The organism is Chloroflexota bacterium (assembly GCA_026389585.1).
Lineage (GTDB): Bacteria > Chloroflexota > Dehalococcoidia > UBA2247 > RBG-13-53-26 > JAPLHP01.
Genome location: JAPLHP010000061.1, coordinates 1 through 43,207 on the forward strand (window position 1 = coordinate 1; position 43,207 = coordinate 43,207).

Annotated in this window: 44 protein-coding genes; 11 read left to right on the forward strand and 33 right to left on the reverse strand. The window is 51.3% G+C overall.

Annotated features, from left to right (window positions below):
* Together NTZ04_04790 and NTZ04_04795 are read left to right on the forward strand one after the other, a co-directional pair.
* Positions 1 to 296, forward strand: a 296-nt coding sequence (locus NTZ04_04790; GenBank protein MCX5991626.1) for a hypothetical protein, incomplete at its 5' end; no start/stop codon positions are given.
* Between the two features lie 250 nt (positions 297 to 546).
* Complete coding sequence (locus NTZ04_04795; protein MCX5991627.1) at positions 547 to 1,377, forward strand: hypothetical protein; 831 nt, start codon at positions 547 to 549, stop codon at positions 1,375 to 1,377.
* A 538-nt stretch (positions 1,378 to 1,915) separates the two neighbouring features.
* Here the strand turns inward: NTZ04_04795 and NTZ04_04800 are convergent.
* The 7 genes from NTZ04_04800 to NTZ04_04830 all read right to left on the reverse strand — a co-directional run bounded on the left by NTZ04_04800 (position 1,916) and on the right by NTZ04_04830 (position 11,987).
* Positions 1,916 to 2,680, reverse strand: a complete 765-nt coding sequence (locus NTZ04_04800; GenBank protein ID MCX5991628.1) for a response regulator transcription factor — start codon at positions 2,678 to 2,680, stop codon at positions 1,916 to 1,918.
* A gap of 200 nt (positions 2,681 to 2,880) precedes the next feature.
* On the reverse strand, positions 2,881 to 3,594 hold the full coding sequence (locus NTZ04_04805; GenBank protein MCX5991629.1) for a response regulator transcription factor: 714 nt from the start codon (positions 3,592 to 3,594) through the stop codon (positions 2,881 to 2,883).
* Positions 3,595 to 3,638: 44 nt separating this feature from the next.
* The gene (locus NTZ04_04810) at positions 3,639 to 6,137 is read right to left on the reverse strand and encodes a PAS domain S-box protein (protein MCX5991630.1); all 2,499 of its coding nucleotides are present in this window, start codon (positions 6,135 to 6,137) and stop codon (positions 3,639 to 3,641) included.
* Positions 6,138 to 6,152: 15 nt separating this feature from the next.
* The gene (uvrB, locus tag NTZ04_04815) at positions 6,153 to 8,228 is read right to left on the reverse strand and encodes an excinuclease ABC subunit UvrB (protein ID MCX5991631.1); all 2,076 of its coding nucleotides are present in this window, start codon (positions 8,226 to 8,228) and stop codon (positions 6,153 to 6,155) included.
* Between the two features lie 593 nt (positions 8,229 to 8,821).
* Positions 8,822 to 9,541 carry a 16S rRNA (guanine(527)-N(7))-methyltransferase RsmG gene (gene rsmG / locus NTZ04_04820; protein ID MCX5991632.1) on the reverse strand — a complete coding sequence of 240 codons (720 nt, stop codon included), beginning with the start codon at positions 9,539 to 9,541 and terminating at the stop codon, positions 8,822 to 8,824.
* Positions 9,542 to 9,549: 8 nt separating this feature from the next.
* The gene (locus NTZ04_04825) at positions 9,550 to 10,767 is read right to left on the reverse strand and encodes a CoA transferase (GenBank protein ID MCX5991633.1); all 1,218 of its coding nucleotides are present in this window, start codon (positions 10,765 to 10,767) and stop codon (positions 9,550 to 9,552) included.
* Positions 10,764 to 11,987: a CoA transferase gene (locus tag NTZ04_04830; GenBank protein MCX5991634.1), complete on the reverse strand. Its 1,224-nt coding sequence runs from the start codon at positions 11,985 to 11,987 to the stop codon at positions 10,764 to 10,766. The genes NTZ04_04825 and NTZ04_04830 overlap by 4 nt, the downstream gene beginning before the upstream one ends.
* 93 nt (positions 11,988 to 12,080) lie before the next feature.
* Between NTZ04_04830 and NTZ04_04835 the strand changes: the two genes are divergently transcribed.
* On the forward strand, positions 12,081 to 12,857 hold the full coding sequence (locus tag NTZ04_04835) for a polyprenol monophosphomannose synthase (GenBank protein ID MCX5991635.1): 777 nt from the start codon (positions 12,081 to 12,083) through the stop codon (positions 12,855 to 12,857).
* Here NTZ04_04835 and NTZ04_04840 read toward each other — a convergent pair.
* The 4 genes from NTZ04_04840 to NTZ04_04855 all read right to left on the reverse strand — a co-directional run bounded on the left by NTZ04_04840 (position 12,854) and on the right by NTZ04_04855 (position 16,483).
* Positions 12,854 to 13,450 carry a phosphatase PAP2 family protein gene (locus NTZ04_04840; protein MCX5991636.1) on the reverse strand — a complete coding sequence of 199 codons (597 nt, stop codon included), beginning with the start codon at positions 13,448 to 13,450 and terminating at the stop codon, positions 12,854 to 12,856. The two genes, NTZ04_04835 and NTZ04_04840, sit on opposite strands and share 4 nt — an antisense overlap.
* Before the next feature lie 2 nt (positions 13,451 to 13,452).
* Entirely contained in the window at positions 13,453 to 13,890 is a 438-nt protein-coding gene (locus NTZ04_04845; protein MCX5991637.1) for a hypothetical protein, read from the reverse strand.
* A gap of 9 nt (positions 13,891 to 13,899) precedes the next feature.
* Positions 13,900 to 14,832: a branched-chain amino acid transaminase gene (locus NTZ04_04850; GenBank protein ID MCX5991638.1), complete on the reverse strand. Its 933-nt coding sequence runs from the start codon at positions 14,830 to 14,832 to the stop codon at positions 13,900 to 13,902.
* A 601-nt stretch (positions 14,833 to 15,433) separates the two neighbouring features.
* Positions 15,434 to 16,483, reverse strand: coding sequence for a tetratricopeptide repeat protein (locus tag NTZ04_04855; GenBank protein MCX5991639.1), 1,050 nt, complete (start codon positions 16,481 to 16,483; stop codon positions 15,434 to 15,436).
* Positions 16,484 to 16,724: 241 nt separating this feature from the next.
* Between NTZ04_04855 and NTZ04_04860 the strand changes: the two genes are divergently transcribed.
* Genes NTZ04_04860 through NTZ04_04870 form a run of 3 tightly spaced genes read left to right on the forward strand, consistent with a single transcriptional unit; the run spans position 16,725 to position 18,497 of the window.
* Complete coding sequence (locus NTZ04_04860; protein MCX5991640.1) at positions 16,725 to 17,108, forward strand: TraR/DksA C4-type zinc finger protein; 384 nt, start codon at positions 16,725 to 16,727, stop codon at positions 17,106 to 17,108.
* A 1-nt stretch (position 17,109) separates the two neighbouring features.
* Positions 17,110 to 17,586: a signal peptidase II gene (gene lspA / locus NTZ04_04865; GenBank protein ID MCX5991641.1), complete on the forward strand. Its 477-nt coding sequence runs from the start codon at positions 17,110 to 17,112 to the stop codon at positions 17,584 to 17,586.
* Positions 17,586 to 18,497 carry an RluA family pseudouridine synthase gene (locus tag NTZ04_04870; GenBank protein MCX5991642.1) on the forward strand — a complete coding sequence of 304 codons (912 nt, stop codon included), beginning with the start codon at positions 17,586 to 17,588 and terminating at the stop codon, positions 18,495 to 18,497. Before lspA ends, NTZ04_04870 begins: the two co-directional genes overlap by 1 nt.
* A gap of 46 nt (positions 18,498 to 18,543) precedes the next feature.
* On the opposite strand, the gene NTZ04_04875 is transcribed toward NTZ04_04870, so the two are convergent.
* Positions 18,544 to 20,232 carry a glutamine--tRNA ligase/YqeY domain fusion protein gene (locus NTZ04_04875; protein ID MCX5991643.1) on the reverse strand — a complete coding sequence of 563 codons (1,689 nt, stop codon included), beginning with the start codon at positions 20,230 to 20,232 and terminating at the stop codon, positions 18,544 to 18,546.
* A 226-nt stretch (positions 20,233 to 20,458) separates the two neighbouring features.
* Here NTZ04_04875 and gltX point away from each other — a divergent pair, with 226 nt between their 5' ends.
* The 3 genes from gltX to NTZ04_04890 all read left to right on the forward strand — a co-directional run bounded on the left by gltX (position 20,459) and on the right by NTZ04_04890 (position 24,518).
* Positions 20,459 to 21,943, forward strand: a complete 1,485-nt coding sequence (gene gltX, locus NTZ04_04880) for a glutamate--tRNA ligase (GenBank protein ID MCX5991644.1) — start codon at positions 20,459 to 20,461, stop codon at positions 21,941 to 21,943.
* A gap of 176 nt (positions 21,944 to 22,119) precedes the next feature.
* Positions 22,120 to 23,334, forward strand: a complete 1,215-nt coding sequence (locus NTZ04_04885) for a CoA transferase (protein MCX5991645.1) — start codon at positions 22,120 to 22,122, stop codon at positions 23,332 to 23,334.
* Positions 23,334 to 24,518 (forward strand): CoA transferase, encoded by a 1,185-nt coding sequence (locus NTZ04_04890; protein MCX5991646.1) that lies wholly within the window; start codon positions 23,334 to 23,336, stop codon positions 24,516 to 24,518. Before NTZ04_04885 ends, NTZ04_04890 begins: the two co-directional genes overlap by 1 nt.
* Here the strand turns inward: NTZ04_04890 and NTZ04_04895 are convergent.
* Positions 24,508 to 25,404 (reverse strand): MBL fold metallo-hydrolase, encoded by an 897-nt coding sequence (locus tag NTZ04_04895; GenBank protein ID MCX5991647.1) that lies wholly within the window; start codon positions 25,402 to 25,404, stop codon positions 24,508 to 24,510. The genes NTZ04_04890 and NTZ04_04895 overlap by 11 nt on opposite strands.
* A gap of 233 nt (positions 25,405 to 25,637) precedes the next feature.
* Here NTZ04_04895 and NTZ04_04900 point away from each other — a divergent pair, with 233 nt between their 5' ends.
* Positions 25,638 to 26,390, forward strand: a complete 753-nt coding sequence (locus NTZ04_04900; protein MCX5991648.1) for an SDR family oxidoreductase — start codon at positions 25,638 to 25,640, stop codon at positions 26,388 to 26,390.
* A 17-nt stretch (positions 26,391 to 26,407) separates the two neighbouring features.
* Here NTZ04_04900 and hisB read toward each other — a convergent pair whose 3' ends face one another.
* Complete coding sequence (gene hisB, locus NTZ04_04905; protein ID MCX5991649.1) at positions 26,408 to 26,995, reverse strand: imidazoleglycerol-phosphate dehydratase HisB; 588 nt, start codon at positions 26,993 to 26,995, stop codon at positions 26,408 to 26,410.
* A 260-nt stretch (positions 26,996 to 27,255) separates the two neighbouring features.
* Here hisB and NTZ04_04910 point away from each other — a divergent pair, with 260 nt between their 5' ends.
* The gene (locus NTZ04_04910) at positions 27,256 to 27,540 is read left to right on the forward strand and encodes a hypothetical protein (protein MCX5991650.1); all 285 of its coding nucleotides are present in this window, start codon (positions 27,256 to 27,258) and stop codon (positions 27,538 to 27,540) included.
* A gap of 61 nt (positions 27,541 to 27,601) precedes the next feature.
* On the opposite strand, the gene NTZ04_04915 is transcribed toward NTZ04_04910, so the two are convergent.
* The 19 genes from NTZ04_04915 to NTZ04_05005 form a co-directional block, all read right to left on the reverse strand.
* Positions 27,602 to 28,891, reverse strand: a complete 1,290-nt coding sequence (locus NTZ04_04915) for a hypothetical protein (GenBank protein MCX5991651.1) — start codon at positions 28,889 to 28,891, stop codon at positions 27,602 to 27,604.
* A gap of 560 nt (positions 28,892 to 29,451) precedes the next feature.
* Complete coding sequence (locus NTZ04_04920) at positions 29,452 to 29,754, reverse strand: hypothetical protein (GenBank protein MCX5991652.1); 303 nt, start codon at positions 29,752 to 29,754, stop codon at positions 29,452 to 29,454.
* Between the two features lie 85 nt (positions 29,755 to 29,839).
* Positions 29,840 to 29,998, reverse strand: coding sequence for a hypothetical protein (locus NTZ04_04925; protein ID MCX5991653.1), 159 nt, complete (start codon positions 29,996 to 29,998; stop codon positions 29,840 to 29,842).
* Positions 29,999 to 30,146: 148 nt separating this feature from the next.
* Entirely contained in the window at positions 30,147 to 30,554 is a 408-nt protein-coding gene (locus NTZ04_04930; GenBank protein ID MCX5991654.1) for a VOC family protein, read from the reverse strand.
* Between the two features lie 42 nt (positions 30,555 to 30,596).
* A complete protein-coding gene (gene hisC, locus NTZ04_04935) occupies positions 30,597 to 31,697 on the reverse strand; it encodes a histidinol-phosphate transaminase (protein MCX5991655.1) in 1,101 nt (366 codons plus the stop codon).
* Between the two features lie 17 nt (positions 31,698 to 31,714).
* Positions 31,715 to 32,698: a DNA polymerase III subunit delta' gene (gene holB / locus NTZ04_04940; GenBank protein ID MCX5991656.1), complete on the reverse strand. Its 984-nt coding sequence runs from the start codon at positions 32,696 to 32,698 to the stop codon at positions 31,715 to 31,717.
* Positions 32,699 to 32,738: 40 nt separating this feature from the next.
* Positions 32,739 to 34,013, reverse strand: a complete 1,275-nt coding sequence (gene lysA / locus NTZ04_04945; GenBank protein MCX5991657.1) for a diaminopimelate decarboxylase — start codon at positions 34,011 to 34,013, stop codon at positions 32,739 to 32,741.
* Between the two features lie 70 nt (positions 34,014 to 34,083).
* Positions 34,084 to 34,344, reverse strand: a complete 261-nt coding sequence (acpP, locus tag NTZ04_04950; protein ID MCX5991658.1) for an acyl carrier protein — start codon at positions 34,342 to 34,344, stop codon at positions 34,084 to 34,086.
* Positions 34,344 to 34,790: a transcription antitermination factor NusB gene (gene nusB, locus NTZ04_04955; protein MCX5991659.1), complete on the reverse strand. Its 447-nt coding sequence runs from the start codon at positions 34,788 to 34,790 to the stop codon at positions 34,344 to 34,346. Before nusB ends, acpP begins: the two co-directional genes overlap by 1 nt.
* A gap of 107 nt (positions 34,791 to 34,897) precedes the next feature.
* The gene (gene fabD, locus NTZ04_04960) at positions 34,898 to 35,809 is read right to left on the reverse strand and encodes an ACP S-malonyltransferase (protein ID MCX5991660.1); all 912 of its coding nucleotides are present in this window, start codon (positions 35,807 to 35,809) and stop codon (positions 34,898 to 34,900) included.
* A 266-nt stretch (positions 35,810 to 36,075) separates the two neighbouring features.
* The gene (gene rpmF, locus NTZ04_04965; GenBank protein ID MCX5991661.1) at positions 36,076 to 36,270 is read right to left on the reverse strand and encodes a 50S ribosomal protein L32; all 195 of its coding nucleotides are present in this window, start codon (positions 36,268 to 36,270) and stop codon (positions 36,076 to 36,078) included.
* Between the two features lie 8 nt (positions 36,271 to 36,278).
* The gene (locus NTZ04_04970; GenBank protein MCX5991662.1) at positions 36,279 to 36,803 is read right to left on the reverse strand and encodes a DUF177 domain-containing protein; all 525 of its coding nucleotides are present in this window, start codon (positions 36,801 to 36,803) and stop codon (positions 36,279 to 36,281) included.
* A 14-nt stretch (positions 36,804 to 36,817) separates the two neighbouring features.
* On the reverse strand, positions 36,818 to 37,036 hold the full coding sequence (locus tag NTZ04_04975; protein MCX5991663.1) for a hypothetical protein: 219 nt from the start codon (positions 37,034 to 37,036) through the stop codon (positions 36,818 to 36,820).
* The gene (ispH, locus tag NTZ04_04980) at positions 37,026 to 37,892 is read right to left on the reverse strand and encodes a 4-hydroxy-3-methylbut-2-enyl diphosphate reductase (protein MCX5991664.1); all 867 of its coding nucleotides are present in this window, start codon (positions 37,890 to 37,892) and stop codon (positions 37,026 to 37,028) included. The genes NTZ04_04975 and ispH overlap by 11 nt, the downstream gene beginning before the upstream one ends.
* Entirely contained in the window at positions 37,882 to 38,544 is a 663-nt protein-coding gene (locus tag NTZ04_04985; GenBank protein ID MCX5991665.1) for a lysophospholipid acyltransferase family protein, read from the reverse strand. Before NTZ04_04985 ends, ispH begins: the two co-directional genes overlap by 11 nt.
* A 92-nt stretch (positions 38,545 to 38,636) precedes the next feature.
* Positions 38,637 to 39,470, reverse strand: a complete 834-nt coding sequence (locus tag NTZ04_04990; GenBank protein ID MCX5991666.1) for an enoyl-CoA hydratase-related protein — start codon at positions 39,468 to 39,470, stop codon at positions 38,637 to 38,639.
* A 25-nt stretch (positions 39,471 to 39,495) separates the two neighbouring features.
* Positions 39,496 to 40,908, reverse strand: coding sequence for an ATP phosphoribosyltransferase (hisG, locus tag NTZ04_04995; protein MCX5991667.1), 1,413 nt, complete (start codon positions 40,906 to 40,908; stop codon positions 39,496 to 39,498).
* Complete coding sequence (locus NTZ04_05000) at positions 40,883 to 42,151, reverse strand: ATP phosphoribosyltransferase regulatory subunit (protein ID MCX5991668.1); 1,269 nt, start codon at positions 42,149 to 42,151, stop codon at positions 40,883 to 40,885. Before NTZ04_05000 ends, hisG begins: the two co-directional genes overlap by 26 nt.
* A 139-nt stretch (positions 42,152 to 42,290) precedes the next feature.
* Positions 42,291 to 42,554, reverse strand: coding sequence for a hypothetical protein (locus NTZ04_05005; protein MCX5991669.1), 264 nt, complete (start codon positions 42,552 to 42,554; stop codon positions 42,291 to 42,293).
* Positions 42,555 to 43,207 lie beyond the last annotated feature (653 nt).

A 43,207-nucleotide genomic window follows, 5' to 3' on the forward strand; every position in this document is an offset into this window, starting at 1 on the left:
TTGAGCAGTCTGGACGCATCAGTGGAGGAGTAGCCTGGCAGCAGAAGAGCTTCAATATAGCATCTGGCACTCATACGCTTAAGTGGGCTTATACGAAAGATGGAAGTGTGAGCTCTGGTAGTGACTGTGGCTGGCTGGATAAGGTGGGATTTACTTCGGCATCATCTTCACCATATCAGACGTGGGGCACACTAAAGATAGAGGCTAGCCACATACCCCAAAGTACCATTTTAGAAGCCTATGTACCAGATGTGGCTAATTCTTTCTTTGCCACAACTGGGTGGCTGCAACCTTAACGATCTCTTGCCCAGAAGTCCCGGGGGTGGTATCTTGATGGGGGGCAGTAGCATTAAGAACCAATGTGGCTGGGAAGCCTGCCGCGGGGAACTGAGACACATTCGCTTTCAGCTTAGCCTCGCGCCAAGAGGGCAGAGAACTGCCGTTCGGAATACCAGGCATTGCCCATCCACGGAAAGGAGGGGACGTTCGCAGCGCAACTGAAGTCGGTACTTGCACAAGAATAGGACCCAACAAAGGAGGTAAAAGGTGAGAAAGTTATCATTGGCAATAGTGTTGATTCTGATGTTGGTCGGTTCAGCAGTGGGTGGTATGGCAGTGGCCACCAGCGCACCAGCTGGGCCAACCCTGAAGGCCAATGGAAGTAGTGCTCCGGGCACAATTTTCGTTTCAGGAAGCTATTGGGCCTTGGGAGCGCAGGTGGACATCTGGATGGATGTCCAAGACGCTGCGCATTATGTGGTCGTTGTATCGCCGTCGGGGAGCAAGGGGAATTTCAGCACCAGCTTCGTGGTGGGGCCAACCGCACTGGGCGAGCACTGGATAATCGCGGTTCAGGCCGGGGATCCCGAAAAAACGGTCAAGGCATCATTCTTCATTAAGAGCACGCAGCCGCTAGACGATAGGACTGCGGGGATCATGGAAGAAATCGTGAAGGACCCCGAGATTGGGCTGGCAATGTTTGATTCGGCCTACGGACGTGAGTGCTGGACTCAGTCGGGTACCTACGGTATAGAAACCACGTACGACGGAATAAGACACGTCAGCCTCACCATTTGCGTCGCCGAACTGAGTGGCCTACTTAATAGGGACAGCGTGAAGGTGGAAATTCACCTTTATTCACCAGTAACAGCACAACCAGCAATACCATCCGGTTGGTGCGAGTTAGACACGATTTACTCTAACGGCATGAAGGTCTACGAGTTCGACAGCGATGGCTGGAGAATTACCGGAAACGTGAAACACCCGAATGTTCTGTGTACCTATAACGCTACCACGATCGGACACAATGAGCCCGTCCCTGTGGGACCTATCTGTGTGCAGTCCTACGAGCCTGGCCTTGAGTACGCTGACGAGTAGCCTGAGAGCAAAGGATTGGCCAAAAGAACAACATAGATAGTGGGCACTGTAAAAGCGTAGCGGAGCAGGTTTTGGGGCTTGACCCCTTATACCAAGAGGGCTGAGGGAAGATTTGGGGGGGGCTGCAATTAAGCATGGCCCCCCCTTTTTCCATGTTCTGCGTTGGGCTCTGCCCAGTCATGACTCCAAAGAGGTGCTGGAGTGGCACAAGCGGCCGCGCAACAAGCGGGAGGTCTTCCACTTCATTCCCGCCTATTCCTCGTGGCTCAATCTGGCTGAAGTACTATTCAATCTGTTGCAGGGGAAAGTACTTTGCCGGGGCGTGTTCCCATCCAAACAAGGCTCTGGTGACGGCCATCAGGGACTGCATTGGGAAGCTAAACGAGGAGGGGCGCACCTTTGGTTGGACCAAAACCGCGGAGGCAATCATTACCTCAGTTAATAACCTGACATGACACCAGGCAGCCTTATGGATTGGACAGAATGTTGATGCCAGGTTGTGGCCGGGAGAGACATCAGTGGGGCTTGGGGAATGAGGCTATTCCCCTTGTTCACGTCCCGTGGTACAGTATGTGGGCTCGCTATGGTTTGAACAGTCTGGCTCCTCCGGTTTCTTGTGGAAGGTGTAACCGATCCCTGGCCTGGTGACAATGTGCTTAGGGTTGCCGGGATCTTCCCCAAGCTTTTTCCTCAGGCGTGCAATAGCTACCTGGAGGATGTGTGTGTCACTGCGATACTCTCGTCCCCAGACCTCAGTGAGAAGATATTCATGCGTAATCACTCTACCGGCGTTACGGGCCAGCAGACAGATAATCCTGTATTCGGTTGGTGGCAGCATAACTTCTCTTTCGTCTATGGTTACCAAATGATGGTCGAAGTCTATGCGCAACTGGCCTGAAGTGAATGGAGGCTGTGGTTCTTCCTGTGGAAACTTTGCTCGGTGAAGGACTGCCTTTACTCTAGCCAGAAGCTCGTTGATGCTGAAAGGCTTGGTTATGTAATCATCAGCACCGATATCGAGACCATGAACCACATCTTCCACCCCGCCTTTAGCTGTGATCATTATGATGGGCACTTCTGAGAACTCGCGTATACGTTTGCATGTCTGGAACCCATCCATGCCTGGCATCATGATGTCGAGGAGGACTAATGCTGGCTGCTCGTTCTTGATAAGCTGGAGTGCTGTCTTGCCTTCAGCAGCTGTTATTACTTGGTAGCCGTCTAATTCCAGGTTGAGGCTAACCAGTTTCACTAGCCCTGAGTCATCATCAACGATTAGGATCAGTGGTTTCTGTTGAGGCATATTTCTTCATCCTTCCTCAATAATATTCTTTCTATACTCATGCCCCGGTCATATCCAGGGATTGAGCAAATTCTACTAGGATGGAGTTACGCTTGTGTCTCAGCAGTAACCACTGATCTCACAAATTCCCCTCCGCCTGCGCAGAAAATGTCACCGAAAGGTCACAGTTGGAGATTGGTTGAGCGTCAGATGGTGCTGGCTTACTCTGCATGAGGGCTTGGGGCTTTTTTAAGGGTGTAACCAATACTCGGTCTGGTAACGATATATCTGGGGTTACTGGGATCATCACCGATTTTCTTTCTCAGTCGGGCCACAGCCACTTGAAGAATATGGGTGTCGCCACAGTATTCTTGTCCCCAGACTTCAGTCAGAAGCTGATCTTGGGTAATGGTTTTACCAGCATTGCGAGCCAGCAGGCATAGTGTTCTGTACTCGGTGGGAGTCAGCAGAACCTCTTCCTGGGCTATGGTCACCTGGTGTCGGGAAAAATCTATGCACAGCTGTCCTGAAATAAATGGTGGTTGTGGCATTTCCTCTGGGAACTTTGATCGGCGAAGTACTGCTCTTACTCGGGACAGTAGTTCATCGGTGCTGAAGGGTTTGATTACATAATCATCGGCACCGACATCTAAGCCGTGTATTACATCCTCAGCGCGACCTTTGGCAGTGAGCATTATGATAGACACCTCTGAGAATTCGCGGGTACGTTCGCATGTCTGGAAGCCATCCATGCCAGGCATCATGATGTCAAGGATGACTAATATTGGCTGCTCATTCTCAATGAGTTCCAGTGCTGTTTTGCCATCACGAGCTGTGATTGCATGGTAGCCTTCCAGCTCTAAATTGAGGCTAACCAGCTTCAGGATCCCCGGGTCGTCATCAACAACTAAGATCAATGGTTTACGTTGGGGCATTGGCTACACCTCCCGCTTTGCTCTTGTTGTCATTAGCTGGCACTTTAGCCTGAGCTCTTAGTTTCCTGAGGGGACAGTGGCAGCGTGAATGTGAAGATACTGCCTTTACCCAGGGCGCTCTCTGCCCAGATGCGGCCTCCGTGAGCACCTATTATACCCTTGCAGATGGCTAAACCCAAACCAACGCCACCACCCTTGTGAGACTGCCCGGAAGCAGCCTGGTAGAAACGCTCGAAGACCTTGCGCAATTCCTGGTGGCTGATGCCGATACCCTGGTCATGAACACGGACGATAAGCTCCTGTTTATTCGATTCACACTGCACCGAGATCTCTGTGTCCTCTGGCGAGTATTTGACTGCATTACTCAGGAGGTTGTCCAGTACTTGGCGGATGCGGCGGGGATCGGCTTCCACCAGGGGTAAGAATTCAGCAAACCGCGTGACAAAATGGGAATTCTTTGCCTTCTGTTCCATATCCTCTATGGCGTTGTTGACGATAGAAGTAATGCCAATGGGCTCCTTGTTCATAAGGAACCCACCAGCTTCGAGTTTTGAAAGTTGCAGCAGGTTTTCAATGAGTTCGGTAAGCCTGTCGCTTGCGAGATCAATTTCGTGAAGAAAGTTGTGTTTTTCCTTGTCAGTGAGCTTCTCATAATGGCGGAGTATGGTTGTGGTGTAGCCTTTGATTGAAGTTAAAGGTGTGCGCAAGTCATGGGAGACATTGGCCAGAAGCTCGGTCTTGAGGCGGTCTGCTTCGCGGAGTGCCCCAGCTGTGCTTGCTTCCTTGTAAAGCTGAGCATTTTCGATGGCGATAGCTGCCTCATCGGCAAAGGCGATAAGCAGGTTCGTTTTGCCGGCAAAGGCATTTGGCCTTGTGTTGTGGACGAATAGAACTCCGATGACGGTATTCTTAGACTTTATAGGCACGCCGGCGTATGATCTAATCCCTGCTGCCAGAAGGACAGGGTTGGTGCCTTCGACGGTGTCTACATCGTCGATGATTGCAGGTTCACCGCTGTTGATGATTCCCCTGGTCACTCCATGTGGCCGTGCTGCGATTGGAGGTGGTGTAATATCTACTATCCTTCTGGTAACACCATGTGGCTGTGTCTTGGTGGATAATGAAGGGATGCCTACAAACTCCTCACTACCTACACCGAGGCTGCCGTCTTCATTCACTATCACAATACTGGTGTAATTAGAATCGAGCGCTTTGCCAACCTGAGAGACAATATCCTTGATCACCTTGTCAAGGTCGAGGGTGTGGGTTATTGACGTCAATACTTGATGCAGAGCGGCCAGTTCCTGGTTGCGCTGGAGTATCTCCTCTTCAGTCTTCTTGCGTTCAGTGATATCCTTTGTAAGTGCAATGAATCCTGCTGGTTTCCCGGATTTATCCCTCAGCAGTGCACTGCTTAACTCGGCATCAATTTCTCTGTCACCCTTGGTCAGCAGGGTATACTCGGTATTACCGCTTCGGCCGTATTGTAATGTATGTTTCATGTTCTCCAGGGCTTTAACGCGGTCTTTTGGGGAAACAAAGTCGAGAGCGCTCCGTCCGAGGAGCTCTTCTTTATGGCTATATCCGTAGAGGGAAACTGCAGCATCATTCAGTGCAGTGATGGTGCCTTCTAGATCAGTGACCATGACTCCGTCCGCAACGGATTCGAATATGGCGCGCAACTTCTCTTCTGACTCTGATAGTTCATCTTCTATCCGTTTACGTTCGGTAATATCTCTGAAGAAGCCTATGGTGCACTCCTTCATGTTTATCAAAGCCTTGGTTGCGCTTATATCTGCATATATCACGGTTCCGTCTTTGGTAATGCAGGGAATGTCTGACGCCAGCGCTTTTTTCCCTGTCGCCTGAGCCTCGATTTCAGAGAGTATGTGATCCCGTTCATCCATCGGATGAATGGCACTCCTATCCATTCCCCTTAGTTCTTCTTGAGTATATCCCAACATTCTACCTATGGCCGGGTTAGCATACGTGAATGTGTTTGTCTCACTGTCTATTACAAGTATCCCTTCCTCAGCGGACTCAAACAGTGTTCGATATCTTTCCTCTGATTCTTTTAAGGTTTGTTCTATCTTCTTATGTTCGGTAATGTCTATGAAGCTTCCTAAGGCTGCCTGTTGTCCCTGGAACTGCATAGATATGATCGTCTCTGCTACCCATCCTGTCTTGCCATTTTTGGTGACAATCCTGTATTCATGTGGAGAGGGCAAATCCCCCCGCAGTATCTTTAAGGCATTATCTCTTACCTCATCCCTGTCCTCTGGTACGACAAGCGTGAAATAATCCATGCCCAGCAATTCTGCCTTGCTGTAACCTGTGTATATTTGGAACTGATGGTTGACATATTGAATGATTCCGTTTTGGACAATGTGGATGCCAGTCGGGGAATTACCAAATAGGCTGTCGAGCAACTGCTGAGCCTGGTTGTGGAGGATGTCTAATGATTTTCTCAACCCATCGACCCCTTTATGCAGTGTCGGCAATCTGTCGATGAGTGGTTCCTTGGATTTTCTCTCATCATTCATTGTATATTTCTGCCCCTATTTAACCACTTTATGATGACTTTTGACAGACTCTTTGGTTTTTTTCTCTTTGACGGGATGTGGCCTGTGATTCTGCTCGTTGCTGCTATCAATTTGTTGAAACTCGACTAGTTGCTTTCTGAGATCGATGATGCGGTCACGCAGAAGGGCTGCCTTTTCGAATTCTAGATTTCTGGCAGCACTCTTCATCTGGGATTCCACATCCTTGATCAGGCCGGCTATTTGGTCCTTGGAGAAGGAACGGTCTGCTTTGTAAGGGGCATGAGCCTCGGCAACCGCCTTGATTCCGTCGTTTATATCTTTTATGGCTTTTCTGATACTCTGCGGGGTAATACCGTGCTCGCGGTTATAGGCTTCCTGAACTGAACGACGCCGGTGGGTCTCATCAATAGCCGCCCTCATTGAACCGGTGATGGAGTCGGCATACATGATGACATGCCCGTCAACATGGCGGGCGGCACGTCCCATAGTCTGAATGAGTGCTCCTGTTGACCTTAAAAAACCCTCTTTATCGGCATCAAGAATAGCTACCAGGCTCACCTCCGGTAAGTCAAGACCCTCCCGGAGAAGATTTATCCCCACTACTACGTCATAGACACCAAGGCGGAGGTCACGCAGAATCTCTACCCTTTCCAGCGTCTCAATCTCTGAATGAAGGTAGTGGGTCTTTACCCCCATTTCTCTGAGATATTCGGAAAGTTCCTCTGCCATTCTCTTGGTGAGGGTGGTTACCAGACAACGTTCTCCGTGGTTGACACGGGTCTTGATCTGTTCCAGAAGGTCGTCTATTTGGCCTTTGGTGGGTTTGACCTCGACAGAGGGTTCGAGCAGGCCGGTAGGGCGGACAAGCTGCTCTGCTATCTGCTGACCATGTTCGTATTCGTAAGGTCCTGGTGTGGCCGAGACATAGATAACCTGATTGATGCGATTCTCGAATTCTTCAAAGGTCAGGGGGCGGTTATCCAGAGCGGATGGCAGGCGGAAGCCATATCCTACCAGTGTTTCCTTCCGACTTCTGTCGCCGTGGTACATCCCCCTGATTTGGGGCAGGGTCATGTGGGATTCATCGACAAACAACAAGAAGTCGTCGGGAAAGTAATCAAAGAGAGTTGATGGTGGACTGCCTGGTGGACGGCGTGAAAGATGGCGGGAGTAGTTCTCCACTCCGGTACAATATCCCACCTCCTGGAGCATCTCGATGTCATAATTGGTGCGTGTCTCCAACCTGGCTGCCTCTGGCTGTTTTCCCTGGCTCTGCAGCTCTGCCATTCTTTCTTCCAGTTCTGACCGGATATCGGATATAGCTGCAACCAGTTTTTCACGTGAGGTGACGAAATGCTTTGCCGGGTAGATGTCTATATAGTCACATTCTGTCAGCACTTCTCCGGTGAGCGGGTCGATCTCCATAATACGCTCGATTTCATCTCCCCAGAATTCAATCCGCACTGCTTTTTCCTGGTAAGAGGGCTGGATTTCCAGAACATCACCCCGAATGCGGAACCTGCCGCGGCTAAAGTCGATGTCATTTCGCTGATACTGCATATCAACGAGTTGGCGCACTATTTTATTCCGATTTCGTTTCTCACCTTTCTTCAACCCAATCACAAAGCCGTGATAGTCTTCGGGTGAACCCAAACCGTAGATACAGGAGACTGAAGCTACGATAACCACATCCCTTCTCTCAAAGAGTGCACGGGTAGCAGCATGGCGCAGCTTGTCGATTTCCTCGTTTATGTCTGTTTCCTTCTCTATGTATGTGTCAGTGTGGGGAATATATGCCTCTGGTTGGTAGTAGTCATAGTAACTGACAAAATACCCCACAGCATTTTGAGGGAAAAAATCCTTAAACTCGGTGTACAACTGGGCTGCCAGGGTTTTATTATGGCAGATGACCAGGGCAGGCCTCTGAATCCTTTCGATGACATTAGCCATGGTGAAGGTTTTGCCGCTGCCGGTTACTCCCAGGAGCGTTTGCCGTTTATATCCTTTAGATAGTCCATCTATCAGCTTTTCCACTGCTTGGGGCTGGTCGCCAGTAGGTCTAAATTCAGAGGAGATTTCAAAGGATGACATATACTTTAACACCCGGGTTTCATCTTATTTGATTTCTACGAAGTCGATAGTTTTGCGGTGATCAGGAAATACATCATACATGGTAAAGTATAAGACAGGAGTTAGCAATCTTATCAGCGGCGAGTGTATGTCAAGACACTGGCGTCGTCCCCAATCCATGAGAGGCTTGTCCCCCTGAGCGAAGGCGAAGGGTCTGTCCCTACATGGTGTTCCTACAGGCTGCTGCGTCGGGTCATCCTTCTGCGGAAGGATGGCTCATGGTTGATAGCTCATGGCTGAGATTGCTTCGTCGTCCTTCCGCAGAAGGACTTCTCGCAATGACACGGGGCGGCTTTGCGAAGCGCCCTCAAGGAAGGGGGGAAACTCCACCCTCACCCTAGCCCTCTCCCATCGCAGGGAGAGGGGACCACCTGGATTGCCCTTCACGGAGTGAAGGGCGTGGGAATGACATTAACGCGAAGTAATCCACGGATTAGGCGTCGTCACAAGCCGCAGCCTGAGGCTTTCTCTTGATCAGGAGAAAGCAAGGTGCTGAATTTCACACACGGTTTCTGTTCGGGGCATGTTTGAGTTTTGAGTGTGGTATCACAAGGTTAAAGAGGATGCTTTGCTGGCATGCCGGCACGACGGGGGTACTTTGATGGAGTGGGTAATACCTTATTCAGAATGACCAACAGGTGTTGATCCAGGTCTTTCAGGTTCACTTCCCTGATCTCTCCTAGCTCACCGCCGAGAATATCTATCGCTTTGGTGGCCTGGCTCAGTTCTCTCTCGATTTGCCCTTTCTTGGGGGCGACAACAATCCCACCCTTCTTGCATAGCGGCAGAGTCAACTCGGCGATGGTGGCGAGCTTGCTGACAGCGCGACAGACGACCAGGTCAAACATCTCGCGGTAGTCTGGTTGATGAGCGATGTCTTCGGCGCGTGCGGTTAGAACCTGTACTTGCTCAAGACCGAGTCTATTCACCATATGTTGTACACAAGCTGTTTTCTTGGCCACAGAGTCCAGCAGTACTACCCTGGCTTCCGGAAGGACGATCTTCAGGGGGACGCCTGGAATTCCACCTCCGGTGCCAACGTCTATGAAAAGGGGATTTCTTTTTGCCCAGGCCCCACCCCCTAAGACGGGTACTATAGTGAGGGAGTCCAGGAAGTGTTTGAGCTGTACCTCTTCATAACTGGTGATGGCAGTCAGGTTTACCCTCTTGTTCCAGTCGACCAGTTCCTCGTAGTAGAGTTGAAATTGCCGAACTTGCTCTGGAGTGAGGGTGAGGCCTAGCCGATCGGCACCGTCTAGGAGAAGCTCCAGCATCACTGGCTCTAGTAGATAACCTTTTGTTCTTCCAGGCGGGTGATCTCTTCGTCAGTCATGGCCAGGAGTTCTCTGAAAACGTAGTTGTTGTGCTCTCCAAGTAATGGTGAGCGGTGATGAATCTCAGTGGGGTTTCCCGACATTCTCCAGGCTGAATTGGCCACCCAGTCTACACCTGTGGCGGGGTGCTCAACCTCCATATACGTTTGCCTTGCCTGGAGATGTGGGTCGAAGAACCTTCCTTCGGTGTCGAGGCAGGGTGCTGCTGCGACCCCAAACTTCTGAAGTGTTTCCATTATCTCGTAGTAGGTGTAGTTGATGGTCCACTGTGAGATGAGTTTATCCAGTTCTTCTCGATTCTTAATCCGGCTATATCTATCGGCGAATCTCTCCTCCTGTACCCAGGGAGGAGTACCAATGGCCTCACAAAAAGCCTTCCATTCCTCTTCTGTCTGCACGGCGATGGAAACCCACTTATCGTCTCCTTTGCAGCGGTAATTGTTGTGAGGACACATTGTGGGATGGCGGTTGCCCAGAGTCCCTGGGACCCTCCCGTTCATGGTGTATTCCATTACTGCCTCGCCGGCAGTGCTGAGTACTGCTTCCAACTGGGCCATGTCGATATGCTGTCCTTTGCCGGTTCTCTTGCGGTAGTACAGGGCAGCCATGACAGCAAAAGATCCATGAAGGGAGCTGTTGATGTCAGCATATGCCTGCTGCAGGCCCAAGACACGTTCACCGCAGTAGCCTACCATACTGTCAATGCCAGCAAGGCTGGTCAGTGAAGGTCCATAAGTCTGGGCATCTCTCAAGGGGCCATAGCTTCCAGCGGCAGGCAGGGAAATCATGATAATAGCGGGGTTCACTGCTACCAATGACTCGTAATCCAGGGTATGCTCTTTCATAACACGGGGAGAGAAATTCTCAATCACAATATCACTTATTCTGACGAGGTTCTTGAGCACCGGTATGGCCTCGGGTTTGGCCATATCTATAGTAACGCTCAGTTGATTGCGGACCCCGCTGTGAAACCACGGGTCTCTATCCGGGTCTTTGTCCAGATTGTCGGGGCTGAGTCTCATGGAGTCTATGCGACTCCTTGTCTCCGCCTTTATTACTTCGGCCCCCAGATCGCCTAACATGCTAGCCAGATAGGGGCCAGCGAACACCCAACCAAAGTTGATCACTCGATAGCCTTGAAGGGGACGTTGTTTATGTGGACTCAAATGATTCCTCCCCTATGAAGTTGCACCAGCTCTTCTCTGGGATATCCGAGGCGGTGACAGTAGATTTCCTCGTTATGCTCCCCGAGCAGGGGGGCGGGTCTTTCCATTTTCCAGGGCGTTTCTGAGAATTTGCACGGGGCGCCGGGATACTTCAGTTTGCCAGCGGCTGGATGGTCTATTTCTACGAAATACTCCCGCACTTCGAGATGTTTGTCGTTAACTACCTCTTTTATGTTCTTGACAGGGCTGAAAGGGATCCTTTTTTCCAGGCAGAGGTGATGTATCTCCTCCTTGGTGTGTGCGGTCAGCCAGGGGGCCAGAAGTCCATCCATCTCATCGGCGTACTTCAAGCTTATTTCGCGGCGATCCTGGAATCTGGGTTCGTTGGAATACCAACCGGGTACTTCTCCATCGCCAATAAGCTCCAGGAACCTCTTCCATTGGTAACCCTGGATAGCGATCATGCTCACGAAGCCATCCTTGCAGGGTAGTATGGTGTATGGATAAACTCCCGGGGTGCGGTGTCCCCACCTCATGCGCTTCATTCCGTGCATTACGAAGGCCGATTCCTGATTCCCGGTGTGAAGAGTAGCCCAAACCTGCGCTTCAGAGACGTCAATATGTTGCCCTTCACCGGTTGCTTCTTGGGTGAACACAGCCGCCATGGCGGCTGCAGCACCGGCTGCCCCACTCTGGTAATGTCCCAGGCTTAACGGTGGAGTTAAGGGTTCTCTTCCGGGTTCACCTGCACAGACACTCTGCCCACCCAGGGCACTGCAATTTATAGCATGTCCCTTGTAGTCCCTATAGGGCCCGCTCTGTCCGAAGGGGGTGAGAGAGACCATAATGGCATGGGGGTTTACTTTTCGGATGTTTGGATAGGAGAGTCCCAGCCTCTCCGTTGTCGCGGGGGGGTTATCTTCTATGAAGATGTCGGTTTCCCTCAAAAGCTGTTTTAGTATGTTGGCTCCTGTACCAGTCTCGACATCGAGGGTTATGCCAAGTTTATTTGCGTTCAGGTAGAGGAAAAGGCCACTCTTTTCAGGGTGGGGTATGTCCTGTGGAAAGGGACCGTGTCTTCTTGAGTCGTCGCCGATATCAGGTTTCTCTACCTTGATTACCTCAGCGCCAAGATCAGCCAGAAGCTTACCGCAGTAAGGTCCGGCTATGAAATCGGCGTACTCCAGTACCTTTAGTCCACTTAAGGCCTTTTCATCCATGAAGAAAATTATACTTGCTGTGAGGAAATTCCGCAACGCGGGGTTAAGGTGTTTCGGTTGCCGGCGGGCATATTGTGAAGAAGGCTCGTCGCCATGTTGGATGGTGAAATGAGGAACGAACGGTCAATCCCGGTGCAGCTTTTACGAAAGGCCCCGGCGCTATATAATGGGGCCGTTATGAGAGCAATAGTGATGTTACCCACTTACAATGAGAAGGATAATATTGAGAATATTGTCGGGCAGGTATTGGAACAGGGTGATGTGAGCATCGTGGTTGTGGATGATAGCTCACCTGATGGAACAGGTGAAATAGCTGACAGGTTAGCAGCGGAGAAGCCAGGTAAGATTCATGTGATTCATCGGCAGGAACGGGGCAGGGGCACGGCTGGGATTGCTGGGCTCAAGTATGCCAGAGAGCAAGACGTTGACTGTATTATCGAAATGGATGCTGATTTTTCTCATGACCCCGGAAATATCCCGCAATTCCTGGAAAAGATAAGAGATTACGATGTAGTTATTGGTTCGCGGTTGGTGATGGGAAGCAGATCGCAGCGAAGCCCGGTGAGAAGATTGATCAGCAGTGGTGCCAACATATATACGCGACTGCTATTGGGATGGTACATCGGAGACTGGGCTGGCGGGTATAAGTGTTATAGGCGGGAGGCCTTAAGGTCGTTGGATTTCGATGCTTTTTACTCAAAGGGTTACTCCATCGGTATGGAAACGCTTTACAGGCTGGTAAGAAATGGTTTTAGCTATGTAGAGATACCTATTGAATTCACGGATAGGAGAAAGGGCGAAGCCAAATTCTCGGCGGGGGAGATCGTGAGTTACGCGGCTAATGTCATTCGAGTAAGATTTGGGTTTTAGGCAAGGCAAAGCTTCCTGAGCATCATGAAAACCAGATCAATAGGGAATCGAAGCAAAGGCATCACTATCTTATAGATGAAGTAACTGGTTAGGATTCCCAAGGCTGCTCCAGCCAGGATGTCTGAGGGGTAATATACGGCGGAGTAAAGTTTGGCCAGGGGCATGAGGATAGCGGGTATAAAAACAAGCAATCCCAACTTGCGGTTTCTCTGCCAGATGCTCGTCGCTGCAGCAAAGGTAACTGCGGATGTATTGCTGGGGAAGCCGGGGTCATGGATGCGGTAGAAAATGTGATTCACGGTATCCATAAGCTGGGGCATATCTTCGAATGGGTGCGGGTGGCGATAGAGGTGATTGAAGGCCAGTACAAAGCCGCAGACTGAGCCTATACTAATAGCCGCACAGGCAACTGCTCTCTGGTAGTTGTCACGCTGGGCCGGATCTTTGCCCATAAACCATATAAAGAGCAGCATGAGGGCGATGCCCACGGGAACAAGGTAATCGTTAGCCATGATGATCATGAGCCTGTCCAGTATCGGGGACTTGCCCACCAATCCATTAACCCACAGGACGATATCTTTATCAATCTGCACTGTTATCGAATCTTCTCTTTGAATATTGACCTGAGGCTATGCTTGAGTGATTCGAAGTAGCTGGTTTCTCTGAGCGCCCCCAATCCCTCTGGATATTCCTTTTGTTCGCATTGTGCCCTGTGGCGGTAGGTATGAAGTACAGAGGAAACGATCAGGGTGAGCACTAAAGCGAGGAAGGCTGCCAGATTGAAATAGAGGAATTGCTGTGCCCCCTCCAAACCAACTCTACGCATCACTGTATCAATACGATTGTTATATCCGAAGAACCATCCAAAAGAACCTCCGATGGCCAGAAGGGCGAACAGATAGGAGAGGACCTTACTCTCAAAGAAGAGCAGTCCCTTAATTTGGCTATAAGATGCTACGAGTTGCAGTACTCCTACAGAGGCTATGAATACGAATAGGAAGTATTCCCAGCGTTGTACTACTGCTATGTCCATGATCCAGTTCTAGGATACAAGCTTGCTACGGTATGTCGGAGTGCACCAGTCGAGGTACTTGGGGTTCCTGCCCCGTATTATGTCGTAATAGAGCTGCTGTATCTTTTTGGTGATTGTACCGACCTTCCCCTGCCCTATGCTACGGTGGTCGATCTCGGTAACCGGAGTCACATTAGCTGCTGTGCCGGTCATAAAGCATTCATCAGCGATATAGAGCTCGCTGCGGTCCATAGGTCTCTCAATAGTATCGATGCCGAATTCGCTTTTGGCCATTTTGATTATCGTGTCACGGGTGATACCCTTCAAAATATTATCCGATGATGAAGGAGTAACCAATTTCCCATCGGAAATAATGAAGATATTCTCACCGCTGCCTTCAGAGACATGCCCATCCTGGGTCAGCAAGATAGCCTCGTCGTAGCCATTTTCCCAGGCTTCTGTTTTTGCCAGAGCGCTGTTCACGTACAAGCCAGTTACCTTTGCCCGGGGCGGGATCATGTTGTCATCGATGCGACGCCAACTTGAGATACAACATCTGGCCCCCTTCTCTGGATCAAGATAAGGGCCGAAGGGCGTCACAAAAACAAAGAAATCATCCTCTAAGTTGTGAAGCCGGACACCCACAGTCTGGGAGCTCTTGTAGGCCATAGGGCGAACATAGATATCTTCTCGATAACCATTTCTCTCCACCAATTCCACTGTGAGTTCGCACAGCTTGTCAATGCTGTAGGATAAGTTAATCTTCAGGATATGGCAGCTCTTTTGTATCCTCTGGTAATGATCTCTGATGCGGAAGAGGTACATCTGGCCTTGTTCACTATTCCAGTTCCCGCGAATACCTTCGAAGCAGGCCGTACCGTAATTCAGGGCATGTGTCATAATACCCACCTTGGCTTCAGAGAGGGGCACGAACTGTTTGTTGAAGAAAGCTAAATCAGGCATGGGAAACCTCCTTGGAAACACAACTTTCCAGCGCTGTTAATTATAATCCATGACCTTGCGAAGGTACAAACTTTAAGGAGCTGACTTTCCAGCGACTTGTCACAGGGAAGAAGAATCATTACCATAATTCTGAACGATTTGCCTGTTTGTGGGGTGACGGAGGAGGTGGAGCGTTTCGCGTCTCCACCGGGGATTGACTGAGGGGCATTATGAGGCTGACATTGAGGTGCAGCGGGAAGTATTTGATCAGAGAATGAGGGAATTTTTCGGAAGTTGATGAGATGAAATTCTTTAGGCTGAATTCAGATGGTTTAAGTCGCTGGTTTCATCAAACCCGCGTAGGCAGGCTATCAAAAGTAGTTCCCCTGAGGTGGCTGATACCTCTGTTTTTGATAGCTACTCCGCTTATCATCTTCTTCGTATTGGTCCTTTTCCTTTTCTTATTGTTCCTTTCAGTGTTTGTCCTTGTTTTCTACCTTGCCACTCTGAGATCTAGACTGCGTGCAAGAAAGGATAATGGAGTAATCGAGGTGGAATATTGGGTAAAAGAAGATAAGGAGTAAGCTATACGGCTTTTATGCGAGACTCCTCCTCTTTCAACCTATATGTTTTGTATAACAAGGGGTAGCCTTTGTTCTATTTGTAACGTTATTCTTTCCACTTCCCCTGTGGATACTTGATATTTGGCAGCTATATCTTTTGGAGATACCTCTTGCCCAGTGACGAATCTCTTATACAGCAGATATATCTCTTGGTCCCTGCTGCTCACTTGCATCTGATCCAGGCCCATTAGCCGGGTTACCTCTTCATGCTGTCTGGCCATGACCCTGATCTGGCTGGGCTCGTCTCGCATAGCCCTGGTATAGTCGTTCTGTGCCTGCTCCATATTCCCTCTGTTCTCATGGGCAATGGCTCGATTGAAGTAGAAGCGGGCGTTTTCTGGATACAGAGCAATGGCGGCATCATAGCGGACTATAGCTTTGCCAAGTTCGTTGTCGTCAGAGTAGCGGAGTCCCTTTTCCAGGTGGCGATTTGCCATCATGTAGTATGTTGTGGCATCAAGGCACTGCTGAGGTAGTCCCCTGACATCTGTGAGGCTTTCCAGTTCATGCCGGTTTACGTCCCTTATTACCCAGTCTGATCCCTCTTTCACCTGCAGACCTACTCTTTGGTGGTTTATGTTTTTAGAACCATACCAGGGATCAATGAAATAGATTCTCTTGTCGGCCAGTTTGAGGATATTGACTATATGGGGAATGTACCTGCCTGCGTTATCGATGACTACGTCTACGGCACCCATGTCCAGTGCCAGTCTTCTCCCCAGCATGTTAAATATCTTGACATAACCCAGGCAGTCGGCACGCCTCTCGCTGAGCACTCGCTCCAATTCAAAAACCCGGCCCCGCTTGATGTTTGCTCTTATGAAGGTGTATAGCCAGTCCATGACGGTCAATTCAAATCTTGCCTTTTGGAGATTGTCTTGGGTCTGGCCAAGTTCTTTCTTCACCCGATTGCTCAATTCTTTCAGATCCAGGGTTCTCCCTGGCTGTGTTTCCAGGTGCACTCCGAGTTCTGAGGGAATGAGTTGCAGTGGCCATTGACTGAGTGTCTTGTCCAACTTGGCGGGAGAGATTCTGTCTAGTCTGTCCATCTTGTTGATCTGGGCTCCAGCATTTTGATATCAATACCAAATAGTAATACGTTGTGGCGGTTGCCCACAATGTGATTGCTATTATTAGATGATAATCTTACAGCGCTTGACTATTTGTACAACTCAGGTTACAATTCCCAAAACGGCTTCTCCCACAAGCTGGTTTGATTTCACTGTTTTGGTAACTGAGTTTCCTTCGTTGCAGCTAAGCAGTGGCTTGACGTAGAGGAGAGAAAACAAAATGGCTGTCACCTTTGATGAACTCGGTCGACGGTTAAAAGAGGAGCGGGAACGCTTGGGCAAAGCGTTAGAGCAGTTGCGAGCGAGTGCTCCGGCTGTGGGTGAGACAAGGGAAGGCAGCCCTTATGGGAAAAAGGAGGAGGGGGCTACCGAGGCCTTTGAATTGGAAAAAAGGCTGGAGTTGGAGAGACGTGTGAGTGGACTTCTCAGTGAGGTAGAGCGCGCTTTGCAGAAGTTGGAGAAGGGGACTTATGGTCTCTGTGATATCTGTAGCCAGTCTGTAGAAATGGCTCGGCTTGAGGTTCTGCCTCAAGCGAATCTATGCCTCAGCTGTAAAGCACGGCAGGAGGCGAAAAGCGCAAAAGGTAGACTCCCTTCAAGGTAGTTTGATAATCCCCAAAAGCCCTTTCATCGTTGCCTTTTCGGTTTTGGCTGCGGACCAGCTGAGCAAGCTGTGGGTCAGAGAGAATCTGGCTTTGGGGGAGTCGATACCACGCGAGGGGATTTTCAGGCTGACCCATGTGACCAATCCCGGTATCATATTTGGGATTGGGATGCCGGCAGCAGTTTCTTTGATTTTGCCTTTGGTCGTGGTAGGTGTTGCCCTTTTCCTCTACTATCGATATGGCCTGTTCAATAACAGCTTGATCAATGTGGCCATGGGCTTTTTCCTTGGTGGGAGCCTGGGCAATCTGGTCGATCGACTATTCTTTGGCCGTGTGACGGACTTTATTGATATCCAGTGGGGCCGTTTTCAGTGGCCGACTTTCAACCTTGCTGATATGGCTATCCTTCTGGGTACACTTCTCTTCATTGTCTTTATCTTCAGGCTTCGCCTGCGAAAGACACCAAAGCATGGCTGATGGAAATAGCCAGAACCATTCATCTCATTGCAGATAAGGCAGGTCTCCGCCTCGATCTGTCTATCTGCCAATCAGACAAGGACCTAACCCGTTCCTATGTCCAAAGACTGATCAATAGTGGCTATGTGACCGTGAATGACAGGGTGGCAAAGCCGAGTCTCAAGATCAAGGTTGGCGATGCTATTGTCGTCAACTTGCCCCCGCCTGACCCCCCGCCTGCACTTGTTGCTGAACACATGCCGCTGGCTATTCTCTATGAGGACAGTGACCTTCTGGTCATTGACAAGCCTGCTGGTCTCACGGTCTATCCCGCCCCTGGCCATCCGAGTCACACCCTGATGAATGCTGTTCTGGCTCATTGTCCTGATATCTCAAACATCGATGGTTCGGTGCGTCCTGGAATAGTACATCGCCTGGACAAAGATACTTCAGGGGTGATGGTAGTAGCCAAGAACAAGGTAGCCCAGTTAGATCTTTCTGCACAATTGAAGAGCCGCCGCGTATTAAAGAAATACCTTGTATTGGTCAAAGGACATCCTTCTCCAGAAGAGGGTGTTATTGAAGCCCCCATAGGACGGCATCCCAAGGACCGTAAAAAGATGGCGGTAGTCCCTGGTGGAAGGGAAGCCTGCACGCTCTATCGAGTGAAAAGACGGCTGGACGGTTACACCCTGGTAGAGGCAACGCTACAAACAGGTCGCACTCATCAGATCCGGGTGCATTTCTCGCGCATGGGTTGGCCAGTAGCTGGTGATCCTGTATATGGGATGAGAACGCCGCATCTTCAAAGGCAGTTCGTGCATGCTTTTCTGCTGGGATTCCGGCTTCCCAGCACGGGAGAGTATGTGGAATTCCAATCGGAGTTGCCCGCGGACCTAGAGGAAGCGCTGGAGAAAGTCTCGCGGTTGTAGGCTTTGTTCCCTGTAGCGGCTTGTACTTTATAACAAGGGTGTCATTTCAAAGCTGTTTCTCGATCTTGGCCCACGAATCGCGCAAGGTAACCGTCCGGTTGAATACCAACCGTTCGGTAGAAGAGTCCTTTGAATCTACGCAGAAATAACCCAGCCGTTCGAACTGATAACGGCTTCTCGGGGCCGCACCTGCAAGGCTGGGCTCGACATAACCCCTCAAAATCTGCAGCGAATCGGGGTTTAGGACGCCTTCAAAACCGCTCCCATCTGTGACATTGGCGGGGTCTTCTACTGTAAACAGCCGATCGTAATGGCGTACCTCCGCCTCGAGCGCGTGGCCTGCCGAAACCCAGTGTATGGTTCCTTTGACCTTGCGCCCGTCCGGCGTGTTCCCACCGCGAGTTGTTGGATCGTAGGTGCAATGCAGTTCGACCACCTCTCCGGTGCGCTCATCCTTCACCACTCCAACACAGGTGATGAGATACGCGTACCGCAGCCGCACCTCACGGCCGGGGGCCAGACGGAAGAACTTGCCCGGCGGGTCTTCGCGGAAATCATCCTGCTCAATGTATAGCACGCGCGAGAAGGGCACATTGCGCGTGCCGGCATCGGGGTCTTCAGGGTTGTTGACGGCATCCATCTCTTCGGTTTGGCCCTCAGGGTAATTGTCGATGACCACACGGAGGGGGTTCAACACGGCCATAACGCGCGGAGCGCTCTTGTTCAGATCGTCCCGGATGCAGTGCTCAAGCAGCGCGATGTCGATAGTGCTGTCTGCCTTAGCAACGCCGATGCGGTCGCAGAAATCGCGGATGGACTTTGGCGTATACCCGCGTCTGCGCAGACCGGAGACGGTCGGCAGCCGGGGGTCGTCCCAGCCGGTGACGTGTCCCTGTTGCACCAATTGCAGCAGCTTCCGCTTGCTCATCACAGTGTAGGTGAGATTGAGGCGGGCGAACTCGATCTGTTGCGGATGATAGACCCCAAGCTGGTCAATAAACCAGTCGTACAGTGGGCGGTGGTCCTCGAATTCCAGCGTACAGATGGAATGAGTGATGCCTTCGATGGAGTCCTCGAGTCCGTGGGCCCAATCGTACATAGGGTAGATGCACCACCTGTTGCCTGTACGATGATGCTCTGCATGCAGGATGCGGTACATCACCGGATCGCGCATATTGAGGTTCGGCGATGCCATGTCGATCTTGGCGCGAAGCACTCGTGTGCCGTTCTCAAACTCTCCTGCCCTCATGCGTTCGAACAGGTTGAGGTTCTCCTCCACAGAGCGGTTGCGGTACGGACTCTCCTTGCCGGGCTCGGTAAGGGTGCCGCGGTACTCCCTGGTATCGTCGCTACTCAGGTCGTCAACGTAAGCCTTGCCGTCTTTTATCAACTGGACGGCGTAGCGGTACATCTGCTCAAAATAGTCCGATGCATAGAATAACCTGTCCTCCCAGTCGAAGCCGATCCAGCGCACGTCCTCTATGATCGACTCGACATATTCATGTTCCTCCCTGGTGGGATTCGTATCATCGAAACGCAGGTTGCACAGTCCTTTATACTGGGCGGCGATGCCGAAATTGAGACAGATTGATTTGGCGTGGCCGATGTGCAAGTAGCCGTTCGGCTCGGGTGGGAACCGCGTGTGCACGCGCCCCCCGTATTTGTGGTTCTTGATGTCCTCGTTGATGATATCCCGAATAAAATCGGAGGGAGTTTTTTGTTCTGCCGCAGTCATATTCTTTCCCCTGCAATAGCCAATTCTGTGCTGATCCTCTGGAATTGAAGTAGCTTTGCCCTGACTACCAGTTTGAATGTCAACTAAAGTACAATTTCTGTTAGGCTTTGTCAATGATCGGGTCGATTGAATGACTCTCGAATAGACGCTCAATGCTGATGATGTTAGAATGACTATCCATGGAAGTCGCTGTTCTTGTATCAAATAACTGTATCGGCAGGGAGCCATGAGTACCGAAGGCGTCAGGGTGCGATATGCTCCCAGCCCAACCGGATACCCGCATATCGGAAATATCAGGACCGCCCTGTTCAACTGGCTGTTCGCCAGGCACACTGGCGGCAAGTTCATCGTCCGCATTGAGGACACCGATCAGTCGCGCAAGGTAGAGGGCGCGGTGGAGGCGATACTTGACAGCTTGCGCTGGTTGGACATTGACTGGGATGAGGGGCCGGAGGTTGGAGGCGATTACGGGCCGTATTTCCAGTCGGAGCGGCGGGAGCTGTATCAAAAGTATGCGCAGCAATTGCTGGAGAGCGGGCGCGCCTATAAATGCTATTGCTCGTCGGAGCGTCTGGCCCAGATGCGCGCTGTGACGGCAGAGCGCAAGGAGTCGATGCGCAGCTACGACCGCCATTGCCGTGACCTGAGCCCGAATGAACAAGCACAGTTCGAATCTCAAGGCGTTGCGCCTGTGATACGCTTCAAGGTGCCGCTTGGCGGACAGACAACGTTCCATGACCTTATCCGCGGTGACATAACGTTCGACAACAGCGAGCTCGATGATCTGGTACTGCTGAAGTCGGATGGCTATCCGACGTATCACCTGGCCAATATTGTCGATGATCATTTTATGAAGATCACTCATGTCATGCGGGCCGATGAGTGGCTTTCCTCCACCCCAAGGCACGTTCTGCTATACAACGCGTTTGAGTGGGAACCGCCACTCTATGCCCATTTGCCTATGATTCTGGGGCCGGACAAGTCAAAACTGAGCAAACGCCATGGTGCTACGGCCCTGCTGGACTATCGGGACCAGGGGTATCTGCCGGAGACTATTATCAACTTCCTGGCCCTCCTGGGTTGGTCCCTGGATGACAAGACCGATATTATCGGCCGGGAGGACTTGATCAGGGATTTCTCTCTGGAGCGCGTCAGCAAGACGGCTGCGGTATTTGACATAAAGAAGATCCAGTGGATGAATGGCCTCTACATTCGCAAGCTGGGCCATTCCGGGTTGGCTCAACGGGCTTTGCCCTATTTCGATAAGCATCTCCCGGTTCAGGTGAAGCGCCCGCTGGATATCGGGTATGTGAGTCAGGTTGTGGCACTGGTGCAGGAACGGGCGAAGACGCTCTGCGAGCTTGCTGAGGTGAGCGGGTTCTTCTTTCTGGAAGAGATGGACTATCCTGTGGATCTGCTGGTGAAGGGTGGCATGAGGAGAGGGAGAGCCAGTGAGTTGCTGGGGGTGGCTCTCTTGAGGTTGGAGTCACTGGAGCCGTTTGATGTGGTTAGCCTGGAATCCTTGCTTCGTTCCTTAGCAGAGGAGTTGTCTATCAAGACAGGAGAATTCTTTGGCCTTCTTCGCGTGGCAATCACTGGTCGCACCGCTACCCCTCCCCTTTTTGAGACCATGATGGTGCTGGGCAGGGATAGGTGTCTCAGGCGGATTAAGGCAGCGATAGATCGGTTGCAGAATAGCGCTGGCCCTTAGCCTACCAGGGCTCATCGGCAGACCTGAAGGTCTGCGCTACATCTTTCGGGGGATTGTTGACGTATCCATTTCTTGGGTCAATGGCTTTTGACCTTGGGGAGTTGTAGGGGGAAGTAGTGCAGGTCTTTAGACCTGCCAGGGCCAGCTGGCGGAGTCCAAATGTTTGAGAATTGCTCATGTCTCTATTAGCGGGACGAACTGCTCTGGAAGGCCTGCGGATCCTGGATTTGACCAGTGAGAAGGGCGCCTTTTGCGGCAAGCTCCTGGCCGATATGGGGGCTGACGTAATCAAGGTTGAGCCTCCTGGTGGTGATCGGACTAGAACATCAGGCCCTTTCCTGAATGATGTACCAAACGCTGAGGCAAGCCTCTCTTTCTGGTACAACAACACCAGTAAGCGAGGTATTACTCTGAATTTGGAGCACGGTGAGGGACAAAAGGTATTCAGGAAGCTGGCTCGCACTGCAGATGTGGTGGTAGAGGCCTTTCCTTCCGGATATCTGAAGAAGCTATCCCTGGATTATGAAGCGCTCAAGGAGCTTAACCCTCGCCTTATCATGACTTCCATCACCAGCTTCGGTCAAACGGGGCCCTACAGGGACTATGCATCATGTGATCTAGTGGCTCTGGCGCTTGGGGGTCAGATGTATGTCTCTGGTGACTCGGATACTCCACCGCTGAAGGCCTATGGAGAGCAGGCCTATCTCATTGCTTCTCTCTTTGGAGCAATTGGCACCCTGATGGCCTTGTACCATCGGCATTTGGGCGGCCGAGGTCAGCTTGTGGATATCTCTATACATGAGTGCGTAGCTGGGATGATAGAACATGTCAATGTGCGTTACCTCTATGAAGGAGTAGTGGCCAGAAGGCAAGGCAGCTTGCATTGGGACAATGCCTTCCGCGTATTCCCTTGTAGGGATGGCTACATAGTTCTCACTCTGTTTCAGGAGTGGGATACCCTTGTAGAATTGTTGGACAGCGAGGGGATGGCTGCCGATTTGAAAGATGAGAGATGGTGTAACCACACAGTAAGAAGCAGAGAGGCGGATCACATTATTCAGGTTCTGGGGAGATGGGCCATGAGGCATACGGCGACGGAGTTGATGGATCTCGGACAGTTGCTCCGGCTTCCCTGGGCAGTGGTGAATTCGATAAAGCTGGTGAGTCATAATCCCCACCTCTTGGAACGGGGATTTTTCGTAGAGGTGGCTCACCCTGAGCATGGTGCCTCATTTTGCTATCCCGGTGCCCCTTACAGGTTTAGCCGCACTCCCTGGCGGGTGTGGAGGCGGGCTCCGCTCATTGGTGAGCATAATCAAGAGATATTCGGAAGGGAATTGGGGTTGTCCCCGGCAGAGATAGCTGGTTTGATCTCTGGTGGTGTCATCTGATGTTGGGAGCATTGTCAGGCTTAAGAGTGCTCGATTTTACCTGGGTATTGGCTGGCCCCTTTGCCACCAGGTTGCTGGCGGATCATGGTGCTGAGGTGATTAAGGTTCAGTCCAGGGTGACTATGGAGGAGACGGAGCGTAATATCAATGGGTATTTCAATACCTGGAATCGCAACAAGTTAGGCATTTCCTTGAATGTCTCCGAACCTCAGGGGATTGAGCTGGTGAAGAAGCTGGTTCAGGTAAGTGACGTACTGGTGGAGAACTTCAGCCCCCGGGTAATGAAGAACTGGGGCTTGGACTACGATACACTGACGGAAGTAAGGCCTGACCTGATCATGGTCAGCATGTCTGGGATGGGGCAGACAGGTCCGTGGAAAGACTACGTCGCATTCGGAGCTACAATTCAGGCCTTGAGTGGGATTACTCATCTGACCACCTGCCCCGGGAAACCTCCTTTAGGTCTGGGTTATTCCTATGCGGACCAGGTGGCTGGTCTGATGGGTGTATTAGCCATTCTGGAAGCTTTAGAGCATCGGCGAAAAACAGGCGAAGGACAATATATAGACCTGGCTGAGTTAGAGAGCATGAGCGGTTTGCTGGGAACAGCCTTGCTGGATTACCAGGCCAATCACAGGGATGCCTCTCCTATAGGCAACTGCTCGGCTTACCAGCCTGCTGCCCCTCACGGCGTTTATCGTTGTATGGGTGAGGACAGGTGGTGTGCTATTGCTGTATTCACCGGAGAGGAATGGCAGGCTTTCTGCAGGGTTTTGGGTCATCCTTGCTGGACCATGGATAAGGATTTTGCCACTCCACTGGACCGCTGGCGGAACACTGCCCGGTTAGATGTACTGGTGGAGGAATGGACGAAGCGACACGCTGCTGAAGAGGTGATGGGCCTGCTTCAGGAGGTGGGCGTGGCGGCTGGGGTGGTGCAGAATGCGGCTGATCTGGCCGGAGACCCGCAGCTTAGATCAAGGGGTTTCTTTGTGGAGTTGGATCATTCGGTAATGGGCAAGACAGTCTCAGATGGCAGTCTGATCAAGCTGGGTGATACCCCGGCCCATTTTCACAGGGCAGCTCCTCTTTTGGGGCAGGATAATAACTATATTTATCATCATCTACTGGGGATGTCGGAGGATGAACTGGAACAGTATGCTGCGGAGGGGGTTATTTCCTGAGGTTGGAGAAGTAGGAGAGATAGCCTGAGAGAATCATCTGGTATTGCGCAGGGAGGTCTGCCTCGGGGAAATATCCTTTGACGTATTCCGACAGGCGCAGCCATATCTTCTGAGTATCTTCCCCTGCTTGAAGGGCCTTCTGAACAATCTGACCGAAGGTGGTGGCATTCATCTTCGCCTGCTCAATATGCTTTTGCGCATTGGTTCTTGTTCCACAATGGGAATAGAAGAGCAGCTTGGGACGGAGATGAGCTATCCTATCCATCGTTGCCAGATAGAGCTGCAGATCAAAAGGCGGCACTGCTGCCGGCAGAGGAAAATCCGGCATATTATCCGGGATAACCCCCAGTGCTTCCCCGCAGAAGATGCCTTGGGTTGAGCTGTCCAGAATCGAGATGTGATGTGATGCATGCCCGGGAGAGAAGAGTATCTTCAGCTCTCTCTTGCCCAGACGAATTGTCTCGCCGTCTTCAGCTATGTGTATCTGCTTCTCCGGGACAGCGAGGATAGGTCCGAATGATTTCTCAAAATCATCGCCGAAGACGAGGCGGGTGCTGTTGATTAGTTTTGAAGGCTCTTTCATGTGTACTGCCCCTCGCGGATGGAGTACCACTCTGGCATTGGGGAGATTCTGGGACAGGAAGCCTGATCCTCCTCCGTGATCTACATGGATGTGAGTAGGAATGATATAGGCTATGTTGTCCGGGGTGATACCGATCTCTTTAGAGCTGCTGAGCAGTCTGGAGGCTGTAGTTGTGGAGCCGGGCTCAATCAAAACTGATATCCGGTCCTCAACCAACAGGTATGCTACCTCATTGATGGAGAAAGGCGTATCCGGTGTATATGTGAGGAGAAATGTATTCCGGGCTATCTCTGTGATTCGCATGGTTGTTCCCAGGGTTACAACGTGACTGCAAAACAGATGATATCACAGCATGAGCTTTTTGGCTCCCCTGCCGGCTGGATCTGAGATGGACTTGGAAGCATGGGGGAGTATTGAATTGGGTTGCGTGTAGCGCCGTTGTATTGCTAAGATAGCCAAAAGCGACTTGTTTGGCTTGGCTATAGAGCCCGGTACGTTATTCGGCAAAATGGGCTGCCCAAGAAGGAGGTAAGGAATTGTCTGGATTACTGACAGGCAAGGTTGCTCTGGTAACTGGCGGGTCTTCTGGGATCGGCAGGGGGACAGCGCTGGTGTTCGCCCGCGAAAAGGCAAGGGTGGTGATAGCTGACATACTGGTTGACGAAGGGCTGGAGACGGTTCGTCTTGTCAGGGAAGCCGGAGGCGAAGCCATCTTCGTGAAATGTGATGTTTCCCGAGGGGCAGAGGTTACGATGCTGGTGGACAAAGTTGTTGAGACATACGGCAGACTGGACTGCGCTTTCAATAATGCTGGTGTTGAAGGTACCGTGTCGACGACGGCCGACTGTACCGAGGACAACTGGGACCGCCTAATCAGCGTTAACCTCAGGGGGATGTGGTTGTGCCTGAAGTATGAGATTACGCAGATGCTGAAGCAGGGTGGCGGCGTCATCGTCAATACGGCCTCGGTGGGGGGGCTGGTGGGTCTTCAGGGTTTGTCAGCCTACTGTGCCTCCAAGGGTGGTGTGGTGCAGCTGACGCGCACAGCGGCACTGGAGTATGCCAGATCCAATATTCGTATAAACGCTGTCTGCCCGGGCGGCATCCGTACCGGAATGTCGAAGCGCCTGGGCAAGCAGCCACAAATAGGTGATCCCCAGCCTTCTCCGATGAGACGTTGGGGCAAGCCGGAGGAGGTTGGCGAGGCGGTTGCCTGGCTGTGTTCAGACGCCGCTTCGTTCGTCACCGGTCACATGATGGTACTGGATGGAGGCTTCGTAGCACAATAGACTGGAGCCTCAGGACATCAGTCGATGATGCTTTTGGTGCTGGGCACTCTGCCCCTGATGCGCTCGTCGAATTGAGTGGCTGCATCCAGTGCCCGCGCCAGTGCCTTGAAGGTGGCCTCTGCCTTGTGATGATCGTTGCTGCCCCTGAGCAACTTGGTGTGCAGGTTGATTCTGCCTTCAGAGGCAAAGGTCTCCAGAAAATGGCACACCAGATTGGCAGGCAAATCGGTGATATTCTTCTCATCGAAGGGGATCTCTATGACGGCATATCCCCTGCCGCTGATGTCGACCGCTACCAGGGCCAGGGCATCGTCCATGGGTACTATGGCGTGAGCCATCCTCACAATGCCCTGCTTTTCACCCAGTGCCTGATTGAAGGCGCGTCCCAGGCAAAGCGCCACGTCCTCTACCAGGTGATGGGAATCAGACCCCGTAGCGGAGACCTTGAGGTCAAAGGATCCGTGCTGGGAGAGTTGGGCCAGCAGATGGTCAAACATCCTTATCCCGGTGGTGATCTCGGAATCACCCTTGCCATCGATCACCAGCTCCAGACTGATGCACGTCTCCTTGGTTTCACGCTTGATGACCGCTATTCTCTTGGACATGTCTTTTGTCTCCTCTTTTGCTCTACATGCTGGTCTTTAGACAGCCTTTTCCATACGAGAGTCCATTATTACCCTCGTATTGCATAAATTCTTGCAAGAATGCTTGACGCGCTTACTCTAACTGGGTTCATGCACGAGAAGTTATGGTATGAAATTCTAGCATGACCTTGACAAAAAGGGAAGCGTGTGAATTGACTCATAACAAAAGTTACCGAAGGTGGTATTGTTGCCTCACAAATATTGTTACCGAGGGAGGTGGCGTGACCAGGGGCAGCATACGAGAGTACACCGAGGTAGTGCTAGGGCGTTACCTGAAATCAAAGAGGAAGGAGAATGGAAGGGCACTGGATGAGTTTGTCCAAGTGACGGACTATCACTGCAAGACAGCGATCCGTTTGCTGAACCGAAATAACTCCCACATGTTTGAAATCAGTATTTCAAACAGCCGCCTCAGGAGTTCGCTTTTGGGAATATGTAGGCACTACAAAGACTACGGGGTGGACATCTCTGTCCACCCCGCAAGAGGCCGAAATTCTTTCGGCTAGTGTTGACTCACGGATCCCCCGTGGACAATGCGTTACACAATGCCCGTTTGTGGTGCGGTGACTAAGCCCTTGGCCTCCTCATGAAGAGGACTACCACACCAAGTATCACGCCAATCCCGATTACCAAGTAACCTATGCCCCTCAAAAGGATACCCGTGGGATCATGGGTATTGAACCCATTGTTGTCCTTGTCAATCTTCAGGGCATCCTGCGTGTCGCTGAAAGCTTGGTCATAGCGTGTCTTTGCGTCCACGAAGTTCCCGCCCTTGTAGTCTTGGTCTCCAAGGCTTGTTTCCATGGCTGACTGCGCCATGAGTTCTCTGGATTTGGCCGTAGAAACGCTCGGGCTCCCTATAGCCAGCAGTTGTTGCCTGACATCCATCGCGGCCCCCTGCTCAGTGGTATACACCACGAAGTCGGTGCTGGTGGTGGCGGGCTGTGGATATCTCTTATAATACTGGTAGTTGGCCATAATCTGTGCTGGATGTGTTCCACCCTCAGGTGCGGTCGTAAAGGTAATCTTCCCCGTCTCGCTGTCGAGCGAGTAGGCAAGGGCAACGCAGCTGTAGCGTAAGTTGGTGCTATCCCATTTCGCCTGATAGATCTTGTCCGTCCCGGACACAACTGGGAAATTGTCCACCCAGAAGTCCTTGGTAACCCCATTACCAGCGCCCACAAGTTCTACATATTGGTAGTCGGCATTGATTGTAAAAGATGCATTCGGGGCGGAGTTGAAATAAATGACGCCGTTGAAGCAGTCGAGGGTGTAATCCGCCGCCGCCATGGGAATGCCGCCCGTGCCCACAAAAATGCTGATAGAGGTGGGGTCGGGGTCAACGCCCTGATGATCCAAATTGAACTTCTTCGTAGATCCATCCCCCGTTCCCACGTCTTCTCGGACGACCGCTGTACTGGCCTTGTATCCACCCTCCTTCTCGTAATCGACGCTTATGGTGTAACTATGCCTCATGGTGTTGGAAGCAACTGATGTGGCGGGCACTGTGAAATTGATGGTAGCCTCGCCACTCAGGCCTGCCAAAAGGCTGCTCGGGTAGTCTGCCGTCGCCGCTTTGTACTCTCCACCCGTCCAATCGAACTTCACCTTCGCGCCTTTGATATTGATGGTGTTCCCCGTATCGTTGGTTATACCGACCTTCAGGGTTGCGTTGTCCCCTGCCACATAGGCAACGATGGCACCAGCCCCATAGAGAGAATCAGTCCCTTTGTAGGCACTATTGATCCACACCCCAGCATTGATAGATGCACTTGCAGGACTGGGGACCAAAATTACACCTGCAAGCACTGCAGCAATGGACACAACCGGTAGCAGTAACAATGCCAATTTCTTCATTTAGTTGTTCCCTCCCTATTATACTGACTAATTAGAATTCCAGTGCTGGGTTCCAGTTCTCATCCATTACTGAAAAGGGGGAGAACGTGCTGTGCCTTGGTCCATTCCTGTCCATGCCGATTGCCCACCTCTGGGGCAGTGGTCAAACGCAAACCGACATAGGTTGAACGGCATCTTTCTGGGAGAATGCCTATGCTGTATGCCAGCCGGGAAACAGAACAAACATCCTTTTCCCATCTCCTGTCCCCTCCAATCATGAAATTGAGAAGGTAGCATCAGGACTCATAGACACATATATGTAAAAGTCAATTTGGACAATAGCATGGATCTTCCCGGACTGTCAAGGTGTGACTGACACTTATGTTTGTGGACACTTATGTTAACCATTATGCATGATAAGGTGCTTCATACCGCCAACGTCGGTAGGGGCGGTGACTGGGCGTAAGGTCGCCACAGGCATGACCAAGGATGCCAGTAGTGCAATCACAACAAAGGCGAACAGAATCATAACCAGTCTTGTGGCATTATACCGTAGCGCTCTCCTTCCCAGCGGTTGCAGTTCAGGACTCTTTGTCACCTTCGGCTGATGGCCGAGCCTTGAACATCCCAATGCCATGCCCGACTATCCGCCCAGCAAGGCTGCCCATCACCCAGAGTAGACCAATAGCCACAACATACCCTATCGCCTTCACTGCACCTTCGAATTCCCCTCCAGAACCAGGAATCAAGTCGGTGAAGGTCTTTATCCTGTCCGGATTAGTGAATGCAAGATAGGCAAGGACAAAGGTGAAGATGAGCAGGCCTATCCCCACAAAGAATACAAGCAGACCAGATATGTTTCCAGCTCTTGCCATGTTTCTCATTGCAGTCTCCTTTCTCGACCCTCAGAATGTACCTGTGCTGAGATCAGCTTCTGGGCTCGACAATACGAGATACGATTGGGGGGTACTATACAGATGGCCAATCGTGCATCAGTGTCCAATTCCTGGTAGTCTCTAGCACGGCAGTGCTCTCACCATCTACCCCAGCCTGCCCTGGAAACCACCTCACTGCCTCAAGGTTGTTGGCTACCTGCCCTTGACCAATCATCTTCCCTTTCTCGTCCATCACAGCCATCTATGAGTACTTGGAGTGATAGTCAACTCCAGATCGGTGAATCGTCTTATCACCCGGCTTCCCTGGGTTTTGGCTCTATTAACAGAGAGCGGCTAGATTCAGATCTAGCCGCTCTGGGAGTATCAGGTTTGTTGGCTCTTTACTTATCGGGCTGGATAAACTCAATCTGTACGCCGTGGAGCGACTTCGGGTGTCCGAAATTGACCTTCCCGCCGGTATAGGTGAGTGCGGTGGGGCTCACAAATTTGACGCCCTTCTCGGTGAAGTCCTTCATGTCTTTCTCGAGGTTGTCTGTCTGCAAAGAAAGGAGGAATACCCCTTCCCCTCTGGTTTCGACGAACTTATAGACCGAGGTCTCCGGGTTACTGGAGGCAATGAGGTTGATGCTGACACCAGCAATCTTGAAGGTAGCGCCAGTCAATCCGGGGAAGGCAAAGTCTGTCGGCTTGGTATATACCGGCGGTACTCCCAAGAATGCGCCATACTTCTTCACTGCTGCCTCAAGGTCTTTCACTGCTATGTTTACGCCGTAGAACTGTTTGATCATATTTCCTTATGCTCCTCCTGTTTTCAAAATACTCAACTAAAGCTATTTTAGCAGAATCTCGTTGAGTGCCGCAACCAGGGCATCAGTATGCTCCGGCTTTCCGACGCTGATGCGGATGTAGTCCTTGAGGAGAGGGGTATCAAAGTATCGTATCAGGATACCTCGGCGCCTGAGCTCCTGGTAGATTCGGGTTGCCTCATTGCTGGCGGCGGAGCAGAGGATGAAGTTTGCATCCGATGGGTAAGGCTTGAGCCTGCTGAACCCGGCTAGTCTGGTGAACAGGCGTTGCCGCTCGGCGATGATGGCCTTGATTGTCTGTTGCAGGTGATCAAGGTCTCTCAGCGATTCCATGGCGGCTATCTGGGCCGCCACATTAACATTGTATGGTGGTTTGATCTTCATCAAATGCCTGGCGATGTTCTTAGGGAAGATGCCATAACCTACCCTCAAACCAGCTATCCCTGCCCATTTGCTGAAGGTGCGCAGAACAATGAGGTTGTCGTGGTCAGCTATCAGGGGAACCATCGTCTGCCCACTGAATTCGTAGTAGGCTTCATCGACTACCACAATGGCCCCGGTCCCGAGAAGCTCCAGGATATCTTCCCTGGAGGTTGTATTCCCGCTGGGGTTATTGGGAGAGGCCACGAAGGTGACCTTGGCCCCTTCATTCAAGGCTTTCTTGACCGCACGGACGTCAATGGCGAAACCCTTATCGCGGGGGATGCTGACTATTTTGCCAGCCCAGGCTTCAGTGCTGAAGTGATACATACCAAAGGTAGGCACACAGTTGACCACACCGTTCCCGGGGTCGATGAAGAGGCGCATGATGAAATCGATGATTTCGTCGCTGCCACTGCCCACCACGATCTGGTCAGCGGGGATTCCAACATAACCTGCTAGCGCTCTTCTTAGCTCGCGTTGCTCGGAATCGGGGTAAATGTGGTAATAAGGGTAGTTGGATAGGGCCTTCTTTACTCTGGGAGAGCAGCTATAGGGATTTTCGTTTCCGTCGAGTTTGATGAGCCGTTCGATGGGAATGCCGGCATCCTCAGCCATCACCTCCAGGGGTGTGATGTAGTTATAGGGCTTTATGTTGAGCAGATGGGCCCTTATCAGCCTTTCGGAGCTTCTATTTGGGTTCACGTGTTTTACCGTCCTCTCTAGGGCATTCTCAGCATGAGCACTTCGAGGGCCAACCGGGGGTTTGCGTTTTGCTCCAGTTGCTCGCCAGCCTCTTGAAGATGGTGGATGAAATCGACGATTTGTTTTGTGCTGAGGGCTTGAGCCTGTTGAAGGAGCACAGCTTGCTGGTCAATATTGGTGATGGATTGACTATTCTTGCTTTTGATAAAGAGCAGATCGCGCCACCATTGGAGCCATGAAGAGAGGACGTCAGCCACTCTCTCGCGGCTTCTGCCGAATTGAGTCGCCAGCTCGGCGGCGTAAGTAAAGCGCTTGTGCATGCCGGCGCTGCTCAGATCAATGAAGGTAGCCACTCTCTGGGCTCTCTGCTCTAGCAGGCTTTCATCCTGAATGGCCAAAAGTGCCCAGCCGAGGCATCCACCAGATAACCGGGCCAGTAAGTCTGCCCTGTCGTGAGGCACGTTATGGCGCTGGGTTAGCGTCTCTCTGCCCAAACCGGCGGAAATGGGACGCAGCTCAACGCGCTGACAGCGAGAAACAATGGTGGGCAGGAGTTTGTTCTCCCTGGCGGCCAAGAGGATAATGAGGACTCTGGGCGACGGCTCCTCCAGGGTTTTCAGCAGGCAGTTGGCCGCTTCATGAGAGAGGAACTCGGCTTTGTCGAAGATAAATACCTTCTGTTTGCCTTCATAAGGAGGCAGGTGGGAGGCCATTTGCATTTCTTTGACCTGGTCGATGCCTATTCCTTTCTTCTCCTGAGAAATCACGTCTATGATTTGAACGTCAGCATGTTTGGCATCCCCAATGCGGCGGCAGGAATTGCACTGCTGGCAGGGACTATCCTCTGACTCACAGTTGACTGCCTGAGCCAGGTTGACAGCCAGGGTAAACTTTCCTACATGAGGTGGCCCTGCAAAGAGGTAGGCATGTGAAAGGAGGCCTTTGTTGATGCCGCGCTCCAATAGTCCGATAGCCTTGGGTTGACCTGTTACCTGCCACATGAGCTTTGACCTGTTCTAGCCATTCCGGATTATCGTAACCCTAAAGAACGTCGTATCGAAGGAGGTCCTCGTAGGTTTCCCGTCGTCTGATAAGGCGGGCCTGTCCGTCTTTGATCATTAGAATTGCTGGTCTGAGGGATGCGTTGTAGTTGCTGGACATGGGGATGGAGTAGGCGCCCGAGGTTGGCATGGCTATGATGTCACCTTCATCTAGCTTGGGAAGGCGAATATCCTTAATCAAGATATCGCCTGACTCGCAAAACTTGCCCGCCACCGTTACCATCTCGGTCTCATCTTCGCCGGCCTTGTTGGCGACCAGGGCATCGTACCTGGAGCCATAGAGGGCAGGGCGGATGTTATCCCCCATTCCACCATCAACAAAGACATACTTGCGTACACCGGGGATATCCTTTGTTCCGCCCACCTTGTAGAGTGATACCCCTGCCTGTGCTACGATCGTTCTTCCCGGCTCGACTATAAGCCGCAGCGGGTCCAGCTTCAGCTTGCGGCTCAGGCTCAGGACCTTTGATGTTATGGCTTCGGCATAATTGCCAATGGAGGGAGCTGGGGAGTCCATCTGGTATTGAACAGCAAATCCCCCCCCGATATTTAGTTCCCTGAGCTCAAGGTTATGCTTCTCTTTCATTTGAACTGCGAAGCGAAGCACGATTTCAATAGCTTCGACATAGGGCTCTATCTCAAAGATAGAAGAACCCAGATGAAAATGCAGCCCCACCAGATGCAGGCTCGGAGTAGCCATGGCCTCGGCCAGTGCCTCTTCGGCTTGTCCGGTAGTCAGAGGAAAACCGAACTTGCTATCCAGGATACCTGTGGTGACGTACTTGTGAGTATGAGGATCGACTCCCGGTGAGACCCGGAGCAGTATATCCTGAATCATGCCTCTATCTTTGGCCAGTTTCCCCAATAAGTGAAGCTCGTGGAAGTTGTCAACCACTATACGTCCAATACCCCATTCCAACGCTGATTTCAGTTCATCGGCGCTCTTGTTATTGCCATGAAAGAAAACCTTCTCTGGAGAAAAGGCCACGGACTTTGCGATGGCGATCTCACCGGCCGAAACCACATCAAGGCCCATGTGTTCCTCTTGAAGAATGAGGGCCAAAGCGGAATTGATGAAAGCCTTACAGGCGTATATGACTAGTGTATTAGGGTAGCGGCTCTCGAACTCGTGGTGATATTCAGCACACTTACTGCGCAGTGTGGCTTCGTCAAAAATGCAGAGCGGCGTGCCGTATTTGGCTGCCAAGGCTACGGTATCACAGCCGCCAATGGTGAGGCGGCCCCTGCTATTCAATCCCGCCGTTTGTGGGGAAAGGGGGAACTTAGGTAATTTCTCTCGTTTTTTCACTTAGGGGCGCCAGCCTCTATTCGTCTTCTATTCCTGAGTCCTTAATATATTCAACCGCATCTCCTACGGTTACTATCTTCTTGGCATCTTCATCGGGAATCTCTATTTTCTTGTGGGGGGTGCTGAATGCTTCCTCCAGCGCCATTATCAACTCTACCAAATCGAGTGAATCGGCGTTGAAGTCTTGAACAAAGGATGCTTTAGCCACAACCTCTTCGTCTTTGACACCCAGTTGCTCCACAATAATCTGTTTTACCCTGTCGAAAACTGTAGCCACTATATAGTCACCCCCTCTTCATTCTTTGGATGCTGCATAAGCTCGGCATAAACAGAACCTAAGACGCCATTGATGAATTTAGGAGAACTGTCACTTCCGAAGGCCTTTGCTAGCTCGACGGCTTCATTAATAGCCACTTTTGCGGGAACCACCGCTGATAGAAGCTCATAAATCGCCAGCCGCAGGATGTTTCTATCTACAACAGCCATCTGCTGCAAGGGCCAGGCAGGTGCAAACTTTTGAATCAGTTCATCGATAGTCCCCCTGTTTTCCAGCACCTTCAAGACCAACTCTCGGGTGAAGGTAGATGTGTCCTCAGGCAGAGAGGAGTCTTCAAGCAATCGGCCTAAGGACCCCGTGGCATCATGGCCTGTGCAATCGACCTCAAACAATGTCTGCAGGGCCATTGCTCTAGCCTCTCGTCGTGTCAGCAGGGATGCTTTCATAGGTATGGTGATTCTCCTAAGCAGTACCGTAAAACATGAAAAGCGTGCAGCCCTAAGTATAACATTGGTTTCTTGTCAAGTGAAGAGTCCTATACCTGAATCCGTGATCACTTCCTCTTGGTTTCCATACTTATGATCTTGACTTCTTTGTTGATCCGCTTGATCAGGCCGCTCAATACCTGGCCGGGTCCTATCTCGATAAAGGTGGATACCCCGTTTTCGATCATGTATTCTACGGACCTTTGCCATCGCACACAATTGCATAACTGGTTTGATAGTTCGGCTTTTACAGCTTCGGCTGTGGTTATAGGGAGGGCTGTGGTATTAGCCACAATAGGGATGGCCGGATCACGGAAGGTGAGTCTTGAGATAGCATGGGTCATTCCTTCGGCAGCAGGTTGCATCAGTTTAGAATGAAAGGCGCCACTGACCTGCAGGGGGACTACCCTCTGAGCGCCTTTTGCCCTGGCTAACTCAGTAGCCTGGGCCAGCGATTGGATTGAGCCGCTGACAGCTATTTGCCCGGGACAATTGATGTTTGCAATCTGCGTTCCGGCATGTTGGCACACGTCGTTTGTTGAGGCCTCATCCAGACCGATAATAGCTATCATACCTCCCTGAGCCTTCTCTCCTGCTTCCTGCATCAGGCGGCCTCTCTCCCTGGCAAGATAGAGCGCATCCCTGAGGTTGAGTACCCGGGCAGCTACGAGAGCGGTGTACTCACCCAGGCTGTGACCGGCCAGGAAGGCTGGTGCCATGGGGTTATCTTGAAGCTCTGGACTGGCTCTCAAATAGGCTATGCTGACTGCCAGTATCGCTGGCTGAGCATTGATGGTTTGCCGGAGCACATCCTCAGGTCCTTCAAAACACAGTCTGGAAAGGGCGAACCCCAAGCTGGAGTCGGCTTCTTCAAAAACGGCCCTTGCTTGAGGTGAGCTTGTGGCAATGTCTTGCCCCATACCCATCCACTGTGAGCCCTGACCAGGGAAGACATAAGCGATTTGGCTCCCCGTACTCATAGGCAATCTTGTTGACCTCCTTGGTGCAGTGTGACAACTCTCCTGAAAAGTTGGAGCACTCCCCATCCGGCAAGCCGTTTTCAGTTGGGTAGCATGGTTCTCAGTCGGGCGGCGATTGCTGAACTTGACGGTGCTTTAGACGCCAGCCCAGGCGATATTGGACAACGAGGCCCGAGACTCCTTGTCCCTTGGCGGACCATGTTGATCACCTTTAGTTGCGGATGTTCGACAGCTAAAGGCTTGGACGTGGGTGAGCTATAGGGCTACTATGAACTCTTTTTGCCCTTGCTCTTGATGATCTCCTCGCCACCATAATTCCCACAGGTAGGGCAGACGGTGTGGGATAGCTTGAGACTGTGGCATTGCGGGCAGGCCTCAGTAGCTGGTGGAGTGAGGGCTATGTGGCTTCGCCGTACACCGTGGCGTGCCTTGGAAGTTTTTCTCTTAGGTAGTGGTGCCATGTAATTGATTACCTCGACTTTCTTGTAGACTTTAATTTTTCGAACGCAACCGCAAATGCTGTTTGGCGGTTGGGTGTGCAGTGGCAGGTGGTTTCATTCAGATTAGCTCCACATTGTGGGCAAAGGCCGGCGCAATTGGTGCGGCAGAGAGGTTTCATGGGTGCGGCCAGCAGAATCTGCTGACGGATGACTTCAGTGAGATCCAGAATATGGCGTTCATCTATGACGGAAGAGGTCGAATCATCGGGTAGAGATAGTGGCTCACCGCTCATGATATCTACTGAAGGGTAGAATTCCTCTTCTATCTTGAACGCTAGCGGATAGTGAAAGAGGGTCAAACAGCGGCTGCACACCAGATTGCCCTTGCTGGTAAATGTGCCTCGGACAAGGATACTGTTTGCTGCGTGCAGTAGCTGTCCCTTTCCCTGGACACGATGCCCTGACTCCTGTTCAGAGCAGATCGTGTCATCGATTTCAAAGCTACGGGTAGCCCCTGTGGGTTCCTTGAGTAGCTGAGCGACATTAATCCTCATAAATAATTGACTGCCTATTTCTTAAACTCAGTTATGCTGCCCCAGCCGACTTTATCAGGTGATTCAACCAGCTTTCTTTGCCTGACCAGGTCCCTGATGCTGGATAATGTGGCGTTTACTTCAGGGGTGACAAGTACCCACTCTTGTCCTGACGGTATCCAGTAAGGAGAGTTGATGCGTATTACCTTCAGTTCCCCTAGGTTCAGATAAATGCCAAATTTCTCACCCTGCATTCAGACTCCTTTTTATTCCCTCTAATTTTAGCATAACTTCCTCTATGGCATTGTCTGGAATTGAGGTGCCGGTGGTCACGCCGACAGCTCTTTGTCCTTTGAGCCAGGTATCTTCAATGTCTTCGGCTGTTTCAATATGGTGTGTCTCTGTTCCTGCTGAGGAACATACCTCGGCGAGGCAGCGAGTGTTGGCGCTGTTTCGGCCACCTACCACTATCATGAGGCTTACCTTATTGGCCAGTGCCAGGGCCTCAGCTTGCCGCCTTTTAGTGATATGGCACAGAGTGTTGACAATCCGCAGTTCTTCTACCTGTGGGAGGATCGAGACGGCGAGAGTATCTACGAAGCTGATGAATTGAGCAGGGTTTCGGGTGGTTTGGGAAAGGAGTCCCAGACGCTGAGGCAGATCATCAAGCTTGGAAATAGCTTGGCTGTCCAGAGTAGCTATGCCTTTCTGGTCGGCCCAGCCGAGTATCCCCCTGACTTCAGGGTGAGTTGGGTCCCCAAATACGATTACCCAGAACCCTGCTGTGGATAGTTCCTTGGCAGCCTGCTGTGCCTTTCGGACATTAGGGCAGGTAGTATCGACCACTTTGAGTCCTCTGACAGCAAGTTCCTCTGATACCTGGGGGGATACACCGTGGGAAGGAATAACGGCAACACCACTCTTCACTTGGTTGATGTTGCTTACCACCTTGACGCCAAGCTGGCTGAATTTGTCTACCACCTGCTGATTGTGCACGACGGGGCCTAAGGTTTCAACTTCTCCGCAGTCTCGAATAGCCTTCTCCAAAATGTTTAGAGCCCTCTTGACACCAAAGCAGAAACCTATTTCTGTGGCCTTTTCAATTTCCATTGTCACGATATACCCCGCGATAGTTCTCCGGGAGAAGTTCCGCAATCTGCCTCATGATAGTCTCAGTAGAAGAGGCCAGGTCTTTTCGTGTTGGATTCCCCTTTACCTCGGGGAGTCTGAAGGGCTCACCGAGGTTGATAGTTACCTTGGGACGATGAAGCAGCTTTGTCTTGTGCTCATATTTCTGCCGGATCTTCTCCGTACCCGAGATACCTATGGGGAGGATGGAGGCATTGCCACGGAGAGCAAGATAAGCTGCCCCGAGCTTGCCCCGTTGTAGTTGAAGAGTGCGACTTCTTGTTCCTTCAGGGAATATACCCAGGGCGCAAGAATTGTCTTTCAGGGCTTCAGTTGCCAGGTTTAGCGCAGTTCTATCCACCGTACCTCGATCCACTGTAAAGCCGCCAAAAATGCGTAATAAGAAGGAGTGGACTGGGGAGTGAAAGTACTCTTTCTTTGCCATGAATGCGATTCGTCGTCGGGGTATGGCGACCGCGAGTAGGGGAATGTCAAACCAACTCAGGTGGTTGGCGACAATAATAAGAGGACCCTCCGGCAGATCAACAGGCCGGTTCTTTACCTCCCGGTGACAGAGGATGGACAGCAGCAGTCCTACGGGGCATCGGCAGACATCGTACAAACTCAGGCGCAATCAGCCTCCTTGGCTAAGACCACTATCTGTCCATCGGCGTTTTCCGGCGGGAGTCCTTCAGTTGATAAGGACGGAACTATATCCTTACTCCATTACCTGTCTTTGAATTCAGGGGCTCTCTTCTCTGCGAAGGATTTGAGTGCCTCTTTGTGATCCTCGGAACGGGTGGCTATGGTAACACAAGCCATGGCGAAGGCCAGAGCTGTTTCCAGGTCCATTCCCAGTCCCTTATATACCTGTAGTTTGGATAATCTGTAGGCTATGGGAGAACCCTTGGCTATCTTGCGGGCTATTTTCAGTGATTCCTCCTGCAACTGCTCAAGAGGCACCAGGCGGTTTAGGAGGCCTATCCTGTATGCTTCATCAGCAGTGCAGGGGTCTCCGGTGAAGATAAACTCGAGGGTTTTGCTCAGTCCCATGACACGGGGCATCAGCCATGTTCCTCCGCTGTCTGGTGCCACTCCAGCCGAGGTGTATCCTATGACGAAGGTTGATTTTGGGCAGCCGATCCGGATATCACAGGCTAGAGCAAGATCAAAGCCAAAGCCGGCAGCAACTCCATTGATAACGGCAATGGTCGGTTTGTCTAGGTTCTGCAGTCCCAGTATGATGTGGCGCTGTGCCTTAGGAGGGATCTTCCCTCTTCTTACCTCCCGTGTTGTCTTCGGCCATATATCCATGTCTTCGTCTGTAAGAACCTGCTTGCCCTTCAGCTTCTCGAACTTGAAATCGCCACCTGCACAGAAAGCACGCCCGGCCGCTGTAATGATTAGGACTCTTGTTTCATCATCTTCACCTACATAGTCAATGGCCTGAGCAAGGTCCATCGCCATTTCCTCGCTGGCAGCATTGAGAACATCGGGACGGTTCAGGGTAATGGTAGTGATCCCGGCTTCCTTTGTCAGCATAATGGTCTTGAATTCCATAGCGCCTCCTTAGTCTATATTTTATTTAATTCTTCTCTACTGTTTGACGCAGTATCTCGATGAATTTATCGATCCTCTTTTGCCTGGATTCGTTGCTGACGGTGCGTGCGCTTCCAATAAGGCATGCGGATGACTCAAAGAGAGTGTCAATAATCTTGAGGTTATGTTGAGCTATAGTGCGCCCGGTCTGTGTATTCTCAATAAGCATGTCTGCATCTTCAGGCAGGAAGGCCTCACTTGCTCCCCATGTGGGGAGCAGCCGGTAGGGGCTGAGATGGTTGTCCCGGGCATACCTGTCGGCAATGTTGATATACTCGGAGGCTATCCTCAGAGTAGAGAGGCTTTGCTTTCTCAATGGTACTCTGAAATCCTCGGGGCTGTTGAATGGCAGCTTCTTACTTACTACAGAGACTATTCTTACCTTACCATAACCTAAGCTCAGGATCTTCTTTGCTGGACTGGAGGGGAATCTGTACAGGTGGTCATAGAGCCAGTCTTCGCCGGTGATAGCCAGATCGAAATTCCCATTGGCGACCTGCAGGGGCATATCCTGGGGTCGAATGACCTTTATGCAGACTCCCTCTAGATTGATACTCGGGCGACGCGGCTCTTGAGCACAATAGGAGACTTTAATGCCCGCTTTTTCCAGGAATTCGAGAGTCGGTTCTTGTTGGTGCCCGTCAGGGAGAGCTAACCACAACGCAGAATCTTGTTGTGTAGGGAGAGAAGAAGGCTTCTTTGTACTGTCCACTACCCTCTTTGATCCTTCACTCCCGGGTTCCTCCATTTTGGCGGCGGTGCATAGGCGATCAAGCAAGAAACCCATGTCCTTGGATTCCCAACTGCGCCGGTGAGCAATCAAGAAGGTGCTTGAGCAAAGAATGGAGGTCAAAGGAAGTAAGCCATAGTTAAGGAGGGTATCCGGCGTCAGAGAGATTAAAGCCAGATCAGCGCTTTCCGGGGGATAGATTTCGGCCCCTCCCCAGAGAGGGAAAATGCTGAATCTCCTCAGCCTCAGGTTCAGAGCGAACAATTCGGCCATGTTAGGGTACTCTGTTGCTATACGTATTGTTTCTGTCCTCGTCTTCAGGTCATCGATCGATGTTATTCGGGCGGCCCTGCCGGCGGCTACACACAAATCTCTTTTGCCGTATCCCAGATCTTTCACCTTGACTACAGCACTGCTGCCGTATTTAGACAGGAGTTCTTCCACCCAATCCTGGCCGCAGATTCCCAGATCGTAGTTTCCGACCGCTACCTGAATGGGTATGTCCCTTTCATTGAATATCTTCAAGAAGAGGTCAGGGAAGTTGGTACACTGGGGCCTGTAGGAGCGGGACTGTTCATCGTAGCCGCTAAGCTCCAGACCTGATTCTTGGAGTATAGTGCCGGTTGGGCGCAGGAGGCGGCCCTTAGGAAGGGCTAGTTTTACTTGCATTTGCTACCTGTAGTATTCCTAGTACCTCAGACGTAGAATCCAATTCTGTAGCCTTACCACTTAGCTGGTCGGTGAGAAGGAATGCGGATTTACCCTTGCTGCCGCGGATGGAAAGAATCCATCTGTGTTTGGTTTCACCTGTATAACCCTGGTCAAGGTCTGCCGCACCTCCGACTCTTCGTAATAGGCCGGCGATTTCAAAGGGCAGGCTCTCATTCTTGCCCGTGTTATCATCATTTCGAATCAGGATGCTGGGTGTCGTGTCTTCCCAACTCCTGGTAAGGCTCATAAGCTGGTCAACATCAAGGGCGAATCCTGAAGCAGGGATATCTCCTCCTCCCATGAGGGGGATTAGATCATTGTATCGTCCGCCGCCCCCGAGCCTTTTCTCTCCAATACGAAATTGGAAAAGAACCCCGGTGTAGTATTCAAAACCCTTGCCTGATGCCATATCAATCTGATAGTTGCGTCCCAGGTCTTTCAGGAGCTGCGTGATGACAATAAAATCATCAATGTTTGCTTCAAGTTTGGGGAATACTTCCAGCAGGGAAGCCCTCAGGTTCTGTAGGAAACCTGGTGAATCCCCCTTGAGTTCAAAGAGCAAAGACAGAGTGTCTCTTAGTTCAGGTTTTTCTGCCATTAGTCTCTGCAATACTGCTGTGGTATCCCCATCCATGATGCGGTCAAATAGGCGGCTCTGTTCGGATGGGGCCAGACCTACCTCGTGGAGCAGGGCTCTTATCAGGCCGGCATGGGATAAATATAGCTTCACCTCACTAATGCCTAATTGGGCCAGAGTCTCCAGAGCCAGCAGTATCAATTCCACGTCTGCTGATGGGTTAGCACTCCCCATCATTTCGGCCCCGCACTGCCAGCGTTCCCTCGATTCCTTGCCCGTCTCTTCGAAGCTGAAGATATCCTCAACGTAGAAGAGCTTTGCCAGGTTATCCTGAAGCAGGTTCTCAATATATAGCCGGGCAGCGGGGATAGTGCTATCAGGTCTGAGTACCACTCGCTCTCCGCTCCAGCCATCCCAGTCGAGGAATGAATATACTCTGCTGAGCATGTTGGGAGTGAGAGTGCCGGTGGAGGTGAAGAGATGAAGGTACTCTAACGTGGGTGTCCTTATCTCTTTATAACCCCACTGGAGACAGCAAGACCTGAAGGCTTTCTCGACATGGCGAAATCTTGCCATGTCCTCATGGAGGAGGTCTTTGCTGCCTTTGCACCTTTGAGTTTCCATAGATTCCTTCGACTACCTGATTATGGGAAAGTGGAGCATATTTTAGCACGTCGTCTCTACTGAGAGCAATCTGTTTAGGAAGAAATATATGGAGGGATGAGGGGTAATGTAGTTGGAGTGGCAAGTTCCTGGAAGTCTTTTATGAAGGCGAGCCTAAGGATGCAAAGCCTATCTTTGCATCTGTTACTGCTTCTATGATTTGAATAGTGCGGTCTATGTGCTGCAGGCTGAGAGATAGCCCCATCTTTCTCAGTTCCTTGTGATGTAGACCTTGATAGAGCCCCTGGCCTGCCACGCGACACATCTCATCATAGAGGCGCGGCCATTTCCTTCTTTCGCGGGTGCAATAGAGGATGAAGCCGGTAACCTGGGGATTGATATCCACATGAGAAACTATAACCATGGCATTCTGCAAAATCAAAGGCGTTGGGAGCAATTGAGGTAGACAAGAAACACTGGCAGCCAAACCTGAGACATCTGTTTCTTGTGCTTCAACCCTCACTTTCTCTTGTCCTTTGTTAGGTAAGGAGGGGGTGGGCAAAGCTCCTGTCTGGTCTTCCCCTCGTGTCTTTATGTTCTCTTATGTAATTTGGCCTGCGAGATATCTATTTGTGAAGCCTATCCTCACTTGAGCTCCGCTTACTGCGGGGCTAGGCACAAGTACACCATTTCCAGTGAAACGGAAAAGCACCGTTTGACGCTCAAAACCACCAGAGGTGACAATCGGTTCGTAAATGGGGTTCAGGTGGTCGTGCTTTCGAAACGCACCACCCTGACCATCTTCTGAGCGTCAGTTGGCACCATTTATTTTGGAGCCTCCCTCTCCCAGGAAGTCATCAAACCTCTGGGCCGCCTCTTTCTGCTGTGTCGGCAGGACATGGACATAGGTATCGAGTGTCGTCCTGACCGAGCTGTGACCTAGTCTAGTGTTTCATAAACTGCTTTACAACGAGCGAGCTTGTCAAGAATGGCTTTGGCGGAGGCTTTCCCCACCAACGGTTTAGGGTCGGCATTGGATATTGTCAGGTACTCCTTAATGGCATGGATCAACTCTGG

Excerpts from the sequence above, each read along its gene's own strand:
- fabD (MCX5991660.1), bottom strand. The coding sequence starts at position 35,809 with ATGAGTACGGGGAGCCAAATCGCTTATGTCTTCCCTGGTCAGGGCTCA.
- NTZ04_04975 (MCX5991663.1), bottom strand. The coding sequence starts at position 37,036 with ATGCAGGGTGAGAAATTTGGCATTTATCTGAACCTAGGGGAACTGAAG.
- NTZ04_04855 (MCX5991639.1), bottom strand. The coding sequence starts at position 16,483 with ATGGACAGACTAGACAGAATCTCTCCCGCCAAGTTGGACAAGACACTC.
- NTZ04_04895 (MCX5991647.1), bottom strand. The coding sequence starts at position 25,404 with ATGCGAATCACAGAGATAGCCCGGAATACATTTCTCCTCACATATACA.
- NTZ04_04920 (MCX5991652.1), bottom strand. The coding sequence starts at position 29,754 with ATGAGAAACATGGCAAGAGCTGGAAACATATCTGGTCTGCTTGTATTC.
- NTZ04_04805 (MCX5991629.1), bottom strand. The coding sequence starts at position 3,594 with ATGCCCCAACGTAAACCATTGATCTTAGTTGTTGATGACGACCCGGGG.
- NTZ04_04870 (MCX5991642.1), top strand. The coding sequence starts at position 17,586 with ATGGAAATAGCCAGAACCATTCATCTCATTGCAGATAAGGCAGGTCTC.
- nusB (MCX5991659.1), bottom strand. The coding sequence starts at position 34,790 with ATGAAAGCATCCCTGCTGACACGACGAGAGGCTAGAGCAATGGCCCTG.
- hisB (MCX5991649.1), bottom strand. The coding sequence starts at position 26,995 with ATGTCCAAGAGAATAGCGGTCATCAAGCGTGAAACCAAGGAGACGTGC.
- rsmG (MCX5991632.1), bottom strand. The coding sequence starts at position 9,541 with ATGCTGGAGCTTCTCCTAGACGGTGCCGATCGGCTAGGCCTCACCCTC.
- NTZ04_04830 (MCX5991634.1), bottom strand. The coding sequence starts at position 11,987 with ATGGATGAAAAGGCCTTAAGTGGACTAAAGGTACTGGAGTACGCCGAT.
- NTZ04_04860 (MCX5991640.1), top strand. The coding sequence starts at position 16,725 with ATGGCTGTCACCTTTGATGAACTCGGTCGACGGTTAAAAGAGGAGCGG.
- holB (MCX5991656.1), bottom strand. The coding sequence starts at position 32,698 with ATGTGGCAGGTAACAGGTCAACCCAAGGCTATCGGACTATTGGAGCGC.
- NTZ04_04915 (MCX5991651.1), bottom strand. The coding sequence starts at position 28,891 with ATGAAGAAATTGGCATTGTTACTGCTACCGGTTGTGTCCATTGCTGCA.
- rpmF (MCX5991661.1), bottom strand. The coding sequence starts at position 36,270 with ATGGCACCACTACCTAAGAGAAAAACTTCCAAGGCACGCCACGGTGTA.
- ispH (MCX5991664.1), bottom strand. The coding sequence starts at position 37,892 with ATGGAAATTGAAAAGGCCACAGAAATAGGTTTCTGCTTTGGTGTCAAG.
- NTZ04_04970 (MCX5991662.1), bottom strand. The coding sequence starts at position 36,803 with ATGAGGATTAATGTCGCTCAGCTACTCAAGGAACCCACAGGGGCTACC.
- NTZ04_04930 (MCX5991654.1), bottom strand. The coding sequence starts at position 30,554 with ATGATCAAACAGTTCTACGGCGTAAACATAGCAGTGAAAGACCTTGAG.
- NTZ04_05000 (MCX5991668.1), bottom strand. The coding sequence starts at position 42,151 with ATGGAAACTCAAAGGTGCAAAGGCAGCAAAGACCTCCTCCATGAGGAC.
- gltX (MCX5991644.1), top strand. The coding sequence starts at position 20,459 with ATGAGTACCGAAGGCGTCAGGGTGCGATATGCTCCCAGCCCAACCGGA.
- NTZ04_04835 (MCX5991635.1), top strand. The coding sequence starts at position 12,081 with ATGTTGGATGGTGAAATGAGGAACGAACGGTCAATCCCGGTGCAGCTT.
- NTZ04_04810 (MCX5991630.1), bottom strand. The coding sequence starts at position 6,137 with ATGAATGATGAGAGAAAATCCAAGGAACCACTCATCGACAGATTGCCG.
- NTZ04_04890 (MCX5991646.1), top strand. The coding sequence starts at position 23,334 with ATGTTGGGAGCATTGTCAGGCTTAAGAGTGCTCGATTTTACCTGGGTA.
- NTZ04_05005 (MCX5991669.1), bottom strand. The coding sequence starts at position 42,554 with ATGGTTATAGTTTCTCATGTGGATATCAATCCCCAGGTTACCGGCTTC.
- NTZ04_04845 (MCX5991637.1), bottom strand. The coding sequence starts at position 13,890 with ATGGACATAGCAGTAGTACAACGCTGGGAATACTTCCTATTCGTATTC.
- NTZ04_04850 (MCX5991638.1), bottom strand. The coding sequence starts at position 14,832 with ATGCCTGATTTAGCTTTCTTCAACAAACAGTTCGTGCCCCTCTCTGAA.
- NTZ04_04885 (MCX5991645.1), top strand. The coding sequence starts at position 22,120 with ATGTCTCTATTAGCGGGACGAACTGCTCTGGAAGGCCTGCGGATCCTG.
- NTZ04_04925 (MCX5991653.1), bottom strand. The coding sequence starts at position 29,998 with ATGGACGAGAAAGGGAAGATGATTGGTCAAGGGCAGGTAGCCAACAAC.
- NTZ04_04800 (MCX5991628.1), bottom strand. The coding sequence starts at position 2,680 with ATGCCTCAACAGAAACCACTGATCCTAATCGTTGATGATGACTCAGGG.
- NTZ04_04875 (MCX5991643.1), bottom strand. The coding sequence starts at position 20,232 with ATGACTGCGGCAGAACAAAAAACTCCCTCCGATTTTATTCGGGATATC.
- NTZ04_04990 (MCX5991666.1), bottom strand. The coding sequence starts at position 39,470 with ATGGAATTCAAGACCATTATGCTGACAAAGGAAGCCGGGATCACTACC.
- hisG (MCX5991667.1), bottom strand. The coding sequence starts at position 40,908 with ATGCAAGTAAAACTAGCCCTTCCTAAGGGCCGCCTCCTGCGCCCAACC.
- uvrB (MCX5991631.1), bottom strand. The coding sequence starts at position 8,228 with ATGTCATCCTTTGAAATCTCCTCTGAATTTAGACCTACTGGCGACCAG.